45 protein-coding genes, 2 tRNA genes and 4 rRNA genes (2 of these 51 running past the window's edge) are annotated in these 57,671 nt (G+C 36.4%); 34 read left to right on the forward strand and 17 right to left on the reverse strand.

From position 1 onward, the window contains the following. The 7 genes from mnmG to rpmH form a co-directional block, all read right to left on the reverse strand. Positions 1-1,587: the 5' portion of a tRNA uridine-5-carboxymethylaminomethyl(34) synthesis enzyme MnmG gene (gene mnmG, locus AC0L5Q_RS13500; RefSeq protein ID WP_473609499.1), read on the reverse strand. It extends 303 nt beyond the left edge of the window; only the first 1,587 of its 1,890 coding nucleotides appear in the window; it begins with the start codon at positions 1,585-1,587; the stop codon falls past the left edge of the window. 412 nt (positions 1,588-1,999) lie between these two features. Continuing rightward, a complete protein-coding gene (locus AC0L5Q_RS13505) occupies positions 2,000-2,443 on the reverse strand; it encodes a flavodoxin domain-containing protein (protein WP_473609503.1) in 444 nt (147 codons plus the stop codon). A 43-nt stretch (positions 2,444-2,486) separates the two neighbouring features. Continuing rightward, positions 2,487-3,872 carry a tRNA uridine-5-carboxymethylaminomethyl(34) synthesis GTPase MnmE gene (gene mnmE / locus AC0L5Q_RS13510; RefSeq protein ID WP_473609507.1) on the reverse strand — a complete coding sequence of 462 codons (1,386 nt, stop codon included), beginning with the start codon at positions 3,870-3,872 and terminating at the stop codon, positions 2,487-2,489. 152 nt (positions 3,873-4,024) lie between these two features. After that, positions 4,025-5,653 (reverse strand): membrane protein insertase YidC, encoded by a 1,629-nt coding sequence (gene yidC / locus AC0L5Q_RS13515; protein ID WP_473609511.1) that lies wholly within the window; start codon positions 5,651-5,653, stop codon positions 4,025-4,027. Between the two features lie 6 nt (positions 5,654-5,659). Next, positions 5,660-5,908, reverse strand: a complete 249-nt coding sequence (gene yidD / locus AC0L5Q_RS13520) for a membrane protein insertion efficiency factor YidD (RefSeq protein ID WP_473609515.1) — start codon at positions 5,906-5,908, stop codon at positions 5,660-5,662. Then, positions 5,872-6,231 (reverse strand): ribonuclease P protein component, encoded by a 360-nt coding sequence (gene rnpA / locus AC0L5Q_RS13525; protein WP_473609519.1) that lies wholly within the window; start codon positions 6,229-6,231, stop codon positions 5,872-5,874. Before rnpA ends, yidD begins: the two co-directional genes overlap by 37 nt. Before the next feature lie 40 nt (positions 6,232-6,271). Beyond that, positions 6,272-6,406, reverse strand: coding sequence for a 50S ribosomal protein L34 (rpmH, locus tag AC0L5Q_RS13530; protein ID WP_033080930.1), 135 nt, complete (start codon positions 6,404-6,406; stop codon positions 6,272-6,274). A gap of 468 nt (positions 6,407-6,874) precedes the next feature. On the opposite strand from rpmH, the gene dnaA reads away from it, so the two are divergent. The 6 genes from dnaA (at position 6,875) to glyS (ending at position 16,145) form a co-directional block, all read left to right on the forward strand. Then, entirely contained in the window at positions 6,875-8,233 is a 1,359-nt protein-coding gene (gene dnaA / locus AC0L5Q_RS13535; RefSeq protein WP_473609526.1) for a chromosomal replication initiator protein DnaA, read from the forward strand. Positions 8,234-8,264: 31 nt separating this feature from the next. Next, positions 8,265-9,368 carry a DNA polymerase III subunit beta gene (dnaN, locus tag AC0L5Q_RS13540; RefSeq protein ID WP_473609529.1) on the forward strand — a complete coding sequence of 368 codons (1,104 nt, stop codon included), beginning with the start codon at positions 8,265-8,267 and terminating at the stop codon, positions 9,366-9,368. After that, entirely contained in the window at positions 9,368-10,462 is a 1,095-nt protein-coding gene (gene recF / locus AC0L5Q_RS13545) for a DNA replication/repair protein RecF (RefSeq protein ID WP_473609533.1), read from the forward strand. Before dnaN ends, recF begins: the two co-directional genes overlap by 1 nt. Positions 10,463-10,467: 5 nt before the next feature. Further along, on the forward strand, positions 10,468-12,912 hold the full coding sequence (gene gyrB / locus AC0L5Q_RS13550; RefSeq protein WP_473609536.1) for a DNA topoisomerase (ATP-hydrolyzing) subunit B: 2,445 nt from the start codon (positions 10,468-10,470) through the stop codon (positions 12,910-12,912). Between the two features lie 237 nt (positions 12,913-13,149). Continuing rightward, positions 13,150-14,073: a glycine--tRNA ligase subunit alpha gene (gene glyQ, locus AC0L5Q_RS13555; protein WP_473609538.1), complete on the forward strand. Its 924-nt coding sequence runs from the start codon at positions 13,150-13,152 to the stop codon at positions 14,071-14,073. A gap of 5 nt (positions 14,074-14,078) precedes the next feature. After that, positions 14,079-16,145, forward strand: a complete 2,067-nt coding sequence (gene glyS / locus AC0L5Q_RS13560) for a glycine--tRNA ligase subunit beta (RefSeq protein ID WP_473609543.1) — start codon at positions 14,079-14,081, stop codon at positions 16,143-16,145. Between the two features lie 78 nt (positions 16,146-16,223). Here glyS and tusA read toward each other — a convergent pair whose 3' ends face one another. Then, positions 16,224-16,478: a sulfurtransferase TusA gene (tusA, locus tag AC0L5Q_RS13565; RefSeq protein WP_473609547.1), complete on the reverse strand. Its 255-nt coding sequence runs from the start codon at positions 16,476-16,478 to the stop codon at positions 16,224-16,226. A 335-nt stretch (positions 16,479-16,813) separates the two neighbouring features. On the opposite strand from tusA, the gene AC0L5Q_RS13570 reads away from it, so the two are divergent. From AC0L5Q_RS13570 to AC0L5Q_RS13585, 4 genes are all read left to right on the forward strand, one after another. Continuing rightward, positions 16,814-18,712 (forward strand): transglycosylase SLT domain-containing protein, encoded by a 1,899-nt coding sequence (locus AC0L5Q_RS13570; RefSeq protein WP_473609551.1) that lies wholly within the window; start codon positions 16,814-16,816, stop codon positions 18,710-18,712. A gap of 104 nt (positions 18,713-18,816) precedes the next feature. Then, positions 18,817-20,133 (forward strand): Xaa-Pro dipeptidase, encoded by a 1,317-nt coding sequence (gene pepQ / locus AC0L5Q_RS13575; protein ID WP_473618307.1) that lies wholly within the window; start codon positions 18,817-18,819, stop codon positions 20,131-20,133. A 3-nt stretch (positions 20,134-20,136) separates the two neighbouring features. Beyond that, entirely contained in the window at positions 20,137-20,769 is a 633-nt protein-coding gene (locus tag AC0L5Q_RS13580) for a YigZ family protein (RefSeq protein ID WP_473609555.1), read from the forward strand. A gap of 74 nt (positions 20,770-20,843) precedes the next feature. After that, positions 20,844-22,325, forward strand: a complete 1,482-nt coding sequence (locus AC0L5Q_RS13585) for a TrkH family potassium uptake protein (protein WP_473609559.1) — start codon at positions 20,844-20,846, stop codon at positions 22,323-22,325. Positions 22,326-22,366: 41 nt separating this feature from the next. On the opposite strand, the gene trkA is transcribed toward AC0L5Q_RS13585, so the two are convergent. Genes trkA through def form a run of 4 tightly spaced genes read right to left on the reverse strand, consistent with a single transcriptional unit; the run spans position 22,367 to position 26,598 of the window. Further along, on the reverse strand, positions 22,367-23,746 hold the full coding sequence (trkA, locus tag AC0L5Q_RS13590) for a Trk system potassium transporter TrkA (RefSeq protein ID WP_473609562.1): 1,380 nt from the start codon (positions 23,744-23,746) through the stop codon (positions 22,367-22,369). Between the two features lies 1 nt (position 23,747). After that, positions 23,748-25,064, reverse strand: a complete 1,317-nt coding sequence (rsmB, locus tag AC0L5Q_RS13595; RefSeq protein WP_473609565.1) for a 16S rRNA (cytosine(967)-C(5))-methyltransferase RsmB — start codon at positions 25,062-25,064, stop codon at positions 23,748-23,750. Further along, positions 25,064-26,065, reverse strand: coding sequence for a methionyl-tRNA formyltransferase (gene fmt / locus AC0L5Q_RS13600; RefSeq protein ID WP_473609569.1), 1,002 nt, complete (start codon positions 26,063-26,065; stop codon positions 25,064-25,066). Before fmt ends, rsmB begins: the two co-directional genes overlap by 1 nt. Before the next feature lie 20 nt (positions 26,066-26,085). Further along, a complete protein-coding gene (def, locus tag AC0L5Q_RS13605) occupies positions 26,086-26,598 on the reverse strand; it encodes a peptide deformylase (protein WP_473609572.1) in 513 nt (170 codons plus the stop codon). Positions 26,599-26,713: 115 nt separating this feature from the next. Between def and AC0L5Q_RS13610 the strand changes: the two genes are divergently transcribed. The 12 genes from AC0L5Q_RS13610 to AC0L5Q_RS13665 all read left to right on the forward strand — a co-directional run bounded on the left by AC0L5Q_RS13610 (position 26,714) and on the right by AC0L5Q_RS13665 (position 35,846). After that, positions 26,714-27,808: a LysM peptidoglycan-binding domain-containing protein gene (locus AC0L5Q_RS13610; RefSeq protein ID WP_473609576.1), complete on the forward strand. Its 1,095-nt coding sequence runs from the start codon at positions 26,714-26,716 to the stop codon at positions 27,806-27,808. A 39-nt stretch (positions 27,809-27,847) separates the two neighbouring features. Next, entirely contained in the window at positions 27,848-28,981 is a 1,134-nt protein-coding gene (gene dprA / locus AC0L5Q_RS13615; protein WP_473609580.1) for a DNA-processing protein DprA, read from the forward strand. Between the two features lie 53 nt (positions 28,982-29,034). Next, the gene (locus tag AC0L5Q_RS13620; RefSeq protein WP_077339628.1) at positions 29,035-29,508 is read left to right on the forward strand and encodes a DUF494 family protein; all 474 of its coding nucleotides are present in this window, start codon (positions 29,035-29,037) and stop codon (positions 29,506-29,508) included. A 93-nt stretch (positions 29,509-29,601) separates the two neighbouring features. Beyond that, complete coding sequence (locus tag AC0L5Q_RS13625) at positions 29,602-30,165, forward strand: DNA topoisomerase family protein (RefSeq protein ID WP_473609587.1); 564 nt, start codon at positions 29,602-29,604, stop codon at positions 30,163-30,165. Positions 30,166-30,329: 164 nt separating this feature from the next. Further along, positions 30,330-30,812 (forward strand): 5-(carboxyamino)imidazole ribonucleotide mutase, encoded by a 483-nt coding sequence (gene purE / locus AC0L5Q_RS13630; RefSeq protein WP_473609591.1) that lies wholly within the window; start codon positions 30,330-30,332, stop codon positions 30,810-30,812. A 9-nt stretch (positions 30,813-30,821) separates the two neighbouring features. Beyond that, positions 30,822-31,961, forward strand: coding sequence for a 5-(carboxyamino)imidazole ribonucleotide synthase (locus tag AC0L5Q_RS13635; RefSeq protein ID WP_473609595.1), 1,140 nt, complete (start codon positions 30,822-30,824; stop codon positions 31,959-31,961). A 73-nt stretch (positions 31,962-32,034) separates the two neighbouring features. Continuing rightward, positions 32,035-32,580: an L-threonylcarbamoyladenylate synthase type 1 TsaC gene (tsaC, locus tag AC0L5Q_RS13640; protein WP_473609598.1), complete on the forward strand. Its 546-nt coding sequence runs from the start codon at positions 32,035-32,037 to the stop codon at positions 32,578-32,580. Then, on the forward strand, positions 32,577-33,482 hold the full coding sequence (gene hemF / locus AC0L5Q_RS13645; protein ID WP_473609602.1) for an oxygen-dependent coproporphyrinogen oxidase: 906 nt from the start codon (positions 32,577-32,579) through the stop codon (positions 33,480-33,482). Before tsaC ends, hemF begins: the two co-directional genes overlap by 4 nt. 28 nt (positions 33,483-33,510) lie before the next feature. Next, positions 33,511-33,891, forward strand: a complete 381-nt coding sequence (locus AC0L5Q_RS13650) for a diacylglycerol kinase (RefSeq protein ID WP_473609606.1) — start codon at positions 33,511-33,513, stop codon at positions 33,889-33,891. A gap of 125 nt (positions 33,892-34,016) precedes the next feature. Beyond that, complete coding sequence (locus AC0L5Q_RS13655; RefSeq protein ID WP_473609609.1) at positions 34,017-34,694, forward strand: OmpW/AlkL family protein; 678 nt, start codon at positions 34,017-34,019, stop codon at positions 34,692-34,694. 108 nt (positions 34,695-34,802) lie between these two features. Further along, on the forward strand, positions 34,803-35,618 hold the full coding sequence (gene aroE / locus AC0L5Q_RS13660) for a shikimate dehydrogenase (RefSeq protein ID WP_473609612.1): 816 nt from the start codon (positions 34,803-34,805) through the stop codon (positions 35,616-35,618). Next, positions 35,619-35,846: a hypothetical protein gene (locus AC0L5Q_RS13665; RefSeq protein WP_473609616.1), complete on the forward strand. Its 228-nt coding sequence runs from the start codon at positions 35,619-35,621 to the stop codon at positions 35,844-35,846. Positions 35,847-35,879: 33 nt separating this feature from the next. On the opposite strand, the gene AC0L5Q_RS13670 is transcribed toward AC0L5Q_RS13665, so the two are convergent. Further along, positions 35,880-36,425, reverse strand: a complete 546-nt coding sequence (locus AC0L5Q_RS13670) for a gamma carbonic anhydrase family protein (RefSeq protein ID WP_473609619.1) — start codon at positions 36,423-36,425, stop codon at positions 35,880-35,882. Positions 36,426-37,176: 751 nt separating this feature from the next. Between AC0L5Q_RS13670 and AC0L5Q_RS13675 the strand changes: the two genes are divergently transcribed. From AC0L5Q_RS13675 to AC0L5Q_RS13700, 6 genes are all read left to right on the forward strand, one after another. After that, positions 37,177-38,719, forward strand: a 16S ribosomal RNA gene (locus tag AC0L5Q_RS13675). Positions 38,720-38,870: 151 nt separating this feature from the next. After that, positions 38,871-38,946: transfer RNA gene (locus tag AC0L5Q_RS13680), tRNA-Ala, on the forward strand. Positions 38,947-39,409: 463 nt separating this feature from the next. After that, positions 39,410-42,300: ribosomal RNA gene (locus tag AC0L5Q_RS13685) — 23S ribosomal RNA — on the forward strand. A 141-nt stretch (positions 42,301-42,441) separates the two neighbouring features. Beyond that, positions 42,442-42,556 (forward strand): 5S ribosomal RNA (gene rrf / locus AC0L5Q_RS13690). A 91-nt stretch (positions 42,557-42,647) separates the two neighbouring features. Next, positions 42,648-42,762, forward strand: a 5S ribosomal RNA gene (gene rrf, locus AC0L5Q_RS13695). Together the 16S, 23S and 5S rRNA genes with 2 tRNA genes alongside form the textbook arrangement of a ribosomal RNA operon. 32 nt (positions 42,763-42,794) lie before the next feature. Then, a tRNA-Tyr gene (locus AC0L5Q_RS13700) sits at positions 42,795-42,879 on the forward strand. A 233-nt stretch (positions 42,880-43,112) separates the two neighbouring features. Here the strand turns inward: AC0L5Q_RS13700 and AC0L5Q_RS13705 are convergent. Beyond that, positions 43,113-44,747 carry a response regulator gene (locus AC0L5Q_RS13705; RefSeq protein WP_473609623.1) on the reverse strand — a complete coding sequence of 545 codons (1,635 nt, stop codon included), beginning with the start codon at positions 44,745-44,747 and terminating at the stop codon, positions 43,113-43,115. 209 nt (positions 44,748-44,956) lie between these two features. Here AC0L5Q_RS13705 and AC0L5Q_RS13710 point away from each other — a divergent pair, with 209 nt between their 5' ends. After that, positions 44,957-46,321 carry a DEAD/DEAH box helicase gene (locus AC0L5Q_RS13710; protein WP_473609626.1) on the forward strand — a complete coding sequence of 455 codons (1,365 nt, stop codon included), beginning with the start codon at positions 44,957-44,959 and terminating at the stop codon, positions 46,319-46,321. A 5-nt stretch (positions 46,322-46,326) separates the two neighbouring features. On the opposite strand, the gene AC0L5Q_RS13715 is transcribed toward AC0L5Q_RS13710, so the two are convergent. Next, positions 46,327-46,776 (reverse strand): YaiI/YqxD family protein, encoded by a 450-nt coding sequence (locus tag AC0L5Q_RS13715; RefSeq protein ID WP_473609629.1) that lies wholly within the window; start codon positions 46,774-46,776, stop codon positions 46,327-46,329. A gap of 209 nt (positions 46,777-46,985) precedes the next feature. Here AC0L5Q_RS13715 and AC0L5Q_RS13720 point away from each other — a divergent pair, with 209 nt between their 5' ends. The 3 genes from AC0L5Q_RS13720 to AC0L5Q_RS13730 all read left to right on the forward strand — a co-directional run bounded on the left by AC0L5Q_RS13720 (position 46,986) and on the right by AC0L5Q_RS13730 (position 48,434). Continuing rightward, complete coding sequence (locus AC0L5Q_RS13720) at positions 46,986-47,462, forward strand: acyl-CoA thioesterase (protein WP_473609633.1); 477 nt, start codon at positions 46,986-46,988, stop codon at positions 47,460-47,462. A gap of 20 nt (positions 47,463-47,482) precedes the next feature. Further along, on the forward strand, positions 47,483-47,851 hold the full coding sequence (locus AC0L5Q_RS13725) for a DUF2750 domain-containing protein (RefSeq protein ID WP_473609637.1): 369 nt from the start codon (positions 47,483-47,485) through the stop codon (positions 47,849-47,851). Between the two features lie 112 nt (positions 47,852-47,963). Further along, positions 47,964-48,434 carry a c-type cytochrome gene (locus AC0L5Q_RS13730; RefSeq protein ID WP_473609640.1) on the forward strand — a complete coding sequence of 157 codons (471 nt, stop codon included), beginning with the start codon at positions 47,964-47,966 and terminating at the stop codon, positions 48,432-48,434. A gap of 93 nt (positions 48,435-48,527) precedes the next feature. Here AC0L5Q_RS13730 and AC0L5Q_RS13735 read toward each other — a convergent pair whose 3' ends face one another. Then, the gene (locus AC0L5Q_RS13735; RefSeq protein ID WP_473609643.1) at positions 48,528-49,217 is read right to left on the reverse strand and encodes a cytochrome b/b6 domain-containing protein; all 690 of its coding nucleotides are present in this window, start codon (positions 49,215-49,217) and stop codon (positions 48,528-48,530) included. A 157-nt stretch (positions 49,218-49,374) separates the two neighbouring features. On the opposite strand from AC0L5Q_RS13735, the gene AC0L5Q_RS13740 reads away from it, so the two are divergent. Then, positions 49,375-50,604 (forward strand): DEAD/DEAH box helicase, encoded by a 1,230-nt coding sequence (locus AC0L5Q_RS13740; protein WP_473609647.1) that lies wholly within the window; start codon positions 49,375-49,377, stop codon positions 50,602-50,604. Positions 50,605-50,827: 223 nt separating this feature from the next. On the opposite strand, the gene AC0L5Q_RS13745 is transcribed toward AC0L5Q_RS13740, so the two are convergent. Then, entirely contained in the window at positions 50,828-54,280 is a 3,453-nt protein-coding gene (locus tag AC0L5Q_RS13745) for a LamG-like jellyroll fold domain-containing protein (protein WP_473609651.1), read from the reverse strand. A gap of 489 nt (positions 54,281-54,769) precedes the next feature. Here AC0L5Q_RS13745 and AC0L5Q_RS13750 point away from each other — a divergent pair, with 489 nt between their 5' ends. Beyond that, on the forward strand, positions 54,770-57,671 hold the 5' portion of the coding sequence (locus AC0L5Q_RS13750; RefSeq protein ID WP_473609655.1) for a TonB-dependent receptor domain-containing protein. Its footprint extends 815 nt past the window's final position; only the first 2,902 of its 3,717 coding nucleotides appear in the window; its start codon is at positions 54,770-54,772; the stop codon falls past the right edge of the window.

Consider the following 57,671-nt stretch of genomic DNA (forward strand, 5'->3'; position numbering starts at 1 on the left):
TAAACTTTCAATACTCATAAGATCGCTATAATTAACTTCAGGACGACGTAATAAATCTTCTAAACTATTTTCTCTACTTATAGGTGTTTTTAATAAAGGATTAATATCATTTACTGCTGCATGATCTTTATGGATCCACGTTGATTTTAGACGTTGACGTTCTTGCTCTACATTTTCCATTTTTTCATTAAAACGTTTCCAACGAGCTTCATTTACTAAACCAAGCTTATAACCTTTTTCAGTTAAGCGGATATCAGCGTTATCTTCTCGAAGTAATAATCGATATTCTGCACGAGAAGTAAACATTCTGTAAGGTTCTTTAGTACCTAATGTTGCTAAGTCATCAATGAGTACACCCATGTATGCTTCATCACGACCTAAAATAAGTTCTTCTTTGCCTTGAACACGTGCTGCAGCATTTGTTGCTGCTATTAAGCCTTGAGCACCTGCTTCTTCATATCCTGTTGTTCCATTTATTTGGCCAGCAAAATATAGGTTATTAATAAATTTACTTTCAAGAGTCTGTTTTAAATCTCTAGGATCAAAATAATCATATTCAATAGCATAACCAGGTCTTGTAATGTGAGCATTTTCAAAACCTACAATTGATCTTACTAAGTCCATTTGTACGTCAAATGGTAAACTTGTTGAAATACCGTTAGGGTAAATTTCATGTGTTGTTAAACCTTCAGGTTCAACAAATATTTGATGAGAGTCTTTATCTGAAAAACGATGTATTTTATCTTCAATGGATGGACAATATCTTGGTCCAATACCTTCAATAACACCTGTGTACATTGGAGAGCGATCTAGACCTCCGCGAATGATGTCATGTGTTTTAATATTTGTATGTGTAATAAAACAAGAGATTTGTTCAGGATGTTGGGATCTATTTCCCATATAAGAAAATACGGGTCTAGGATCGTCACCTGGTTGTTCTTGCATTACTGAAAAGTTTAAGCTTCTAGCATCTAGTCTAGGAGGTGTTCCTGTTTTTAAACGATCGATCCTAAAGGGCATGTCTCTTAAGCTTTTAGCCAAGTTAACACTTGCAGGATCTCCAGCACGGCCACCTTGATAGTTATTTAAGCCAATATGTATTTGACCTGCTAAGAATGTTCCTACAGTTAAAACGACAGATTTAGCTTTAAACTTTAATCCCATTTGTGTTGAAACACCCACTACAACATCGTTTTCTAGAATAAGATCGTCACAAGGTTGTTGAAAAATAGTTAAGTTTTCGTGGTTCTCTAAAGTGTTTCTAACAAAAGATTTATACAATAATCTATCAGCTTGAGCTCTGGTTGCTCTTACTGCTGGGCCTTTACTCGCGTTTAAGGTTCTAAATTGGATTGCAGCATGATCTGTTGCAGTAGCCATTAATCCACCTAAAGCATCAATTTCTTTTACAAGATGACCTTTGCCAATACCACCAATTGCTGGGTTACATGACATTTGTCCTAAAGTGTCAATATTATGAGTTAACAATAATGTCTTACAACCCATACGTGCAGCAGCTAAACAAGCTTCTGTTCCGGCGTGTCCACCGCCAACAACAATCACGTCATAAGTTTCTTGATACCACATAAATTTTTTAACCTTTAGATTAATGATCTTTTCAAATTAGGGAGCGTATTTTAGCTTGTTTTTGAGGGGAGGGGAATGATCAAATACCGAAAAAGATCTTAGTATGATCTTCTTAAATATATATAAGATCTTTTTAAAGATCTTGTTGTTATTACTTATTAAGGATCCTTTTTTCTGTTGATAAGTCCTTTTATAGATTTTATTTCAATTACTTAGGCTACTATAAAGCTTGTTTACAACCTTGGATCATTTAACTTTAAACCTATGATCAAAAAGGCCTGTTATCCACAAGGAGAATAAATTTTATTTATATACACTGAATAATAATAAGAAAATAATAGCTTAATCACAGAGTTATACACATTACATGTTTTATTTTTGTAATTCTGTGAATAACTTCTTAGTAAGATCATTACAATAGATCTTTATTTTCAGTAATCCAGCATTGAGCAAGATCTTCTGGATCTATATCTTGTGACATATCTAATAGCTTTATTGTCGCTATTCTTATACAACCCTTTGAATTTAATAGTTTATCTATATTTTTAGCAGCTAAGCAATAAGTATCATAATTACGATCACCAACCCCTATGATCATATAATTAATACTTGTTAGATCCTGTGTGCAGTTTTCAAGATCTAAAACAAATTTTTGAATATTATCAGGGTAATCTCCAGCACCGTGAGTTGAAGTGCAAATGAGCCAATTTGTGTTTTTATTTTCTATTTCTTCAAAATTAGGTGTTAAATGCAGCTGAGTTTGATGTCCTAAAGCGTTTAATTGTTCTTCACAAGCTTCAGCTACGTACTCAGTTCCACCTAACATACTGCCAACAATAATTTGATATGAATTCATATTTATCTCATAAATAAGTGATTTTTACTCGTTGTTAATTGTGCTATTTACCTATACAGAATGATGAAAATATTTCTGTTAGTAAGTCATCATTAGTAAATTCACCTGTTATTTGGTTAAGTTCTTCTTGGCAAAACCTTAATTCTTCGGCGAGTATTTCACCTGCAACATAAGATTCAAGTTGTTCTAATCCAATTTCTAAATGATGATGTGCTTTCTCTAATGCAGATAAATGTCTACGACGAGCCATAAAGCCGCCTTCAGTACTTCCTTGGTAGCCCATAATCTCTTTTAAATGTTCTTTTAGTACATCTACACCGTCACCATTTTTAGCTGATAATGTAATGGTAGGCGTATTGTTTGGGTTTGAGTATCCTGTTTGAGCTTTACTAATGTCTGCTTTATTGCGAATAACGGTTAAACCTATTTTTTCAGGTAATTTAGCAAAAAATTCTGGCCATTGCTGTTTAGGATCCTCATCAATATTTAGTGATGAATCCACCATAAGTAATACACGATCAGCTTGGTTGATTTCGTTCCATGCACGCTCAATACCTATTTGTTCTACTTTATCTGTGCTTTCTCGTAGTCCAGCGGTATCAATAATATGCAATGGCATACCATCAATATGGATTTGCTCCGATAACACGTCGCGGGTTGTACCTGCTATATCTGTTACGATTGCGCTTTCTTTACCACTAAGGGAGTTGAGTAGGCTTGATTTACCAGCATTAGGTCTACCTGCAATAACAACACGCATACCTTCTCTAATAATGGCACCTTGCTGTGCTTGTTTACGTACATCAATTACTTGGGTAATGATACTTTTAAGCTTATCGACGACTTTTTTATCAGCGAGAAAATCAATTTCTTCCTCTGGAAAGTCTATCGCTGCTTCTACGTACATTCTTAAATGAATTGTATCTTCAACCAGTTGATTAATAAGTTTAGAGAAGTCACCTTGAAGAGAGTTAAGTGCGCATTTAGCCGCTTGTTCTGAACTTGAATTGATTAAATCAGCAATGGCTTCTGCTTGTGTTAAATCTAACTTATCGTTTAAAAATGCTTGTTCACTAAATTCACCTGGGTTTGCCATTCTGACTTTAGGCAAGGATAAAATTTCTTTGAGTAGCATATCTAATATTACAGGGCCACCGTGTCCTTGAAATTCAATAATATCTTCACCAGTAAATGAATTAGGGCCTTTAAAATATAATGCTATGCCTTGATCTAAAGTTTCACCCTTTAAGTTTTTAAATGGAAGATATTCAGCTTTTCTAAGTTCAGGTACTTTACTTAAAATAGCTTTAGCTACATTTTGTACCTCTGGACCAGATACTCTGATAATGCCAACTCCACCTCTACCTGGTGCAGTAGCTTGTGCTGCAATGGTTTCTTTGGCTAGATTAGATAAACTTAATTCACTCATTTATTACTCGATTTAACGCTTTCATTTTGTGCGTATTATAACCCTAAAGTATTTAAATATGCATGATGTGAATTATTATGTGGAAGGGGATGTAGAAATTATTGATGAAAAAAAGGTGACCTGAGTCACCTTTATTTACTTGCTTACTAAATTTATTCTTTAGCTTTCGCTTTTTCTAATCCTGAAAATATTATTTTCATTTGTGCTATTGATATTAAGTTACTTATAAACCAATAAAGCACTAAACCTGATGGGAACCATGCCATGAATACTGAGAAGGCGACAGGCATGTATTGCATTATTTTTTGTTGCATTGGATCTTGTATTGTCATAGGTTGCATCTTTTGCATTACAAACATACTGATACCCATAAGTACAGGTAATACGTAGTAAGGATCCATTGCTGATAAATCTTGTATCCATAACATGAAAGGTGCATGACGTAATTCAACACTTTCTAAAAATACCCAATACAAAGCTAAGAATATAGGCATTTGAATAAGTAAAGGTAAGCAACCACCAGCTGGGTTTACTTTTTCTTTACGGTACATTTCCATTGTGGCTTGAGACATTTTTTGTCTATCATCACCAAAACGTTCTTTTAATTGAGTCATTTTAGGCGCTAAAGCACGCATTTTAGCCATAGAGGTATACTGCGCTTTTGTTAGCGGGTACATAGCACCTTTAACTATTAAGGTAATTACTATAATAGCTAAGCCCCAGTTTGATACAATAGATTGAATTTGTATTAGTAACCAGAACAATGCTTTACTGATCATCCATAAAAACCCGTAGTCAATTGTAAGATCTAAGTTTGGAGCTATTGTTTCAAGTACGTCTTGATCTTTTGGTCCTACATATAAAATAGCAGACGTTGTTGCTTGACTATTTGGTTGTATTGAAATTACAGGTGCTTTGTAGCCAATTACTGCATCTTGATTTGAAGTGTATGTAGTATAAATCTGATTTAAATCGTCTTTATTTGGTATCCATGATGATACAAAGTAATGTTCTGACATTGCAATCCAACCACCTATGGTTGAAAGAGATAACTTCTTCTCTGCTATATCATCAAAACCATACTTTTCGTATCTTTCATCTGTTGTAGAATATGCGGCACCATTATATGTTGGCATAAGTGCTGAGCCGCTTTCTACTAACGTTGATTGTTTTAGTTGAGCATACATTTGCACACTAGCGACAGCTGCAGTGTTATTTTTAATGATGTATTCAACATTAACGCTATAGCTTGCTTTATTAAAGGTGAAGCGTTTGGTTACAGCTAATCCATCAGAGGTTACAAAGTTTAAATCAACAGCTATTGAATCTTTATCTGCTAGTTCATACGTTGTCGCTTGAGTTTGATAAATTGGACGACCTTTAATAACACGATCTATACCTTGTTCACCAATTAATCCACTTTGTGCTACATATTTTTTTGGACCATTTTGCATTAATGTAAATGGAATTCCATTACCTTGTTCGGTATTAAATTCTAATAATTTAGCTTCAACAATATCACCACCACGAGTATCAATTTTTATTGCTAAAACATCTGTATTTACAGATACAAGCTGTTTAACAGGATTAATTGATTCTTGAATTACGGCGCTATTAGTGGATGATTCGGGAATATATTCGCCGTTAGCATTTTGAATAGTATTAGTTTGTACTTGTGCTGGTTGTTCAATTACTGGGGCATTATCTTTTTGCCATTCAGTAAATAATAAATAGGTAACAACCATTAGCGCAATAAACAAAAAACTGCGTTGAGATTCCATAATGAATTATTTCTCTTTTTTTGATAGTGGCACGGGATCAGATCCTCCCGCATTAAGTGGGTGGCATTTTAGTATACGTTTGCTCGCTAACCAACAACCTTTTAACACTCCAAAGCGATTAATTGCTTCAATAGCATAAAAAGAACATGTTGGATTAAATCTACAATTGTTGCCCAATAAAGGACTTAGCAAGCGTTGGTAAGCTTTTATTATATAAATTACTGTACTTTGTGGCGCTGAATTATTTTTCGCCATATTTTTTCTAATTGTTGATTAATTTCTTTGTTGTCTAGTTTATCAGTACCTGATTTTACCATAACAACTATATCTATATGGGGGAGGTTGTGCTGATTTAAACGAAAACTTTCTCGAATTACTCGTTTAATTCTATTTCTTTGAACAGCTAACTTAACTCTTTTTTTAGCTATAGCTAAACCCAAACGATTAAGTTTATTAGAATTTTGGATGACAAGAATTGTTATATGACTAGAACCAAAACGTAATGGTTTAGTAAATACTGATTGGAATTGACCGGGAGTCAACAAACGTGACTCCCGATTAAATTCATAAGTAACCATGGTAGTTACTCGAACTCTATTTGATAAATCAAAAAAGAGATTATGCGCTTAAGCTTGCACGGCCTTTAGCACGACGACGTGCAATAACTGCACGACCGTTCTTAGTTGCCATACGAGCACGAAAGCCGTGGTTGCGTTTACGCTTTAATACACTAGGTTGAAATGTTCTTTTCATTACGCTAATCCGTCGGTTGTTGTTGCCCTGGCAAGTCGCCTTAAAATGAGCACACTGGTCTAAAAAAGAGGCAGAATTATATACAGATTAATTGTAGGCGTCAACATGAAGTATAGGTATTTTTAAAAAGGATCCTTGACTGATCTTCAGTATAAAACTTTAAGTATCCACAGTTTCATCACATATAAACTTTTTTACTGATTAATGTTGGCTAATTCAATGTGATTATTGCGCGGTTTTAGTATCAAAATATTATTATTATTTAATTATTAATTCAATAATAATCAATTTGTTAAGTATATTTTATTGCTGTTTATTAATTTATTGTAAATGTCAATATTGAACTTGTGGATAACTACGTAGATAATGCTACTAATAGATAATAATTTTAATAGTTTTACGTCATTTTATTTTGCTCTACTTTTTATTTATAGTAAAAAAATAAACTTGGCATCTTAGGAGTTTTGGTTGGATCAATCACATTGGCAACGTTGTCTGTCTATCTTACAAGAAGAATTGCCTGCTCAACAATTTAGTATGTGGATTCGCCCACTTCAATGCATTATAGATAACAATGTTGTAACGCTGTTTGCACCTAATCGATTTGTATTAGATTGGGTAAGAGATAAATATTTAAATCGTTTAAACGAACTTGTTGCATTAAACGATCCTACAAACCCGCCTATGTTACGCTTTGATGTGGGTAGTATTCCTGTAAATAACGCAGATCAAGTGGTGAGTAAAGTACCTACACCACAATCTAATACAGTGAAAAAATCTAAAACACCGTCTGAATCTACCTTACCTAAAACAGCAAACGTTCGCGATAAATATACTTTCGATAATTTTGTAGAAGGTAAATCAAATCAATTAGCTAGAGCCGCAGCTTCTCAAGTAGCAGATAATCCAGGTTCAGCTTATAATCCATTATTTATTTATGGTGGTACAGGCTTAGGTAAAACACATTTATTGCATGCTGTTGGTAATGGTATTTTAGCTAATAATCCTGATGCAAAAATAGCTTATATGCACTCTGAACGTTTTGTTCAAGATATGGTTCGTGCTTTACAAAATAATGAAATGGAAAAATTTAAGCAATTTTACCGTTCAGTTGATGCGTTATTGATTGATGATATTCAATTTTTTGTTGGTAAAGATCGTACTCAAGAAGAGTTTTTTCATACCTTTAATGCATTACTTGAAGGTAATCAGCAAATTATTTTAACGAGTGACCGTTACCCTAAAGAAGTTGATGTTGAAGATCGACTTAAATCTCGTTTTGGTTGGGGCCTTACTATTGCAATTGAACCGCCTGAATTAGAAACGCGTGTTGCTATATTAAAACGCAAAGCAGAAGAGAGTAATATTAATTTAGCAGACGAAGTTGCTTTTTTTATAGCTAAACGTCTTCGATCTAATGTACGTGAACTCGAAGGTGCTTTGAATAGAGTTGTGGCAAACGCTAATTTTACGGGTAGAGCTATAACAATAGACTTTGTTCGTGAGGCTTTACGTGATTTACTTGCACTTCAAGATAAACTTGTCACAATTGATAACATACAAAGAACAGTCGCTGAATATTATAAAATTAAAGTTTCAGATTTGTTATCTAAAAGGCGTAATAGATCGGTTGCTCGTCCAAGACAAATTGCTATGGCACTTTCTAAAGAACTGACAAATCATAGCTTACCTGAGATTGGTGATGCTTTCGGCGGAAGAGATCATACAACTGTTTTACATGCATGTCGTAAAGTTAAATCTTTAAGAGAAGAAACTCATGACATAAAAGAAGATTATTCAAACTTGATAAGAACACTTTCATCTTAATTAGTTAATTAAAATTTTTATAGGTATAAAAATGAAGTTTTCAATAAATAGGGAATCACTTTTAAAACCGTTGTTACTTGTTTCTGGCGCTGTTGAAAGAAAAAGTACATTACCCATTTTAAGTAATGTATTGTTGGAGGTTAGTGGGCAATCACTTACTCTAACAGCTACAGATTTAGAGCTTGAAATGGTTTCTTATGCTCAAATTGATAACCACGCACAAGATGCTAAAGTTACAATTCCTGCTCGAAAACTTTTAGACATTTGTAAAAGCTTACCAGATGATTCACTTTTAGAGTTCGAATTAGAAAATGAAATTATTAAAATTTCAACAGGCCGAAGTAAATATTCACTTTCCACTTTATCCGCTGATGATTTTCCAAATATTGAAGAATGGCAGGGTGATGTAGAATTTCAATTATTAAAATCAGAATTTTTGAGATTGATCGAAAGTACGCATTTTTCAATGGCTAATCAAGATGTTCGTTATTACTTAAATGGAATGTCGATTGAAACTGAAGGTAATGAAATACGTTCTGTTGCAACAGACGGTCACCGTTTAGCAATATGTAAAATTTCAAACGACACTTTATCTTTACCTACCAGACAAGTCATAGTACCTCGTAAAGGTATTTTAGAAATAATCAGATTACTTGATCCGTTAGAAGAAACAGTAAAAGTATTTTTAGGTTCAAATCATATTCGTATTATTGATACAGAATTTTCATTTACGAGTAAGTTAGTTGATGGTCGTTTCCCTGATTATAGAAGAGTGTTACCACGTAATGGTGATAAAATTTTACAAACTAGCCGTGAAGAAATGAGACAAGTTTTATCTCGTGCAGCTATTCTATCTAATGAAAAATTTAGAGGCGTAAGACTTAATTTTTCAAGCACTGAACTTAAAATTACGGCAAATAACCCTGAGCAAGAACAAGCTGAAGAAGTTGTTGAAATTGACTTTCCATTTGAAGATGTTGAAGTAGGGTTTAACGTAAGTTATGTGTTAGATGTACTTAATGCAATAAAAGATACAAATGTTAAATTTACCCTTGCTGATGCGAATAGCAGTGTAGTTATTGAAGGTGCTGATACTGGTGAAGCAACGTATGTTGTTATGCCTATGCGTTTGTAATGAGTGTAGTTCGATTAATTACTAGTAATTTTCGTAATATTGAACAATGTAAAACAGATTTACATCCATATTTAAATTTTTTGATAGGTGATAATGGAAGTGGAAAAAGTAGTTTTTTAGAAGCTATTTTTTTTCTGGGGCATGGTAAATCTTTTAGAACTACAAAAGTTGAAAATTTAGTATCATTTAATCAGTCTACTTTTGTTGTTAGTGTTAAAGATGATTTAGACACACAAATAGGCATTTCTAGAAATTTTATTTCTAATCAGACAGAAATTAAAATTAACGGTGAAAGGCATAATAAACTATCTGAACTTGCCAAAAATATTGCTGTTCAGATTATTACTCCAGAAAGTTTTAAATTATTTTTTGGTGGACCTAAAGAGAGAAGACGATTTGTTGATTTAGGATTGTTTCACGTGGAACAATCATTTTCTACAGAATGGAAAGAATTTAGTCGTATACTAAAACAAAGGAATGCCTATCTAAGATCGGGTCATAATTTAGAAGGTATTAAATATTGGGATGAGGTTTTTTGTATTCATTCAAATAATGTTTCCGAATTAAGAGTTAAATATATAAACAGTTTTAAAGAAGAGTTTGCTATATGGGCTCAGTTATTATTACCCAATATATATAAGAATATAGAAATACAATATTTTCAGGGTTGGAGACAAAATACTAAACTTGAAGATGTTTTACAAAGTAATCGTACACGTGAAATTGCACTAGGATATTCAATTTCAGGAACTCATAAGTTTGATGTACGTTTTCTTATGCAAAAACAACCAATAGAAAATCAACTTTCTAGAGGACAACAAAAGTTGTTTTTACTCGCTTTAACTTTTGCTCAAGCAAAACTTATAGAAAAAGTAAAACGAGTAAAACCAATTTTATTGATAGATGATGTTGGGGCAGAGCTAGATTCTCAATCAAGAACTGTTTTGAACGAAGCCATCAATCAACTAAATTGCCAAGTAATTATTACAGCAATAGATAAAGTCGCGATTGAACCTTTGGTTCCTGATGACCTTAATTACAAAATGTTTCACGTGAAACATGGTAAAATTTTTGAAATGAGTGAAATAGGCTAATAGCTATGACAATAGAAAATGAATATGATTCGGCCAGTATAAAAGTACTAAAAGGTCTAGATGCAGTTCGTAAAAGACCTGGTATGTATATAGGTGATACAGATGATGGATCTGGATTACATCATATGGTATTTGAAGTTTTAGATAACTCAATTGATGAAGCATTAGCAGGTCATTGTAGTGAAATTGTAGTAAGAATACATTTAGACGGTTCAGTATCTGTAAGAGATGATGGTCGTGGTATTCCTACTGAATTACATCCTGAAGAAGGAGTATCTGCAGCTGAAGTTATTATGACGGTATTACATGCCGGTGGTAAGTTTGGCGGTGATGATTCAGGTTATAAAGTTTCTGGTGGTTTACATGGTGTTGGTATTTCGGTTGTAAATGCACTTAGTGATAAATTAAAACTTAACATCCGTCGAGCAGGTAAACTTTATGAGCAAACTTATCATCATGGTGAGCCTGAAGCTCCATTAGCTGAAATTGGTGTTAGTGATAAAACAGGAACAGAAGTAAGGTTTTGGCCAAGCTCAAAAACATTCTCTGATGTTCTATTTCATTATGACTTACTCGTTAAGCGTATACGTGAACTTTCATTTCTTAACTCAGGTGTATCAATAAAATTAATTGATGACAGAGAAGAAGGTAAAGAAGATCACTTCCATTTTGAAGGTGGTATTCAAGCATTTGTTGATTACTTAAATACCAATAAAACACCTGTAAATGAAGAAATATTTTATTTTGATTTAGCTAAAGACGATGGAATTATTGTAGAAGTTGCTATGCAATGGAACGATGGATTCCAAGAAAACATTCATTGTTTTACTAACAATATTCCACAACGCGATGGTGGTACTCACTTAAGTGGTTTTAGAACAGCATTAACCAGAACATTAAATAGCTATATGGTTAAAGAAGGTTTGAATAAAACTAAAAAAGGTGGAAGTACTGAAACTAATGCCTCAGGTGATGATGCACGTGAAGGTTTAACTGCTGTAATTTCAGTTAAAGTACCAGACCCTAAATTTTCATCACAAACCAAAGACAAGCTAGTATCATCAGAAGTTAAAACGGCTGTTGAACAAGCTATGGGCGAAAAATTAGGTGAATACTTATTAGAAAAACCTGCTGTTGCACGTACAATTATTATGAAAATAGTTGATGCAGCAAGAGCTCGTGAAGCAGCACGTAAAGCACGAGAAATGACTCGACGTAAAGGTGCTTTAGATATTGCTGGTTTACCGGGTAAGTTAGCTGATTGCCAAGAAAAAGATCCAGCACTATCTGAACTATATATAGTGGAAGGGGACTCTGCTGGCGGATCAGCCAAGCAGGGGCGAAACAGAAAAAACCAAGCAATACTTCCATTGAAAGGTAAAATATTAAACGTAGAAAAAGCACGTTTTGATAAAATGATATCTTCACAAGAAGTAGGCACATTAATCACAGCACTAGGTTGTGGTATTGGTAGAGATGAATATGATCCAGATAAATTAAGATACCACAGTATCATTATTATGACGGATGCCGATGTTGATGGATCACACATACGTACTTTATTATTAACATTTTTCTATCGTCAAATGCCTGAAATTATGGAACGTGGTTATATCTATATTGCACAACCACCGTTATATAAAGTTAAAAAAGGTAAGCAAGAAAGATACATTAAAGATGATGAAGGTCTAACAGAGTACCTAACTACACTTGCTTTAGATAATGCCGAATTACATGTAAACGAATCTGCACCGGCAATAACAGGTGTAGCATTAGAAACTTTAGTAAAACAGTACAGAACAACAATGGATACCATTAAACGCGTATCAAGACAAATTCCAGCTGACATTCTAGAGAAAATGATTTATTCAAAACCTATTCTTAAAGAAGACTTTAACAATGAAGCTAAAGTTGATGAATGGACTGCTGACTTACTTAAACAGTTAGACGACCAAGATGGTAATGGATCTATTTACTCAGTAGTTGTTAAAAAAGATCCAGAAAGACAAATATTCTACCCAAGCTTTATTGTGCGTAAACATGGTATTGATACTGAATATAACTGTAGTTACGAGTTTATTGAATCTAATGAGTTTAAAGCTATTGTAGATTTAAATACTTCAATTAATGGTTTAATTGAAGAAGGTGGTTATATTAAGCGTGGCGAAAAAGTTAAACCTGTATCTGAGTTTGAAGAAGCTCTAAATTGGTTAATGGCTGAATCTAAACGTGGTCAATATATTCAACGCTATAAAGGACTAGGTGAGATGAACCCTAGTCAATTATGGGAAACTACAATGGACCCTGAAACTCGTAGAATGTTACGAGTTACAATCGATGATGCTATTGCTGCCGATCAATTGTTTACCTGTTTAATGGGTGATCATGTAGAACCGAGAAGAAACTTTATTGAAGAGAACGCGCTTAAAGTTGCTAACTTAGATATATAAGTAAAACTTATTTAAATCAATTAGATATAAGCCATTCCTTTAAAAGAATGGCTTTTTTTTATCTAATACTAAAAGGTTTATTTTTAATATTGATGTCCGGGTGTTTATTTCAGCACTAAATAATTAAAGATAAAAATAATCAATAAATATGTATCACATGGCTAGGCTAACAAAAGCACAATGCGTATAATTGATATTAAAATATAAACTTATAACCCTATTGAAAACTGGATATTCATGAGTACGTTTAATATAAAAACATTTCAAGGTTTAATCTTACAGTTACAAGATTATTGGGCAAGACAAGGCTGTGTAATTATTCAGCCGTTAGATCTAGAAGTAGGAGCGGGAACATTCCATCCTATGACATTTTTACGAGCTATAGGCCCAGAGCCAATGAGTAGTGCGTATGTGCAACCTTGTAGACGTCCTACAGATGGTCGATATGGTGAAAACCCAAATAGACTTCAACATTACTATCAATTTCAAGTTATGTTGAAACCGTCACCTAAAAACATTCAAGAGCTATATTTAAATTCTTTAAAAGAGTTAGGTATAGATCCATTAGTACATGATATTAGATTCGTAGAAGATAATTGGGAATCTCCAACATTAGGTGCTTGGGGTCTGGGCTGGGAAATTTGGTTAAACGGTATGGAAGTTACTCAGTTTACTTATTTTCAACAAGTAGGTGGATTAGAGTGTGCGCCTGTAACAGGTGAGATCACTTATGGTCTAGAGCGTTTAGCTATGTACATACAAAACGTAGATAGTATCTACGACCTGGTATGGACTGATGGCCCTATGGGTAAAGTGCTATATGGAGACATTTTTCATCAAAACGAAGTTGAGCAATCAACTTATAACTTTGAACATGCAGATGTAGATGCTTTATTTAAACAATTCGATCAATGTGAGCTAGAAAGTCAGCGTTTAAATGAAGCTAATTTACCGCTACCAGCTTACGAGCAAGTAATGAAAGCATCACATGCATTTAACCTGTTAGATGCGCGTCATGCGATTTCAGTAACGGAAAGGCAGCGTTATATATTACGAGTAAGAGCATTATCTAAAGCATGTGCTGAATCTTATTATGCTAAACGTGAAGAACTCGGTTTTCCACTTTGCAAAAACCAAACACCTAAAGTGGAACAGGAGTAACCGATATGTCTAAAGAAACGTTATTAATAGAATTAGGTACTGAAGAGTTACCACCAAAGAGTTTAAAAACACTCGCGATTACTTTTTTTGATCAAATAAAATCTCAGTTAGATAGTGCAAACTTAACGTATAGCGATATTAAATGGTTCGCTACACCTCGACGTTTAGCGATTAAAGTTATCGATTTAGATGAAAAGCAACAAGATATAGAAATTGAGAAAAGAGGCCCAGCAGTTAATGTGGCTTTTGATGAGACGGGCAAGGCAAGTAAGGCGGCTGAAGGTTGGGCTCGTTCAAATGGTATAACTGTTGAACAAGCTGAACGATTAAAAACAGATAAAGGCGAATGGTTACTACATAAAGCTATTCAGCCAGGTAAATCTGTTGATGAGCTTATTCCTGCTTTTGTTAATCAAGCGATAAGTAAATTACCTATTCCTAAACCAATGCGTTGGGGTAGTAGCCGAACTCAGTTTATAAGACCTGTACATACTTTAGTTTTATTATATGGTTCAAAAATTATTGCCGGTGAAAGCTTAGGTATATCATCAAGTAATCTTGCTACAGGTCATAGATTTCATCATCATGGCTTAGTTACTATCGATCATGCTAATAACTACGAATCACTTATGCATAGTGCTTACGTAATGGTTGATTACGATAAACGCCAGCAACTTCTTTTAGAGCAAATAAAAGAAGTTGCTGAAGGGATCAATGGTATTCCTCTTTTAGATGACGATTTGGTTGACGAAGTAACGGCCCTAGTTGAATGGCCTATTGCCTTAGTAGGGAGTTTTGATAAAGAGTTTTTAAATGTTCCTCCAGAGCCTTTAATTTACTCAATGAAAGATCATCAAAAGTATTTTCCTGTAAATGGTAAAGATGGAAAACTATTAAACCAGTTTATATTTATCACCAATATTGAAAGCAAAGATCCAAACCAAGTAATATTTGGAAACGAGAAAGTTATTCGTCCGCGTTTAGCTGATGCAGAGTTCTTCTTTAAAACAGATAAAAAGCAAACACTTGAAAGTAGATTAACTAGTTTAGAGTCTGTATTGTTTCAAAAACAATTAGGTACGCTTAAAGCTAAATCTGAACGTATCGCATCGTTAAGTGAATTTATAGCCAGTAAGATTGGTGAAAATACGACGGATGCTAATAGAGCTGGTTTACTAAGCAAAACAGACTTAATGTCTGAAATGGTATTAGAATTCCCACAGGTACAAGGTACTATGGGTAAATACTATGCACAGCATGACGGTGAAAATGAAGCCGTTGCTCAAGCATTAGAAGATCAATATAAGCCTAGATTTTCAGGGGATACATTACCTGAAGGTAATATCGGTTGTACGGTAGCAATTGCAGATAAAATTGATACTTTAGTGGGGATTTTTGGTATTAACCAACAACCTAAAGGTGACAAAGACCCATTTGCACTACGCCGAGCCGCTATAGGTTTGATCCGTATTATTATTGAAAAACAGCTTAATTTAGATATTACTGATTTGTTGGCTAAAAGTATCGAACTTTATGGTGACAAATTAACAAATGAAAATACCTTAGAACAAGTGATTGAATTTGTATTAGGTCGTTATAAAGCGTATTACCAAGAACAAAATATTAGTGTCGATGTAATTCAAGCGGTATTAAATAATTCGCCAACAGCGCCATTAGATTTTGATAAGCGTATTCACGCGGTAACGCACTTTAAACAATTGCCTGAAGCGGTAACTCTCGCTGCAGCAAATAAACGTGTTGGTAATATTTTAGCTAAGTTTGAAGGTGAATTATTTACTAGCGTAAATGCAGACTATGCTTGTGAATCAGCAGAAACAGACTTGTTAGCTATTTTTGAGCAAGTAAGTGCTAAAGTTAAGCCATTAACTGATGCTAAAGAATACCAAGCTGCATTGTCTGAATTAGCTTTATTAAGAGATCCTGTTGATACCTTCTTCGATAATGTGATGGTAATGGCTGATGATGAAAACGTGAAAGTGAATCGTTTAACATTATTAAACGATATTCGTAATAGCTTTTTAGCAATAGCTGATATTTCAGTACTCCAATAAATTTATGTAATTAAAATCTATAATTTCAAAAGGAAGCATTATGCTTCCTTTTTGTTTTAGAAATATTGAGTTGTACGCTTATTGTTTTTTTATTAAATAACAATAAGGTTTATCATTAATTGTCATACTAACCAGTTCATGATCCATAAATCTGCAAAAACTTGGAATATCTCGAGTAGTGGAAGGGTCGTCAGCGGTGATCAATAAAGTTTCGCCTACTTGTAGCTGTCTTATTTTTTTTCTAATCATCATTACAGGTTCTGGGCATCGTAAACCAATAGTATCTAATTGATGATTAGCTTGTTCAAATAATTGCCTTGACTGTTCAGTCATCTAGCACTCTAAAATACGGTAAAGTTGGCTAATTTTAAACTTAGAATTTTTTTAATCAACTATTAATCAACATTATATACCCGGTGCTATTTAAGATACTCTGAAATACGCACCTTGATAGGTAACGGGTATAAAATAGCAAAGATTTACTTTTAAACAGAGAGGTTATAGGGTTAAAGTTTAAAGAATTACGCAATATTTATTTAAGGTAGTGTAAATAAGTCATTTAGTTACAAAAAACTATTAAAAATAATTATTTAACCTTGATTTATAAAGCACCGCATGAATAATCTATAGTTAGTTTATCTATTTACTTTTTTAAGGCTTGGGCCAAGTTGTTTTTAAAAAATATTTTATTCGTTTCCATTCTGTTTTCGAGCTTTTTAGTTAATGCTGTTGAAAATACCGCTTTCCGTAAAATATTTTTAGATGCAGAAAGACAAATATGGTTATCAAAGCCAGATGAATTTAAAAAACTATATCAGCAATTACATTATTACCCATTACAACCTTATCTAGATCAACAGCGCTTGATGCATAAAATTAACATGGCTGATGGTAAAGAGATAACAACGTTTTTAGACAAATATGAAGGAACCCCTTTAGATTGGCCATTAAGAAAAAAATGGTTGGAATATTTAATTGATAATAAGCAAGAAAGTTTATTTTTATATCACTATAAGCCTTCAAGTAGCGCAACACTAAATTGTGCTTATTATCGTTATAGTTTAAAAAAAGGCGTTACTGAGAAAACAATTTTACCTAAAGTCACCGAGCTTTGGACAGTAGGTAAATCGCAACCTAAAATTTGTGATCCTTTATTTAAACAATGGCAGAAAGCAGGATACAGAACAGAAAGTGTTATTTGGCAGCGTATAGGTGAAGCGGCTGATGGTGGTGAACATACACTACTACCATATTTAACCAATTTATTGCCTAGTTCTCAAAGATATTTAGGTAGCTTGTGGCATAAAGTGAGACGAAACCCTGCTTATATTGTTCGTAGTAATGTCTTTAAGAAATTCAATACACGTGAAGCTGAAATTTTTACTTATGGTGTAAAGCGACTTATTTGGCGCGAACCAGAAAAAGCTATTAATATCTTCAATAAGTTAAAAACTAAATTAAAACTAACTAGTGAACAACAAAAAGAGATAACGCAAAGTTTTGCACTATCTTTAGCCAATAAAAATCATCCTAAAGCACAAAAGTGGTTACATAAGGTTGATGAGGCTTTTCTCGATGAAAGTGTAGTGCAGTGGAGAATTGCTGACGTATTGAGAAAACAAAATTGGGAGCTTATTTTAAGAGAGTTAAACAGTTTTCCTAAAGCTTTACATCACACTAAACAATGGCAGTATTGGCATAGTAGAAGCTTGATAGAAACTAATAATAAAGAACAAGGATTAACGGCGTTAAAATTATTAGCTAATACACGCCATTATTATGGTTTTTTAGCGGCTGGCTATTTAAATATTCCTTTTAATTTACAAGATGAACCAATTAAAGCGACTGAGCTTGAAAAAAATACTTTATTACAGAACTCCGCGGCTAAACGTGCTTTTGAATTATTCCATATTGGTAAATATAGTGATGCGAGAAAAGAATGGAATTATTGGTTATCTCAATTAAATGATCGCGATAAATTAATTGCTTCAACAATCTCTTATGATGAAAAATGGTTTGATCGTGCTATTTTTACGTTATCTAAAGTAGGGTACTTAAATGATGTTGATTTAAGGTTTCCGTTGGCCTTTCAAAAAAATATAACCAAATCTGCCAATAAAAATAATATAGACCCCGCATGGGCTTTTGCCATTGCGCGTAGAGAAAGTTCGTTTATGCCCGACGCTAACTCAGGCGTTGGAGCAAAAGGTTTAATGCAAATAATGCTAGGAACAGCTAAACAGTTAGAACGTAAAAGAGTGTCTACTAAGTATCTTCTCAATGCAAAAAACAACATAAAGCTTGGTACTAAATATTTAAAAATACTCTCCGATCAATATAAAGGAAATAATGTATTAGCCACAGCATCATACAATGCAGGCCCACATAGAGTTAAAAAATGGGCAAAAGAAGCGAAAGGGATGCCCATAGATATGTGGATTGAAACCATACCTTTTAAAGAAACGCGTGAATATGTAAAAAGTGTTTTGGCATATCAACAAATTTATCAACATAAAATTGGTAAAAAGGAACCTTTATTTTCTGATCTAATTAAAAATAAAATTTAAGTTAAAATAGCTATTCTTATCGTTGAATAGCTGTAAATATAAATCTAGAGTCTTATTCTAGTGTTACAATATAAGAAATGTTCCACGGAATTGATCAAATGAAAATGAATGAATTACTAAAACACTATCCAGCCCATATAGCTGAACTACAAAAAAGAAGTAAGTGTGCATTGCAAAGAGATAACCTACAGGGATTGGTTATTCATTCAGGACAAGAGATCAAAGTATTTCTAGATGATTACGGTTATCCTTTTAAAGTAAATCCTCATTTTAAAGCATGGTTACCTCTTATCAACTTACCTAATTCATGGCTAATTGTGAATGGAGAAGACAAACCAACTCTTATTTATTACCAACCTATAGATTTTTGGCATAAAGTTGAAGTGCTAGAAGATAGTTATTGGAATGAGCACTTTACGATAAAAATAATCAAGAATGCTACCGACGTTGATAAGTTACTACCTTACGATAAAAAAGGCTATGCCTATATAGGCGCGCATATTGAAGTCGCAAAAGCCTTGGGTTTTGAATCTATTAATCCAGAATCACCATTAAACTATATTCATTATCATCGAGCCTACAAAACAAAATATGAACAAGAATGTATGCGCTGTTCAAATGCTATTGCTGTAAAAGGGCATAAAGCCGCAAAAGCTTTATTTTTAGAGGGCGCCTCTGAGTTTGATATTCAACAAACTTACTTAAAAGTTACAGAGCACACATGTAATGAAACACCTTATGGGAATATTGTCGCACTTAATAAAAACGCGTCTATTTTACACTATACCGCATTAGAAAAAACCGTACCTCAAGCGCATCGCTCTTTTTTGATTGATGCTGGCGCTAGCTTTAATGGTTATGCATCTGATATTACTCGCACCTATTCTTTTAAACGCGATAAATTTGCTGAACTGATAGCACGTATGAATACTTTAATGCTGAATGCTGTAGACGGTCTTAAGCCGGGCGTGAGTTATGTTGATTTACATATTCAAGCTTACAAAGATATCGGTAATGTATTAGCTGAGTTTGGCTTTATTAAGGTAACGGCAGAACAAGCCTTTGAAGCGGGTATTATTTCTACTTTTTTCCCTCATGGGTTAGGCCATCATTTAGGTTTACAAACTCATGACGTGGGTGGTTTTATGGCTGATGAACGAGGTACTCATGTCGCCTCGCCTGATGAACATCCATTTTTAAGAACATCACGAGTGATTGAAGTTAATCAAGTGTTTACTATTGAGCCGGGACTTTATTTTATTGATTCGTTATTAAGTGATTTAAAAGCGTCTAAACATTCATCAATGGTTAACTGGAGTGCAGTTGAAGAAATGAAAGTGTATGGCGGTATTCGAATTGAAGATAATATTATTGTGCACCAACTTCATAACGAAAACATGACTAGGGACTTAGAACTGTAGCTTGTGTCCAAATCCTATTTAGTTGCTAATAATAATGTTATTGAAGAAATTATAGTTAACCGTAGTCGGTTTATTTGTTATTTAACACCATGTTCATCGATTGACACGGTAAAAATTTTTTTGAAAGAGCTTCAGCAACAGCATCCGCAAGCATCTCATCATTGTTATGCCTATTTGTCTGGAAGGGCTGATAGTAGTCAATATTATGGTTTTTCAGATGATGGAGAACCTTCTGGCACCGCAGGAAGACCTATGTTATCAGTGTTGCAAGGACATGGTGTAGGTGAAGTTTGCGCGGTTGTTGTGCGTTATTTTGGTGGAACTAAATTAGGAACCGGTGGTTTGCAAAGGGCTTACGGTGCCAGCGTTCGCCAAGCGTTAACCTTGTTAACGAGTAAAACTAAAATACCTATGGTTTCTAGAACGCTAGCGTGTCAATATACCCAAATAAACGACGTACTACATGTTATTGAAAAATCAGAGGGTATTGTTGTTGAGCAAGAGTATTTAGAGCATATTAAGTTATTAGTGAAATTACCTGAAGACAATCTTGAAATAACTGAACAACAAATACAAATTATTTCATCAGGTGCTATTACTTTATGTGAAGTGGATAAAGCTGAAGAGAATAAATAATACCTGAATCGGATTTGTGTAGAGTCAGTTAATAAAACTTATCAATAAAACATTAAGAATAACGACAACAAAACGTGCAATACAAAAATATAATTCGAATTTTAGGTCTACTTGTTACCATACTTAGTGTGACCATGTTGCCTCCGGCACTTATCTCTTTGTTATATAGAGATGGTGGCGGTTTATCTTTTTTAATGTCTTTTATTTTTTGTTTAGTTATTGGCATTATTTCTTGGTATCCCAATAGAGGATATAAAGGAGATTTAAGACCCAGAGAAGGATTCTTAATTGTTGTACTTTTTTGGACTGTTCTAGCCAGCTTCTCTGCCATTCCTTTATTATTACTTGAAACTCCTAATTTATCTTTTGCTGATGCCTTTTTTGAGTCTTTTTCTGGGCTAACTACCACAGGAGCCACTATTTTAACGAAAATAGATGGTTTACCACATGCTGTGTTGTGGTATCGCCAGCAATTACAGTGGTTAGGTGGTATGGGGATTATTGTGTTAGCCGTAGCTGTTCTTCCTATGCTTGGCGTTGGTGGTATGCAGCTTTATAGAGCTGAAACTCCGGGGCCTGTAAAAGACTCTAAAATGACACCGCGAATAGCTGATACGGCTAAACACCTATGGTATATATATCTTTCTTTAACCATACTATGTGCGCTAAGTTACTGGTTGGCGGGTATGTCTACCTTTGATGCAATATGTCACGCATTTTCTACTATTGCTATTGGTGGGTTTTCAACACACGATGCAAGTATGGGAGCTTTTGGTAGTCCGCTAATTAACTTTATTTGTGTATTCTTCTTATTGGTTGCGGGCGTTAATTTTGCGCTTCATTTTGCGGTATTGCATAGTAAATCGCTGCGAAATTATTTTTATGATCCTGAATTTAAAGTGTTTATTGGAATTCAGTTTGTACTTGTTGCTATCTGTTTTGTGGTGTTATTAGCTCATAATACTTACAACAATGAATGGCAGGCGTTAGATCAAGCGTTATTCCATGCCGTTTCAATGAGTACTACCGCAGGTTTTGCTACCTCAGTACCGATTGTTGATGGCGTTACTCCTGTTTCATTTGCTAGTTGGCCTACTTTATTGCCTTTACTGCTTATATTTTCAAGCTTCATTGGTGGTTGTGCGGGTAGTACTGGTGGTGGAATGAAAGTTGTTCGTATACTTTTATTATACTTACAAGGTTTTAGAGAGCTTAATAAATTGGTTCATCCTAAGGCTATTTTTACCATTAAATTAGGTAAAAAAGCATTGCCTGATAAAGTGGTTCAAGCTATTTGGGGATTCTTTTCAGCATATACGGCTGTATTTGTTGTATGTATGTTGTTATTGCTGGCGTCGGGAGTTGATAATATTACCGCGTTCACAGCCGTTGCGGCTTGTTTAAATAATTTAGGTCCCGGTTTAGGAGAAGTAGCAACTAACTTTTCAAGTTTAGGTGATTTTAGTAAATGGGTATTGATTGTGGCTATGTTATTTGGGCGACTTGAAATATTTACTTTGCTTGTTTTATTCACGCCAGCTTTCTGGCGATCTTAATATCAACTCAACACGTTATTGATTGGCGTTATTTTTAAATTTTAGTAAAAACTTAGCGCATCAAGTTGAAATAATGCTTCTACTTCAGATATATAGCGTTTGTTCACTAAAAATATAATAACTTGGTCGTTAGACAAAATTTTAGTTTTCGAATGAGCAATAATCACTTCGTTTCCTCTCACTATCGCTCCTATATTTACACCTGGCGGAAGTTTTAAAGTTTTAACCGTACGGCCAACCACCTTAGATGATTTTTCATCCCCTTGAGCCGATATTTCTATTGCCTCAGCAGAGCCCCCTCGTAAACTATATACATTAGCAATATTACCACGGCGTACATGAGTTAATAACGCTGAAATAGTAGCGTGTTGGGGCGATATGGCAATATCTATATTACTACCATGAAGTAAATCAACATACGCTTCACGTTGAATAAGTACCATAGCTTTTCTAACGCCTAAACGCTTAGCTAATAATGAAGACATGATATTAGCTTCATCATCATTAGTTACTGCGATAAATACATCAAAATGATCTATGTGTTCTTCTAATAAGAGCTCTTGATCGGAAGAGTCGCCGGTAAATACAAGAGTATCATTTAATTCTGACGCTAAATATTCGGCACGTTCAGGAGAACGCTCAATCAATTTTACTTGATGGTTTTTTTCTAATATACGCGCTAAACCAGAACCTATGTTACCACCACCAGCAATCATAATACGTTTATAGGCGGGTTCTAATTTTTGAAGTTCGTTCATTACTGCACGAATATGAATACTTGCTGCGATAAAGAATACTTCATCGTCGGCTTCAATGATTGTGGTGCCTAATGGTCTTATGGGTTTGCCGTTTCGGTAAATAGCAGCAACACGAGTATCAACATTAGGAATGTGTTCTTTAATGGTAGAAAGGGCATGGCCTACTAATAATCCACCATAATAAGCTCTAACAGCAACTAAACTGACTTTTCCATCAGCAAACTCTAATACTTGTAAAGCACCAGGGTAATCAATTAAACGTGCTATATCACGTGTTACAAGTTGTTCTGGTGCAATAATATGATCAACAGGAATGTTTTCGTTTTGAAATAGTTGATCTTGATATTTAAGAATTTTAGAAGAGCGAATACGAGCAATTTTGGTACTGGTTCTAAATAATGAATAACAAATTTGGCAAGCAATCATATTAATTGCGTCATCACTTGTTACTGCAATAACTAAATCAGCGTCTTCGATACCTGCTTTAATTAAAACATCGGGATGAGAACCTTGTCCTTGAACCACTTGCAGATCCATTTTGTCTTGTAGTTCGAGTAAGGTTTCATTGTTGATATCAATAAGGGTAATTTCGTTTTCTTCTCTAACTAAGTTTTCAGCTAGTGTTCCACCTACTTGCCCCGCGCCAATAATAACTATTTTCATTTTATTGTTCTTTTTTGACTAATTTAGCGTAGTAAAAACCATCCATCGAATGCTCATTAGGCAATATTTGCCAACCAACATCAGCATCATTATCTGTAATTGAAATATGTTCTACGTCATTATTATTTTCAATAAAACGTTGAACTTGTAGGTTATTCTCTTCAGGTAAAATACTACAAGTTGCATACAGCAAAGTACCACCTGGTTTAAGTAATGACCATATGTTTTTTAGAATTTGTGCCTGTAGTTCTGTGAGTTTTTCAATGTCGTTAGCTTTGCGTAACCATTTTATATCAGGGTGTCTTCGAATAACGCCTGTACCTGAACATGGCGCATCAAGTAATATTTTGTCGTAAAGGTTGCCATCCCACCAATCTTTGCTGGCGGCATCACCCGTAATAACTTGAGCTTTAAGTTGTAAACGCGCTAAGTTTTCATTAACTCGCACAAGACGGCTTTCATCAATATCAATAGCTGTCATATTTGCTAGGTTAGGTACTCGTTCTAGCATATGACAGGTTTTTCCACCGGGAGCCGCACAGCAATCAAGCACGTTGTCAGTTTCTTTGCAATCAAGCAGTATTGCTGCTTGTTGTGCTGCGCCATCTTGTATAGATACGTGACCTTGCGCAAATCCGGGGAGTTTTTCTACACCTACTGCGTGGCTAAGTTTAATGGCTTGGCTTTTTGGATCTACGTATTCAAAGGCAATATCTGTGTTATTGAGTTGTTCAAGGTAGCTTTCTGTAGAGTTATACTGCTGATTTACTCTAAGCCACATAGGTGGTCGTTCTTGGTTAGCGATTAAAATACTTTGCCATTGATCAGGGTAGGCAGCTTGAATTTTTTTAATAAACCAACCGGGGTGATTATATTTAATAGGATCTGGTAATTCAGCTTGGGTTGTATTGGTTAATTGCTTTTCGACTTTTCGTTGATAATTACGTAAAACACCGTTAACTAGGCCACCTAAATGCCTATTTTTTAGGGCGTTTGCGGCTTCTACTGTTTCACTAACCGCCGCGTGGTCTGGAATGCGCATGTATTTTAATTGATAAATTCCTACCAACATCAAAAAATGAAAAACACGTTGTTTTCCTTTTAATGGTTTCTCTATTAATTGTTGAACTTCGTTTTCTAATTCAGGTAAATAGCGTAAAACACCGTAGCAAATTTCTTGAAGAAGACCTTTATCTTTAAGCTCAATTTTAGCGACTTGTTTAGGGAGTTCGTCACCTAAACTTCTGCCTTGATCTATTACAGCGTAAGTACATTTAGCGGCAAGCGCTCTAATGTTAGCCGCTTTATTATTAGCCATTATTGTGCTCCTTGATTTGTAGAGGCTATACCTATAATAGGTTGACCTACAGCAAACCAATCTGCTCTTGCATTAATAATATCGCTAACGGGTAGGGCTTTCTTTCCAGGGATTTGAAGCACTTCTAATTGAAGGGCTTGTTTGATATTGCCTGTAGCTACTAAAATACCTTTTTTATCAGCAGATATAATGGTGCCAGCTGCTGCATTTGACTGTGTTTCAATAATACTTGCTTGCCAAATACGAATACGATGTTCTTTCTTTGATTCGCTTTCAATATAAGTAAATTGTGCAACAGGCCATGGAATATAAGCTCTAATTTTTCGATGTAATGCTAAAGCACTTTCATTCCAGTTTAACTCAGCTTCGGCTTTGTCTAATTTAGCTGCATACGTTGATAACTCGTGATTTTGTGGCTCACGCGTATAAGAAGATGTGCTCATGAGCGTTAATGCATCGGTTAATGCTTTAGGACCTGCTATCGCTAATTTTTCATATAAACTTGCGCTAGTATCTTCTGTGGTAATTTCACAAGTTGCTGTAGAAATCATATCACCTGTATCAAGACCTTTATCCATTTGCATAATAGTGACACCAGTTATACTGTCGCCAGCTTCAAGTGATCTTTGAATAGGAGCTGCTCCACGCCATTTAGGTAAAATTGAACCATGCACATTAATGCACCCTAAACGTGGTGCTTCTAATATAACTTCAGGGAGGAGGAGTCCGTAAGCAACAACAACCATAATGTCAGCGTTATAAGTAGCTAAATGTTGTTGATCTACAGTGTCTTTAAAGTTTATCGGTTGTTCTACCGGTAGGTTATGCTCTAAGGCTAAAAGTTTGGTAGCACATGCCATCATTTTTTTGCCGCGACCTGCTGGTTTGTCAGGAGGACAATAAACAGCAACCACATTGTGTTCTGAATTGATAAGTGCTTTTAAATGTTGTGCAGCAAAATCAGGCGTACCTGCAAATATGATATTAAGTGCTTTAGACAATTGATTTCCTAAATATAATGTTAGCCTGCGTTATTTAAACGCGCTTCTTTTTCAAGTTTCTTTTTTATACGCTGGCGTTTAAGTGGAGAAAGATAATCCACAAATAATACGCCTTTTAAGTGATCAAGTTCATGCTGAATACAAATAGCTAATAACTCTTCGCCGTCTAAGGTAAATTCTTTACCATTAACATCAAGCGCTTTTACTGTTACTTTTGTGTGTCTATCAACTTTTGCATAATGACCCGGTACCGATAAACAGCCTTCTTCATTAATTAAAGTCTCTTCACTTTTCGCAATAATTTCAGGATTTATGAAGACAAGTGGGTTTTCTTTATTTTCAGAAACATCCATTACAACGATCTGTTGGTGTATATCAACTTGAGTTGCTGCTAGACCAACACCATTCTCCTCATACATGGTTTCAAACATATCATCAACAATGCTTTTAATATTGTCGTTAACTTCAGTAACTTGTGTTGCTTTTGTTCTTAGTCTCTCGTCTGGAAAGCGTAAAACAGATAAAATAGCCATAATTTTCCAAAAGGGTTCGCGAAAGTTCGCATAGAATGTTATGTTTCAATTTTAACTACTAATTTTAATTAATAATAGTGGTTTAGGATAAATGCTTAAGAATAGGAAGACTAGCATGCGAAAAAAAGTCTTATTAATAATAATTAGCTTATTTTTACCTATGAGCTTATTAGCGGATGAATTAACATTAAATAAGAATGCCCCTAAATCTTATACCGTTGTAAAAGGTGATACGCTTTGGGATATTTCTGGTGTTTTTTTAAAACAGCCGTGGTTATGGCCTAAGTTATGGAGAATTAATCCAGACATTAGCAATCCACATCTTATCTATCCGGGTGATGTGTTACGTCTAGTTTATGATAAAGACGGGAACCCAATGTTAGTGAGAGGTGCTGCTGGTAAACCTCAATACAAGTGGTCCCCTAAAGTAAGAACTACGTTGAAAGACCATTCTCCTGTAAATACTATACCTTTAAATGTTATAGCACCTTACATTAAATACGATACTCTTTTTTCAGAAGAAGAATATGAAAAACTTCCTTATGTACTAGGGAGTAATGAAGGTTTTAAATCAACGGTTGAAGGTTTTAAAGTTTATATTAATGGTGATTTAGACGTAGGCCAAAGCTACGCGATTTATCAGAAGGGTGACGAAGTTTTTGATCCTGAAACAAATGAGAGCTTAGGTTATTACGCTAGGTTAGTTGGTACAGCCAAGGCTATTCGAGCAGGTGATATAAGTAAGAAAGAACCTTCAACTCTTTATGTTGACAGCGCTAAACGCGAAATTCATTCAGGAGATTTTGTTGCTCCAATTAATGAAGGTCAAATGTTACCGTCGTTCTTTACTATGCAAGCGGCTAAAACAACATTAACAGGTTCAATTGTTAAAGCGTCATCTGAAGCACGTGAATTTGGTAAACTTGAAGTTGTTATGATTAACAGAGGTCGACGAGATGAGGTTCAATTAGGTGATGTGTTATCTGTTAGAAGACAAAGCCCTGCAGTAATTGAAACAGCTAACGGCCCAGCATATAAAAAAGACAGTTCGCGATGGAATTTATTATCATCAGCAGAAGATGAATATAATATGCCCGTTGAACCTGTAGGTAATATGATGGTGTTTAAGGTTTACGATAAGGTGAGTATGGCTTTAATTTTACGAACGTCTAAACCGTTAAGATTGTCAGACATGGTAACCGCGCCATAAAAAAATAATGAAAACAGCCTGATCTTAAGGAGAAGATGTATGGCTACATCAGTTATAAAAAAATCCAATGCGCATTATTGGCTAGCATTAAAATTTATACCTCGGCTAGCCATTCATAAAAAGCTTCGTTTAGTTCAAGAAATTGGACTAATGAAGCTTTTTTCATCTATTCCATTAGTCACTTCTTTTAATTTAACAGAAAAACAGCTAACCGCTATTTCGCATCCTGATTGGGATAAAATTAATAAAGTTATAACTGATAGTGAGTTATGCGGTAGTGATATTGTTTGTTTTAATGACGATGAATATCCCGAAAGACTAAAGCAGATATATGACCCACCATTAGTATTATTTACCCAAGGTAATAAACAGCTTTTGTTAGAGCCGCAAATTGCTATTGTAGGTAGTAGAGGGGCAACTCCTTTTGGGCGAGAAAATGCCTTTGTTTTTGCTGGCGGCTTAGTTCAACAGGGAATAGTTGTTACTAGTGGCTTGGCATTAGGAATAGATGCAGAGGCACATAAAGGCGCACTTTTTAATCATGGTAAAACAATAGCCGTAGTTGCTACTGGTTTGGATCGTGTTTATCCAAGCCGACATAAAAAATTAGCTCACGATATTGTAAATAACGATGGTCTTATTGTTAGTGAGTTTGTTCCCGGCACAGTACCTAAAGCAGGTTTTTTTCCTAAAAGAAATCGTATTATAAGTGGCATGAGTTATGGTGTTTTAGTGGTGGAAGCTACCATTAAAAGTGGCTCGTTAATTACCGCGCGATGTGCAGTTGAACAAAACCGAGAAGTCTTCGCTATCCCCAGTTCAATAAAAAATCCACAAGGCAAAGGATGCCATTGGTTAATTAAACAAGGAGCAAAATTAGTTGAAGAATGTAATGATATTATTGAAGATCTTAATATTCCTTTAAAAATTGGTCTACACTTAAATTCAAAGAGTGATCCAGAAGAGCTTCAATCGCATTCACAAGAGAAAAAAAATCATCAAGAGGGCTTGTTTAACGATTCATTGTTAGATAATGTGGGATATGAAATTACTCCTATTGATGCCGTAGTCTCTAGGAGTAAGCTACCCATAGATGTAGTATTAACACAGTTAACAATATTAGAGCTGAAAGGTTTAGTGTCAGCAGTTCCAGGGGGTTACCTGAGAACTTAATAAGTAAAGTTTATCGTTCGTTTGTTATATAAGTGTTTATTAAGGGGCTAGTTATGTTTGATATCTTAATGTATTTATTTGAAAATTATATTCATAGTGAAGCCGAAGTAATGGTTGACCATGATGTTTTAACTGATGAATTAACGCGAGCTGGTTTTCATCAAGATGAAATATATAAAGCGCTTACTTGGTTAGAAAAACTTGCTGCTCTTCAAGACAGCGATGCCTATCCCTATTTAACACGTATTGCGAGTAAATCTACACGTGTTTACACATGTGAAGAAATGCAATTATTAGATGTTGAGTCTCGTGGATTCTTAATGTTTCTTGAGCAAGTTAATGTATTAGACTTTACTACGCGTGAAATGGTTATTGACCGTGTTATGGAGTTAGATACTCAGTTCTTCTCAATTGACGATCTTAAATGGGTGGTTTTAATGGTGCTTTTTAATGTGCCAGGTAAGGAAACTGCATACTCACAAATGGAAGACCTTATATTTGATGAGCAAGAAGGGCCACTTCATTAGCCATCTTTGGTTAGTTAATCACCTCAACTTTATGGCATAATGCGCAACTTGAACTAAAACTATGACTTAGTTCGTATGAAACAGGTGCGTTTTATGTCTAAATCCGATGATTCAATTTTTAAACATCATGAACATGCGTTAGAAAAAGCGTATGAAACTTGCCCTACTTGTGGGGCTGAGTTATCAATTAAACATGGTAAGTCTGGCTCTTTTTTGGGATGTAATAATTATCCTAATTGTGAATATACACGTCCCGTTGTTGAACACGAAAAAGTAGAAGATACCTTATTAGCAGGAACTCATTGCCCACTATGTGATAGCACGTTAGCTGTTAAGCAAGGCCGCTATGGTATGTTTATTGGTTGTACTAATTTCCCCGAATGCGAGCATATCGAAGATACCAATCAAAATGACGATATAGATGTACATTGTCCGAATTGTGCCAAAGGTAAATTATTCGAAAAAACAAATCGTTACGGAAAAACCTTTTATTCGTGTGATCAGTATCCATCATGTAAATACGTTATAAACTATCAACCTATTAATGAATCATGTCCTGAATGTCATTGGGCAATTTTAGTTTCCCGTAAAATGGCAAGTGGCAACATCGTTATGTGCCCGCAAAAGAAGTGTAGTTTTAAACGAAAGGTTATATAACGTACCTAATCTGTTATTAATACCAAGTTTAACTATCAAAGCATAAATATTGATAGCGACTTGAGTTTTTATCTATTTCGAACAAGGTTATAATGTTCGACTGTTAACGTCTCGATACGAGACATTTTAAAATTTAACTTAATATAATTTAAAGGCGTTTGATCATGAAAGTAGGTATTATCATGGGTTCTAAGTCGGATTGGCCGACAATGAAACATGCAGCAGATATGCTAGATCTTCTTAATGTTCCATATGAAACTAAAGTGGTATCAGCTCACAGAACCCCTCACTTACTTGCTGAATATGCAGAAGGTGCTAAAGACCGAGGCATTAAAGTGATTGTTGCTGGCGCCGGTGGTGCTGCTCATTTACCGGGTATGGCTGCAGCGTTCACAAGCTTGCCTGTTTTAGGTGTTCCTGTGCAATCAAAAGCTTTGAGTGGTCAAGATTCTTTATTATCTATCGTACAAATGCCTAAAGGTATTGCGGTAGGGACTTTAGCTATTGGTAATGCTGGCGCCGCAAACGCAGGTTTATTAGCTGCGCAAATTATCGGTACTCATGACGAAACCGTAATGGCAGCGATTGAAAAGTTTAGAAAAGAACAAACCCAAAATATTCTTGATAACCCAAACCCTGCGGAATAAATTATTTAAATGAATGTTTTAGTATTAGGCGCAGGCCAGTTAGCCAGAATGATGGCATTAGCAAGTAAACCTCTAAATATTAATGTTAGGGCTTACGATGTTGGTAGCGAACGCGTTGTTGACCCTTTATCACTGAGTGTAGATTATGGTGATTTAGCCCAAGGAATTTTAGATGCTGATGCAATTACCGCTGAGTTTGAACATATCGCTCATGATGTACTTGCCGCTTGTGAACAATCAGGAAAATTATTTCCTAGTAGCCAAGCTATTAAAACCGGTGGTGATAGAAGATTAGAAAAAACCTTACTTGCACAAGCTGGCGTTGCTAATGCTAAGCATAAAATTATAGCGAATAAGTTTGAATTTGATGAAGCCATAGAGTCGCTAACTTTACCGCTTATTATGAAAAGTGCGCTAGCAGGATACGATGGTAAAGGGCAATGGCGCTTAAAAGATAAATCTGAAGCGGAAGATATTTGGCAAGATATTCAATCATTTATTGAAGGTGATACCAGCGGTCAGCCGCAAGCGATTGTTGTTGAGCAAATGGTGCCTTTTAGCCGCGAAGTTTCTATGGTGGGTATTCGTAGTAAAACAGGACAAACCTTAGCGTATCCTCTTACTGAAAATCATCATAGTAAAGGTGTATTAAGTGTTTCGTTAGCCATTAATGAGCATCAACATTTACAAGCTCAAGCAACTGAAGCCTTTGATAAAATAGCCAAAGCATTAGACTATGTAGGCGTGCTTGCTATAGAATTCTTTCAAGTGGGAGATTCTTTATTGGTGAATGAAATTGCCCCACGTGTACATAACTCCGGACACTGGACCCAACAAGGTGCAGATACTTGTCAGTTTGAAAACCATATAAGAGCTGTTTGCCAATTACCTTTAGGTTCTACCGAATTAGTTAGACCTACAGCTATGATAAATATACTCGGTACTGATAGCGTGCCACATAGTATTCTTGAAATACCCAGTGTAACACTTCATTGGTACGGTAAAGGTAAAAGGGCGGGTCGAAAAATGGGACACATTAATGTGTGTGGTTCAACTCGAACTGAATTAATTAGTCGGTTAACTCAATTATCAACAATGTTGCCAGACTCCGACTTTCCCGATGTAAGCGAATACGTGAATTCACTTTAATATAACCTATTCTTCTAGTAGGAAGTTATTGTGATAAGTCTCGTTTAAATTATTGATAATAAAATACGGTCTAATGTTTACAGCAATTGAAATTTTTCAACAAGGTGGCGTTATTGCTTATCCAACTGAAGCCGTATTTGGTCTTGGTTGTGATCCTGATAATCAAACGGCAGTTGAAAAATTATTACAAATCAAAAATAGAGATAAAGCCAAAGGTCTTATTTTACTTGCGGGTAGCTTTGAACAATTAACGCCATATATTGATCTTTCTAAGCTGACTAATACACAAATTGACTTAATATTAAGTCGTTGGCCAAACGGTGTTACTCAAGTATTACCTGCTCAAGCTAATATTTCTTCATACTTAACAGGCTGTTTTTCTACTATTGCCGTGAGAGTTACCGATCAGCCAGATGTTGTTTCATTGTGTTCACAAACCAAAAAACCTATCGTTTCAACAAGTGCTAATTTATCAGGGCTAGAGCCAGCCAGAACATGGCAAACATTAGATCCCACATTAACTCAGATGATTGATTACCTAATAAAAGGTGAAACATTAGGCTATATGCAACCATCAAAAATTATGGATGGTTTAACTGGAGAGGTTTTTCGCACATGAGTGCTGTAAATATAGAAACGGTTGTTGAATTTTTAAAAGGTTTACAAGACCAAATTTGTGCTGCGATAGAACAGGCCGACGGCCAAGCTAAATTCGTTGAAGATAATTGGGTTCGCCCTGAAGGTGGCGGCGGACGTACACGTGTTCTAACTAACGGAGACGTTGTTGAGCAAGGAGGAGTTAATTTCTCATTAGTGTCAGGCGATAAACTTCCACCATCAGCAAGTGCCCATCGACCTGAACTAGCAGGAAGAACCTGGAAAGCTTGTGGCGTATCTTTAGTCATACATCCTAAAAACCCTTATATTCCTACATCACATGCTAATGTACGCTTTTTTATTGCAGAAAAAGAAGGTGAAGAACCCGTATGGTGGTTTGGTGGTGGATTTGATTTAACCCCATTTTATCCATTTGAAGAAGATATTATTCATTGGCATCAAACAGCTAAAACACTTTGTCAGCCTTTTGGTGATTCTGTTTATCAAAAAAATAAAGAATGGTGCGATAATTACTTTTACTTAAAACACCGTGATGAAACCCGAGGCGTTGGAGGTTTATTTTTTGATGATTTAAATCAGTGGGATTTTGAAACGTGTTTAGATTATATAAAAGCGGTAGGAGCAGGATTCATCGATGCTTATATACCTATAGTAGAAAAACGCAAAAATACAGAATATGGTGAGCGCCAACGTCAATTTCAATTATATCGCCGTGGTCGTTATGTAGAATTTAATTTAGTTTTTGATCGCGGAACTCTCTTTGGCTTGCAGTCTGGCGGTAGAACTGAATCTATTTTAATGTCGATGCCGCCGTTGGCGAGATGGGAATACAACTTTCAAGCTGACGAAAATTCCGAAGAACATAATCTAAATAAATACTTAGTTCCTAGAAATTGGGTATAACTATAATAAATGCAAATAGAGCGTTTTCATGCCAGACAAAAATACATTAGGTCATATTGAAAGAATTTTACCTGCAATTAAAAATAGTATTGCGGGTTTACTCTCAGCCTATAAAAATGAAATCGCTTTTAGACAAGAAGTTTTCTTATTTCTAATATTATCGCCAATCGCTTGGTTGATCAGTGCAAGTTTTGTTGAACTCTTTTTATTAGTATTTTCTCTTATTTTTATTATGGTCACTGAACTTCTAAATTCTGCAATAGAAGCCGTTGTGGATAGGGTTGGTTTAGAACATCACGAGCTCAGCGGTCGTGCAAAAGACATTGCTTCTGCTGCAGTGTTTGTTGCCATATTATTTTTCCTGATGGTTTGGGGTTATAAAATTCATCAGTATATTGTACTAAGTTGATTTAGATCAGAATTTAATTCTTTAATCGGATACTTTAGTGTTATCAATAGAATAAGTTGAGCTAAATCAAAATTCTATTTAACTATTCTCTTTAAAATTACTTTATTAATTTAAAGGGAATCACCATGAAAAAAAATATCTTAACGCTTACGCTTCTTACCATACTTTCCTCATCTACATATGCTGCCGATTATCAATCAGGTGATATAGTTATCAGGGGCGGTATTACAAATGTAAATCCGAGCAGTGATCATACATCTATTTTACTTAACAATACTGATTCAACAATGACCTTAACGGTTGATGATAATTCGCAGTTAGGTTTGAATTTTTTATATTTCTATAATGCTAATATAGCCGTTGAAGTGTTAGCTGCAACACCTTTTACGCATGATGTAACTATTCATGATAAAAACGCTGTACTTAATGTTGATGGAGCAAAGTTAGGTGAAGTTACACAATTACCACCGACCATTAGCGTACTTTATTATATTGAAAACCAATCAGCTTTTAAGCCTTATGTTGGCCTGGGAGTTAACTACACCATATTTTTTGACGAACAATTTGAAGATGCACCAAAAAGTTTAGGTTTAAGTAATTTAGAATTAGAGGGATCTTTTGGGTTGTCATACCAATTAGGTGTTGATTACTTAATTAATGATAACTTCCATATTAATGCTTCTGCTCGTTATATTGATATATCTACCGATGCGACTTTTGACGTAGGTGGCCAGAGTATAGGTAAGGCAACAATAGATGTGGATCCTATGGTTTATTCAATAATGCTAGGGTATAAATTTTAACTACACACTTTTAATAAAGCAATTTCATCTAAAAAAGCATCGATAAGTCGATGCTTTTTTATTGGATCTGATTTAAGCTAAAAAAAATAGCATTAAATAGAATCTACTATGGATCACTATCTCGTTTACGGTAACCCAATAAAACAATCTAAATCTCCATTTATACATACAGCCTTTGCAAAAGAAACAAATCAGAACATTGAATATAAAAGTCAGCTAGCAGAATTAGGCGAGTTTGAGAAAACGGTTAAGCTTTTTATTAAAGAAGGAGGTAAGGGGGCCAATGTGACTGCTCCTTTTAAAGAAGAAGCCATGGCAATGTGTGATGAATTATCTGAACACGCTAAATTCTCAGGGGCAGTAAACACCTTAACCTTTAAAATTGGGAAAATTTATGGTGATACTACCGATGGTGTTGGTTTAGTAAATGATCTGTTATCTCATAACGTTCAGTTAGAAAATAGTCGAATTTTACTCTTAGGGGCTGGTGGCGCTTCAAAAGGCGTTGTTTTACCTTTATTGAATCAAAAACCTAAACATTTAACTATTGCTAATAGAACCGTGTCGAAAGCAGATGCAATAGTACAACAATATACAAACCAACCTATAACAGCTATGTCGTTTGAAGAAGCTAATAAACAAAAATTTGATCTTATTATTAATGCAACATCGGCAGGGCTGTCAGGAAATAGTGTACCTATTTCGGAAAGTCTCATAAGCACTAATACGGTTTGTTACGATATGACCTACGGTAAAAACCTAACACCTTTTTTGCAAATGGCGACTAAGCAGAATGCTAAACAGATAATTGATGGTTTAGGTATGTTAGTAGGGCAAGCTGCTGAGAGTTTTTATCTTTGGCGTGGTGTTCGCCCAGAAACTAGCAAGGTATTAAACGAATTACGCAAAGAGTTAAATCAATAAATGAATCAAGCTATTATAATTAATGACGATTATGAATTTAATCACAACAAACAACATTGGCAATGTACAGCCATGTTGTCTGGAGAAAAAGTCGTTATTATAATTAATAGCCGTGTTTCATCTAATGAGCTGACACAAGCTATTAAATTTGATTGGGAATATGAAATAGAGGAATGGCTCGAAGAAAACGAGCCAAATAATAATACAGTAGAAATTACGATTAAATAATATGTACAAAAAATAGCGAATTACTTTCTATTTCTATGCTTCTTCATCTAAGTATTCATTTTTAAAGCCAACATAGTTATCAGCTGATTTTTTAAGGAACTGAAATTCAGCATCAGTTAACTTTCGTGCTTGTTTCATTGGATTACCAACATATAAATAACCACTCTTTAATATTTTGTTTGGAGGTACTAAAGTTCCAGCACCTATAAAAACATCATCTTCAATTATTACACCGTCCATAATTATTGCACCCATACCAACCAATATACGATTGCCTACCGTACAGCCATGCAACATGCATTTATGGCCAATAGTAACGTCTTCACCAATAATTAAAGGGTAGCCATCCGGATTACTTTTATTTTTATGAGTTACATGTAATACAGAACCATCTTGTACGTTTGATCTATTACCAATAGAAATAGAATTTACATCACCTCTTATAGCCACTAATGGCCAAATACTCACATCATCACCAATTGATATATCACCTATAAGAACAGCGGAAGTATCAATATAAGTGTTTTTACCAAAAGTAGGAGAGATGTTTTTAAAGGATCTAATGTTAATCGTGTTCATATTAAGTCGATTTTCCAATTTTAATTTTGTTTATTTTAACAAAGAACCATAAAAATAACGTAAAAAGCAAAAATAAGAAAACAGTTAACGTATATCAAGTCATGTATACCACTGACAAATAGCTCTTTAAATACACTAAATGTTGGTAAATAACACAATAAAACCAACGTCTGTGTGAAAATCCAGCAAACGGAAAGTTTTTTCAAAATAAGTGTTGACGTCACCTCAAAAATCTCTAAAATGCGCTCCACTTCTTCAGGGAAACCCAGAGAAGGTAAGTATAGGAAATACTGAGTTCACTGAATAAGGACAGCGAAGTGGACGTTTTGATAGGTTTAGTTAGGCTTAATTGCGAATTAAACGAAAGATAACTTTTAAAATCTTTTAAAAAGAATTTCAAAAAGTTGTTGACATCAAAACTGAGACGCGTAGAATGCGCATCTCGCTTCAGGCAAGGCCTGCAGCACAAGAGCTTAACGAATGCGATTAACCTCTTGCTTCTTTTATAAAAAGAAGTCTTTCTTTAAAAATTAGTTATCATGCAATTTGTGTGAACACTCACATTAAGATTGATTTTACATAGTCGGTTTTATTACTTAGGTAATAAGAAAGACGTAAAACAGCTTATGTTGATGTCACACAAAAAAGTATAATTTGATTTATCAAATTGTACGTTTTATGTAGTTACTGACTTCGGTTGGTAACACGACAGAATTCATTGAGCAGCATCGCAAGATGCACAAACGATTTATAATTGAAGAGTTTGATCATGGCTCAGATTGAACGCTGGCGGCAGGCTTAACACATGCAAGTCGAGCGGAAACGAGAATAGCTTGCTATTCGGCGTCGAGCGGCGGACGGGTGAGTAATGCTTGGGAATATGCCTAATGGTGGGGGACAACAGTTGGAAACGACTGCTAATACCGCATAATGTCTACGGACCAAAGGAGGGGATTCTTCGGAACCTTTCGCCATTTGATTAGCCCAAGTGAGATTAGCTAGTTGGTAAGGTAAAGGCTTACCAAGGCGACGATCTCTAGCTGGTTTGAGAGGATGATCAGCCACACTGGGACTGAGACACGGCCCAGACTCCTACGGGAGGCAGCAGTGGGGAATATTGCACAATGGGCGAAAGCCTGATGCAGCCATGCCGCGTGTGTGAAGAAGGCCTTCGGGTTGTAAAGCACTTTCAGCGAGGAGGAAAGGGTGTAGACTAATACTCTGCATCTGTGACGTTACTCGCAGAAGAAGCACCGGCTAACTTCGTGCCAGCAGCCGCGGTAATACGAGGGGTGCAAGCGTTAATCGGAATTACTGGGCGTAAAGCGTGCGTAGGTGGTTTGTTAAGCAAGATGTGAAAGCCCCGGGCTCAACCTGGGAACTGCATTTTGAACTGGCAAGCTAGAGTATTGTAGAGGGTAGTGGAATTTCCAGTGTAGCGGTGAAATGCGTAGAGATTGGAAGGAACATCAGTGGCGAAGGCGGCTACCTGGACAAATACTGACACTGAGGCACGAAAGCGTGGGGAGCAAACAGGATTAGATACCCTGGTAGTCCACGCCGTAAACGATGTCAACTAGCCGTCTGTAGACTTGATCTGTGGGTGGCGTAGCTAACGCGCTAAGTTGACCGCCTGGGGAGTACGGCCGCAAGGTTAAAACTCAAATGAATTGACGGGGGCCCGCACAAGCGGTGGAGCATGTGGTTTAATTCGATGCAACGCGAAGAACCTTACCATCCCTTGACATCCTACTAAGTTACCAGAGATGGTTTCGTGCCTTCGGGAAAGTAGTGACAGGTGCTGCATGGCTGTCGTCAGCTCGTGTTGTGAAATGTTGGGTTAAGTCCCGCAACGAGCGCAACCCCTATCCTTATTTGCTAGCGCGTAATGGCGAGAACTCTAAGGAGACTGCCGGTGATAAACCGGAGGAAGGTGGGGACGACGTCAAGTCATCATGGCCCTTACGGGATGGGCTACACACGTGCTACAATGGCAAGTACAGAGGGCAGCAATACCGCGAGGTGGAGCGAATCCCACAAAGCTTGTCGTAGTCCGGATTGGAGTCTGCAACTCGACTCCATGAAGTCGGAATCGCTAGTAATCGTAGATCAGAATGCTACGGTGAATACGTTCCCGGGCCTTGTACACACCGCCCGTCACACCATGGGAGTGGGTTGCAAAAGAAGTGGCTAGTTTAACCTTCGGGAGGACGGTCACCACTTTGTGATTCATGACTGGGGTGAAGTCGTAACAAGGTAACCCTAGGGGAACCTGGGGTTGGATCACCTCCTTATCTTGAAGTAAAACGTTTTAATGGGTATAAGATTTATTTAGGTCGATTATTTGCCATCCGTGGCTAATCGACACAGGTACATCCTGTACCAAGAGTGTTCACACAAATTGCCTGATAACGAAATAGAAGAAGTGCACACCTCATAAAATATGGGGCTATAGCTCAGCTGGGAGAGCGCCTGCCTTGCACGCAGGAGGTCAGCAGTTCGATCCTGCTTAGCTCCACCACTTTTTCTTCAAAAGAAAGAGACCAAACTTAACTTGTTCTAAGTGAACACATTAAGTTTGGTTTTTTACCGGAAACGTTCCGTACGTTTCTCGGGTTTTCCTCCATCCGTGGGGGTCAAACCAAAATTTTAGCCGAATGCGTGCTGAGATTAAGTTCTTTAACAATCTGGAAAGCTGATATAAATACCGGTATTTATATAGCACTCAACGGTGTCGCGCTGTTGTTTGTAACGTATAAATACCAAGCTATTGTTACTTCTTTTATCGGGAAGTGATGATGGTGGTCATGTTTCCTCCTCGGAAATGTGATCAACCCGATAACAAGCTTCTTATTTATAAGGAACTGTTATCAACTCTTATTCAAGACACACAATGTGTGCGTGAAAATGTCAGACTTTACAATTACTGTGGTTTAGTCACCACGGTGTACTTAATATTCTTTCGAGACTATTTAGGGTTGTATGGTTAAGTGACTAAGCGTATGTGGTGGATGCCTTGGCAGTTAGAGGCGATGAAGGACGTGTTAATCTGCGAAAAGCTTTGGTGAGGTGATAAAAACCGTTATAGCCAAAGATATCCGAATGGGGAAACCCACCCGTCGTAAGGCGGGTATCGCTACCTGAATACATAGGGTAGCGAGGCGAACCGGGAGAACTGAAACATCTAAGTACCCCGAGGAAAAGAAATCAACCGAGATTTCGTTAGTAGCGGCGAGCGAACGCGAATTAGCCCTTAAGTGGTTTGTAAGTTAGTGGAATCTACTGGAAAGTAGAGCGATACAGGGTGATAGCCCCGTACACGAAAATAAACTTACCATGAAATCGAGTAGGTCGGCACACGTGAAACGTTGACTGAACATGGGGGGACCATCCTCCAAGGCTAAATACTCCTAACTGACCGATAGTGAACCAGTACCGTGAGGGAAAGGCGAAAAGAACCCCTGTGAGGGGAGTGAAATAGAACCTGAAACCGCATACGTACAAGCAGTGGGAGCCCGATTTAGTCGGGTGACTGCGTACCTTTTGTATAATGGGTCAGCGACTTATATTTTGTAGCAAGGTTAACCGAATAGGGGAGCCGTAGCGAAAGCGAGTGTTAACTGCGCGTTTAGTTGCAAGGTATAGACCCGAAACCCGGCGATCTACCCATGGGCAGGTTGAAGGTTGAGTAACATCAACTGGAGGACCGAACACACGTATGTTGAAAAATGCGGTGATGACTTGTGGGTCGGAGTGAAAGGCTAATCAAGCCGGGAGATAGCTGGTTCTCCCCGAAATCTATTTAGGTAGAGCCTCGCACGAACACCATTGGGGGTAGAGCACTGTTAAGGCTAGGGGGTCATCCCGACTTACCAACCCTTTGCAAACTCCGAATACCAATGAGTGATATGCGGGAGACACACTACGGGTGCTAACGTCCGTTGTGAAGAGGGAAACAACCCAGACCGCCAGCTAAGGTCCCAAAGTACTAGTTAAGTGGGAAACGATGTGGAAAGGCATAGACAGCTAGGAGGTTGGCTTAGAAGCAGCCATCCTTTAAAGAAAGCGTAATAGCTCACTAGTCGAGTCGGTCTGCGCGGAAGATGTAACGGGGCTAAACTAGTCACCGAAGCTGCGGATTTGAACTTAGGTTCAAGTGGTAGGGGAGCGTTCTGTAAGCCGTTGAAGGTGTGTTGTAAAGCATGCTGGAGGTATCAGAAGTGCGAATGCTGACATGAGTAACGATAAGGGGAGTGAAAAACTCCCCCGCCGAAAGACCAAGGTTTCCTGTCCCATGTTAATCAGGGCAGGGTAAGTCGGCCCCTAAGGCGAGGCGGAAACGCGTAGTCGATGGGAAACAGATTAATATTTCTGTACTTCTATATATTGCGAAGGAGGGACGGAGTAGGCTAGGTGAGCACGGCGTTGGTAGTCCGTGTGAAAGATTGTAGGTGGGTGACTTAGGTAAATCCGGGTTGCTGTTAACACTGAGAGTCGAGACGAGTCTCTACGGAGATGAAGTCATTGATGCCATGCTTCCAGGAAAAGCTTCTAAGCTTCAGATATATAGGAACCGTACCCCAAACCGACACAGGTGGTTAGGTAGAGAATACTAAGGCGCTTGAGAGAACTCGGGTGAAGGAACTAGGCAAAATAGTACCGTAACTTCGGGAGAAGGTACGCTCTCTGGTGTGAATCCCTTGCGGAGTAAGCACAGGAGAGTCGAAGTAACCAGGTGGCTGGAACTGTTTATTAAAAACACAGCACTGTGCAAAATCGAAAGATGACGTATACGGTGTGACGCCTGCCCGGTGCCGGAAGGTTAATTGATTGGGTTAGCTCTGCGAAGCTCATGATCGAAGCCCCGGTAAACGGCGGCCGTAACTATAACGGTCCTAAGGTAGCGAAATTCCTTGTCGGGTAAGTTCCGACCTGCACGAATGGCGTAATCATGGCCACACTGTCTCCACCCGAGACTCAGTGAAATTGAAATTGCGGTTAAGATGCCGTATACCCGCGGCTAGACGGAAAGACCCCGTGAACCTTTACTATAGCTTGACAGTGAACATTGCTCCTACATGTGTAGGATAGGTGGGAGGCTTTGAAGATGCGTCGCCAGATGTGTTGGAGCCAACCTTGAAATACCACCCTTGTATGCGTGATGTTCTAACCTAGGGCCCTCATCGGGCTTGGGGACACTGTCTGGTGGGTAGTTTGACTGGGGCGGTCTCCTCCCAAAGAGTAACGGAGGAGCACGAAGGTTGGCTAAGTACGGTCGGACATCGTACGGTTAGTGCAATGGCATAAGCCAGCTTAACTGCGAGACAGACACGTCGAGCAGGTACGAAAGTAGGTCATAGTGATCCGGTGGTTCTGTATGGAAGGGCCATCGCTCAACGGATAAAAGGTACTCCGGGGATAACAGGCTGATACCGCCCAAGAGTTCATATCGACGGCGGTGTTTGGCACCTCGATGTCGGCTCATCACATCCTGGGGCTGAAGTCGGTCCCAAGGGTATGGCTGTTCGCCATTTAAAGTGGTACGCGAGCTGGGTTTAGAACGTCGTGAGACAGTTCGGTCCCTATCTGCCGTGGGCGTTTGAGAATTGAAGAGGGCTGCTCCTAGTACGAGAGGACCGGAGTGGACGAACCGCTGGTGTTCGGGTTGTTATGCCAATAGCATTGCCCGGTAGCTACGTTCGGAACTGATAACCGCTGAAAGCATCTAAGCGGGAAACAGGCTTTGAGATGAGTTCTCACTGGAGCTTTAAGCTCCCTAAAGGGTCGTTGGAGACTACAACGTTGATAGGTCAGGTGTGTAAGGGTTGTGAGGCCTTGAGCTAACTGATACTAATTGCCCGTGAGGCTTAACCATACAACACCTAAATAGTTTTGTATGAAGTTTGACACACTCTATGAGTGACACGTACACATGTGCGAATAAGAGATTAAAACGTATTTATAGTTCAATGAAAATAATTTTTTGTTGAAAGGCTTTCAAGATTGACCTTTTTTGTCTAGCGACAATAGCGATGTAGACCCACCTGATCCCATTCCGAACTCAGAAGTGAAATGCATTAGCGCCGATGGTAGTGTGGGAGTTCCCATGTGAGAGTAGGACATTGCTAGGCTTCTAATACTAAAAGCCCGTTACTGATGTGACGGGCTTTTAAACTCTAGAATTTAGTAAATTTCTTAAGTTTGTTAAATTCTAAAGTTTTGTTTAGCGACAATAGCGATGTAGACCCACCTGATCCCATTCCGAACTCAGAAGTGAAATGCATTAGCGCCGATGGTAGTGTGGGAGTTCCCATGTGAGAGTAGGACATTGCTAAACGCCTATTTCAACCTAGTAATAGGTTACCCCGTGGAGGGGTTCCCGAGTGGCCAAAGGGATCAGACTGTAAATCTGACGGCTCAGCCTTCGGTGGTTCGAATCCACCTCCCTCCACCATTTTTTCTTAGCCATATTATACCAATCGCAATAACCCATTCATTATTTATACTTGCCTTAATGGCCAATTACATTGTTATTTAATAATTAGAACACTTCTTATTAAAATAAATGCCTCACCTATATGACGTAGATGCTTAGGTTCGGTCTGAAACGGTGAACTTGTGTATTTGACAATTTATTCTTCGTATAAAATAGGTCAATTCATTAATGCGTTTGGTATTAATTGTTGTTTAAGCTTCTTTTTCTATTGCTTCATCATATTTCTTTTTTAATTTCTGATATCTAAAGTACGATTCTGAATTGACTGATAATTGATTAAACTCTCTTGTTAGGAGTTTCGCTTTGATTATGTCTTTATCTCTAGCTGTTAAGTGTTCAATTGAAACAATAATGGCTTGGTAAAGATTTAATTTTATTCCTATATGATAAGGGAATAGTGTTAATGCTTGAGTTAATTTATCAATAGCTAATTTGTAATGGCCTGTTCGGTAAAGATTAGTACCAATTTCTAATGCAATCTGTGCTTCTGCTTTATTTTTGTCACTGATGGGTTGCTCAATAATTTTTGATATCTCTAGCATTAATTCAGTATCGTCAGGGTTTGATTCAGCTAGCGCGTTAATTAGGTTTTTGCCCATTTCTTTTTTATTAAGTGATATTAAGTATTTGGCTATTGATAACGTACCTTTTGCTGAATAATTATCGCTTTCTTTTTTGAGTAATCTTTCTGCTTCGGTTAATGCTGTTAAGGATAATGAAAAATCTTTAACTTTATCATGCAAACGAGAGGTTAATAACAATGAGATTACTTTAAGTTCTGGTTGTTTAAAGTCTCGTGTCATTTTTTTTAATGCATTAAACACCTTGGTGTTGAGTTGCTTAATTTGATAAGTCGAGAGTTGATCGGCATATTCTAAAAGTGCTTCTGCAAAATTAATTGTATTTTCTGGTTTCCGATGAATAGAGTGATAGGCTAAATCATGTGTGTTTTTATAAGCATTAGTTGCTTTTTCGAAGTTTTGATTAGCTAAGCACTGTTCAGCGTATTTTTTCAGACGAGGAACTGATCTAGGCGAAATGCCAATGGCTTTTTCTAGTATACGTTCAGCCTCTATAGGTTCCTCTAGTAATTGATAAGTTTTTGCTAGCCAGTCGTAAGAAGAAAGATAATGGGGATAGCTTTCAATTAATTTATTTAAATAGTTTTTTGCTGTTAAATAGTCTTTATTGATTATGGCGATTTTGCTTAAACCTATAACAGCCCATTGGCAGTTTTCTTCATTTTCGTAAGATAAATAAATTTCTTTTGCAAGATCATATTGTTCAAGTTCGTAGTATTGGCGTGAAATAATACCTAAACATTCATTTTTATATAGATTATTTTTTTCTGCCATTGCATTAGCTAGGGTAATAACATCATTATAATTGTTGTTATCCATAGCCGTATAAATTGGAGCCATTGCTTTCTTTTTTCGTAGGCATTTCTCTAAACGCGTTGATATTTCACCTAAAGTATAGGGTTTTGTAAGGTAATCATCAGGTTTGTGTTCTAAAGCAGCTAATACCATAGATTGTGATATTTCTGCTGTTATCATAATAATTGTACAATGACGTGATATTAAATTTTTAACCCGTAACTCTTCTAATATTTGTTGACCATTCTTACGGTCTTCACCTAAATCGTAACCGAGTAAAATTACATCGTAGCCAATGTTTTCGCATTTAGAAATAATATCTGGGGCGTGCTGACTTGTATCAATACGGAGTGCATTAATACTTTGAGCAAATTGCTTTAATATTTCTCGGGATTGGCGAATGCCATCTATAATTAAAATATTTTTTTCATAACATACAGCATCAAGCATGAAATACCTTTTATATCATTAAGATAATGACGTGTAACAAAATCCATTAGCGTAACTTTACCAGTTATTTACTCGTAATATAAGTAACAGATTTGCCTATATAACGATAAAGAATTAAAACCTGATCGTTGTAAGTAAATTGCCTTAACTACTACTATAATGTAAGCTTCAGCGCCGCGATTGGCGGTATATAGTGAATTGAGTATATTATGAGTTTTACATCTTTAGGCCTTTCGACAGAAATTCTTACCGCTTTATCTGAAAAAGGTTATGAAAACCCTTCCCCTATTCAAGAACAAGCTATTCCTGCCGTATTGTCTAGAAAAGACGTTATGGCTGCTGCTCAAACGGGTACAGGTAAAACTGCAGGTTTTACTTTACCTATATTAGAAATTCTATCTAAAGGTAATAAAGCAAAACCTAACCAAGCGCGTAGTTTAATTTTAACGCCTACACGTGAGTTAGCCGCTCAAATTGCTGTCAATGTAGATACTTATAGTAAGTATTTATCACTAAGTTCTACAGTAGTATTCGGTGGTGTTAAAATTAATCCTCAAATGATGAGATTACGTCAAGGTGCGGATATAGTTATTGCCACGCCTGGTAGGTTGTTAGATTTATTTAATCAAAAAGCCATCCGATTTGATCAGCTTGAAGTATTGGTATTAGATGAAGCTGACAGAATGCTTGATATGGGGTTTCTTAGAGATATAAAGAAAATATTGTCATTTTTACCTAAACAGCGACAAAACTTACTTTTCTCAGCAACATTTTCTGACGATATTCGTGATCTTGCTCGTGGTTTAGTTAATAATCCTGTTGAAATCTCTGTCACACCTAAAAATTCAGCGGCTGAATCAGTTTCACAATTGGTTTATCCGGTAGATAAAAAGAAAAAGCCAGAGCTATTAACGCAGCTAATAAAAGATAATGATTGGCAACAAGTGCTGGTATTTATGAAAACCAAACATGGTGCTAATAAGTTAACTAAAGTTTTAGAAGGTGCTGGGATAAAAGCAGCGGCAATTCATGGCAATAAAAGCCAAGGAGCACGTACAAAAGCTTTAGCTAACTTCAAAGAAGGTACTATTAGTGTGTTAGTTGCAACAGATATAGCAGCGCGCGGAATTGATATTGACCAACTACCACAAGTGGTTAATTTTGAATTACCTAATGTACCCGAAGATTATGTTCATCGTATAGGTAGAACAGGTCGAGCAGGTGCTAGTGGTCATGCTGTTTCATTGGTATGTGCAGATGAAATAGACTTACTCAACGACATACAACACGTTATGCAGAAATTTATTCCCCGTGAAATATACGAAGGCTTTGCACCGTTTAACGAATTACCAGAATCAAGAACACTAAGACCATTAAAACAACAACGATCTAAAAAACCTAAAGCGAGCTTTGAACATAAAGATGGTCAAAGATCCGCAGATAATGCGCGCGGGCATAAGCCTAAAAGTAAAAACCAAAATCATAAAGTAGGGAGTAACCCACAAAGCCGTTCGGCTCGTAAACCTAATGCACAAAAGAGTGCTTCAAAAGATCCCTATTCAGCATCAAGGTAAATCTATTATTTGTGATTTGTAGCAAGCCATTTGTCTAAGTTGTTGGCAAAGGCTTGTCTATCATTTTGACTAATTGGTGGTACGCCACCTGTTTGAATTCCGCTAGATCTTAATGTATCCATAAAATCCCTCATATTAAGCTTTTGTTTAATATTGTGTGTTGTATACAGTTCGCCTCTAGGATTTAAAGCAATACAACCTTTTTCAACGACTTCAGCCGCAAGTGGAATATCAGCCGTAATAACTAAGTCTTTTACCTCGGCTCTTTTCACTATTTCGTCATCGGCTACATCAAACCCTGAATTGACTTGAACAAAGTTAATAAACTTAGAAGGTGGTGTTTTCAAGAAGTGATTAGCAACAAGTGTAACTTCAATTTTTGCTCGTTCAGCGGCTCTAAAAAGAATGTCTTTTATTACGATAGGACATGCATCAGCATCTACCCAAATTTTCATTTATTATTCCTGTTATTATCATGCGATGCATCTTTATGGTGCAATAGAAACACATTGATTTTTAATTGTTCAATTTTGTCTGTTTTAAGGCCATTATTAAAGCATTAAATAGGATAATCGCTATTTTGAGGTTATATTAAAGTGGAACGAAAACTGCTTAGTTAAAACATATACTATTTATTAGCTATTCATTACAAAGAGAAATAAAGATGAACAAACCACAAAGAGATATCACCTTAAGATTTTTAGCTGAGCCACAAGATGTAAATTTTGGTGGTAAAGTTCATGGTGGCGCCGTAATGAAATGGATCGATTTAGCCGCTTACGCATGTGCAGCAGGTTGGAGTGGTCGTTACTGTGTTACTGCATATGCGGGTGGTATTAAGTTTGTTGCACCTATTCATGTTGGTAGTTTGGTTGAAGTATCAGCTAAAGTTATTTATACGGGAACGTCATCAATGCACATAGCGTTAGAAGTAAATGCATGTGATCCGAAGTCTCTTATTCGTCGTAAAACCACCCACTGTATTGTTATTATGGTTGCGGTTGATGAAACAGGTCAAAAAATTCAAATTCCAGAATACATTCCTGAAACTGAAGAAGATATTTCTCAGCATAATGCAGCGATAAAATTGATGGAAATGAGAAAGAAAATAGGCGATGAAATGGAAATTTTTGCCATTTAAACTTTTAAAAGGTTAGGAATATGGCTAACGAAAACAATTTACATAAAATACTAAACCTTAATGATGAGAGTAGAGTAACCTATTTTTTAAAAGAGGTGCGTGAGCATCAAACTATTTGGATACTAACCGATGAGCATGGTTGTGTCATGTTAAATACGGAAGATGAAGATTGCGTGCCGGTTTGGCCTTCAAAAGAAACAGCTGAACTATGGATTAATGAGGAATGGAATACATGTAAAGCGGAAGCTATAAGCCTAAATAAATGGTATAGCCGCTGGACACAAGGTTTGTTAGATGATGAACTCGCCATCGTTGTATTTCCTAACACTAACGAGCAAGGTGTTGTGTTATACCCTGATGAGTTAGAAGATGAATTAAGAAAAAAATAATGAAACCAAATGTTACTTTTTAATGTGTAGTAATATAATAAATAAGTTTACTCTTAAGTGAGTATTCATTTAAGCTACGAGTAAAGTTAGTTTAATGAGGGATTTAATCAATATGAAAAAAATATTAACAAGTATAGTCGTTGCATCTTCATTTGTTGTTGCTGCATCAGCAATGGCAGATACCGCCAAGTCGTTAAAGCAAGCTGAAAAAACTGCTCATACACGTCAAGCCGTATTTGGTTTGCTAGGTAGCAATATGGGCCCGTTAGGCGCTATGGCAAAAGGTAAAATGCCATTTGATGCTAAAGCGGTAGAAAAACATGCTTTACGCATTAATCAATTATCATTAATGATTGCCGATTATATGAGTACCAATACATCAGGTTTTAAAGTTAAAACAGAAGCTTCAAATGATGTTTGGACCAAACCTGAATTATTTGAAAAGCGTACAGAAGCATTAGTATCAGCTTCAGCCGACTTATTAAAAGTTGCAAAGTTAGGTAATGAATCTGCTACTAAAAAAGCTATCGGTGAAGTAGGAAAATCTTGTGGCGGCTGTCATGATGATTTTAAAGTCGACTAAATAGTTTTTAAAAATGATAAAAAAGCGCTGCTATTAGAAATAATAGCAGCGCTTTTTAGTATCTAAGTTTAAGTTGTCTATTTAATCAGTGAGTTAATAATATTCTTCTATTACGGGAGCATTTATAATAACTAACCAATATACAAAAGCCGCAACAGCTATAGCTGTTATAATCGCAATAATAATTTTTGAATGCTTTATTGCATCTTTTTCAGATACTTCTTCAGAGCTTTTCTTTCCTGTGATCATTGAAGCAACTAATGCTTTCTTTTTAACAACCTTATAAAAAATAATGGCAAGTATATGTAAGGCTATTGCCGCTAAAATCACATTAAAACTATTACGATGGAAAAAGGTAATAACTTTTTCAAGACTGCCAGTAACTTCTCCGTAATAAGGGCCTGATGTAAATATATCGTCATTCATAAATAAGCCACTTATCGCTTGTAGTAAAATTATTACTAACATAAATACAACCATTAAACTACCTAATGGATTATGTCCTGGATAAGCCGCTGATTGTTGATCGTTTTTATTTTTTATATAGTTTATTAGTTTGTTTGGTGTAGGAATAAAATGTTTAAATTTAGCATGAGTCGTACCTATAAATCCCCATAATATTCTAAACAGCATCAATCCCAGTGCGACATAACCAAAAATAAGATGATAATCGATTAAATCGTTGTCTTGATCGGAGGTATACCAAGCACCTAATATTGTTAGCACTAATACCCAATGAAAAAGCCTAAGAGGTAAATCCCAAATTAAATATTTTTTTGCCATAATCATTCAACCTTTTTGCAGAGGTGAACATTATAAGAGGTTCGTTAGAAATGGCTATTTTATCAAGAACATTAATTGTAAAAATTAGCTACATTACTCAATGTTGAAACTTCTCTGATACAATAGCGACATTAAAAATTTATTGTTGTGAAATTGTATGAGCTTTACCTCTTTAGCGTTAAATCCTGCTTTATTAAAAGCAATTGAAGAGTCTGGTTATGAAAAGCCTACTCCTATTCAACTTGCCACTATTCCTGTTATTTTAAAACATAAAGATGTTATGGCTGGAGCACAAACAGGTACAGGTAAAACCGCGGCTTTTACGCTCCCTATTTTGCATCATTTATTATCTCAAAAAACAACGCGTACTGTTAAAGCTCTTGTTTTAACACCTACGCGTGAGTTAGCTCAGCAAGTATTTAAAAATATAGAGACCTACGCTAAATATACCGATATTAAATCAGTGCTTGTTTATGGTGGTGTAAGTATTAAACCACAAACTGAAGCTATAAATGCGGGTGCCGACATTATTGTTGCTACACCAGGTCGATTATTAGACCACTTAATTAATGGTTCGCTGACTTTGGCTGATTTACAGTACTTAGTGTTTGATGAAGCCGATAGAATGCTAGATATGGGCTTTAAAGATGAGATTACTAATATTTTAAAAAGAGTGCCTGCTGAGCGTCAAACCTTACTGTTTTCAGCAACTTTTGACGACAGTATTTTTAAGCTAAGTAAAACCTTATTAAATGATCCTCAATTAATCGAAGTGGGTGAACGTAATACAGCAGCAAAAGATGTTGAGCAAATTGTATATACCGTAGATGCGGACAGAAAACGCGAGTTAACTTCTTTTTTAATTGGCTCTAAAAACTGGCGACAAGTCCTGATTTTTACACGTACTAAACAAGGCGCTGATGAGCTTGCAAAAGAAATGTGTAAAGATGGGATTAAAACACAATCTATTCATGGCGATAAATCGCAGGGCGCACGAGATAAAGCCCTTGCTGAATTTAAAGAAGGCAAAACAAGAGCTCTTGTTGCGACAGATGTTGCTGCGCGCGGTATTGATATTATCGATTTACAATACGTTATTAATTACGAATTACCCTATGTAGCTGAAGATTATATTCATCGTATTGGAAGAACGGGTAGAGCAGGTAAAGCCGGTTTAGCCTTATCACTCATGAGTCCGGATGAAGAGTGGCTGTTAAAGGCGGTTGAAGATGTTCTTGATACACAATTGTTACCACAGTGGTTGCCTGGCTATGAACCTGACCTGACTAAGCCACCTAAAAGTGGAAGAAAAAAACAAAGTCCTCCGTCTAAAAAAAATGCTAGAAAGAAAGCGCTAGGCGCTCAGTCAAATCGTAGAAAACGATAATTTATATGATGTTATTGGCTAGTTTTTAGTATTCTTGATATATACCCGTTATCAATCAAGAGGCGTATTTCAGAGCACTTGAGCGATATCAATTCAAGATACAGATTTCAGTTGGGCCAAAAAATTAGGCACAAATTACGTGGAACGTGAAATCTGTGCCTATAAATTTTTTAATTATCTTTAAGTCGTCAATCAATTAACTTGGTATTAGTTTAGTGATTTGCTACTGAACCATTTCAACAATACCTATATCAGCGTATTGTCCCCCAATAGTTTGATGAGTATGAACAGAAATAACATTATTTCCACCTAAGTTCAGTGCGGCTTTTGCTGCCGCAGTCATCTTAATATGAGAATAGCCACTGGTATATCCGTTAAACTCTCCTGCTAATATCCCGTTTATATAAACAAGCGCTTCATCATCATGGTGGATTTCAAAATATAGATTATCTAATTGTTGAGAGTTTAAATTATCTAATATAAACGTTTGACGCATCCATAAATCAGCTGTATTCCAAACTGTTCTTACAACTGTACCTGGTGTTTCTACAGTACCAAAACCTGCGTCGCCTGTTTTCCAAGACGAATCATTAAATTCAACTGCTTGCCAACCTGCACTAGGAGCAGTGGTGGTATATTGCCAACTGATCGCTTGATTTTTAGCGCTTGGAACAATGTCATTGAAGGTTAAAGGTATTCCTTGATTCAACTTTTTGAGGCGAGCCAGATCATTCCCTTTTATCCGTTTTCGATCGTAGGTTAGAAGACCATTTTCCTCTCCTTCTACATCGGTGAGTTGTGTATAAACATAGGCGCTCAATCCTTGTGTATCTTTCCACTCGTAAAGTGTTTTAACTTTACTACCATAAGACTCGAAGAAGTTTAGATCGTCGAACACCTGTCCAGCATAAGTATGCCCACCACCTATTTGCCATAAATGATTTGGAATTTCGTAAGTGATCCCTCCATATTCACCGTTAACTTTAACACGTCCTGCTGTTTCAGCATCTGTTGGAACGCATGGGCCCGGATAGCAATGACTATCTTTGACGTGTCCTCCATTATAATCTTCCCAGCCACTTGTTTGGCTTACTACTCGGCTTGGGTCAAAGGAAATAGCCCAATCAGTAACGCGATTAGAACCTTCCTCAAGAAACTGCCCCCATTGCTCGTTAAAAATTACCCACATAATAATAGAGGGGTGGTTATGAAGTTTTTCCATCATGATCTGCAGCTCTTGTTCCCACATAACATCTTCATTACCTCGCAGATCTAGATTTCTACTTGGCATATCTTGCCACACTAATAGTCCTAGCTTATCTGCCCAATAGTACCAACGGTCAGGCTCTACTTTTATGTGCTTGCGAGTCATATTGAAGCCTAACTTTTTGGTTATTTCTAAATCATACTTTAGTGCTGCATCATTTGGTGCCGTCATGATACCGTCAGGCCAGTATCCTTGATCTAATGGGCCTCTTTGGAATAAAAATTGATTATTGAGGTACATTTTCTGGTAACCTCCATCAGCCACTATAGAAATTTTTCTCATTCCAAAATAACTACCTACGGAGTCAATGATCGAGTTTCCATTTTTCAAGTCAATTTTCAGATCGTAGAGAAAGGGATTATCGGGAGACCATAGAGTGGGATTTGGAATAGTTATAGTAAATTCAGAACCTACATTTTGCGCTATTGCTGAAGCTACCGACATACCTTCCGATGTTATCGATGCATCGACTAGAAGATCGTTCGTATCACCCTTGACATTAATGATTAGACTTACAGTATTGTTGTCAATATTAGGAGTCAGTTTAATACTATCTATATGACTTGCTGGCACAGGCTCCATCCATACTGTTTGCCAAATTCCTGTTGTTGCAGTATAAAAAATATCGTGAGGGGTTTCTGCTTGTTTTCCTATAGCTTGACTGCTTGCTCCTGTATCATCAAAAACACGAACTATAATTTCTTGATTGCCCGTTGAATTCAATGAATCCGTAATATCATAAGAAAATGAATCATAACCTCCTTTATGGATACCTTGACTTTGACCATTGACAAATACCTCGGATTCAAAATCAACCGCTCCAAAATGTAATAGGATTCGTTGATCATGCCAATTGGTGGGGATGTTGATTACTTTGCGATACCAAAGGTGATCCCAGCCTTGCATTACACCGGATAAGGCAGATTCAATCGCAAAAGGTACAAGCACAGCTTGAGGAAAGTTTTGATTGCTGGGGAGGATCTCTCCAGCAATTCCTTCTTTCACTTGCCAGATTCCATTTAAATTGTCCCATTCTGTGCGAGTCATTTGCATTCTAGGGTAGTCTTGATGGACATTGTCAGGAGACAGGTTATTAGAAAAGTCTGTCATCAAAGCAGCCGTTCCTTTAGTCCACACTGGTTCAATCCAGACAGAGTTCCCGTCGCTAGCTGCTTTTACAATAAGGTTGTCAAATGATGAGTTGGCCATAAATGATCTCACCCCTATACTGCCAGATGTGTAGCTAGTGTCGTTGATATTTATTTGGGGAATACCATCGAGATAAACCTGCAAATTGGAGCCAATAGCGATAACCTTTAATCGATAGGTTACACCTGTTTTAATTCCCGCAGCTACAGACTGTAATAAAGTCCAATTATTATCCATTTTGCCAAGCGTGATATTTCCATTGTCTTCAATTCCTGCATAGTAGCCGCTGAATGAGTCAGCACCAATGCTAGGATTGATGATGCGAAATATAACTCCTGCATTACCTGAGGAATTTAAAGTGATGTCTGCTTCGTATTCAAAATCAGTAACATTAACGTTATCTGCTACCGACTTATAACCTGGGCCACTATTAACGTGATATTGATTGTCATTTATTTGCCAAACTCCATCATATATTGTCCAATCGTTGTCGTTTCCGTCATTAAAATCATCACTGAAAAGCGCACCTTGAATATTACCTGTTGAAAATAAGTTTTTTGCTTCTGTTCCTGATAGCGCATCATTATAAACTTTCACTTCATCGATCGCGCCAGAAAAGTAATCAACATTTTCGCCTAGCCATTGTCCTCTTCCTATAGCTGTATCGCCTGAAGCACTCCAAGGCGTTGTAAATGATTGGTTTGACGCCAAGAGACCATTAACATACAGTCTTATTTCCTGAGCAGTTGCATCATACATTCCAATTAAGTGATACCAAGTATTAGGTAGAGGATTAAAACTGGCTTCAGCTCGAATTACATTAGCAGTAACTGAATCACTATCAAGCATCGAAAATGCAAACTTGTCAAACTGGGTTTTCTGTAAAAAGAAACCACTGAGGTTTACCCCATCTTGGGAGACTGCGGTTTGCCAACCTGAGGTTGAGTCTAACTTAACCCAAGCGGCAACAGAGAATGAAGACATAGTATTAATAGCGGAGCCTGATATTTCAACAGAATCACTTACTCCATTGAACTGTAAGGCGTTTTCTAGATAGCCCGTTGTTATCCACGTTGCACCTTGTACAGAACCATCGTTACTACCAGTTGAATCAGCAACAATACTTCCTGTTCCTTCATCAATAGCCCACGCATGTTCTAAATTGTTAGCCAGAGTTACTTTTGATACCCCAGCTAGAAGCAAACTGATAAATATTAAAAATACTCCATTTATATTACTTTTTACAAACCATGCTTTCATGGTATTTCCTTATAATTGCTTGTTACGTTATGAGTGATATTTTTTGTTTTTACATAGATAAAAAATGTTCAATCTTTGATTGACTGCGTTTTAGATAAGTATAGTGACTAGCATTGTTAATATTATTAATTAATCTAATATTAATGAAGTGAACACTTACGTTGCTTTTTTACTATTAAACCTAAAAAGCAGTTATATCAATTTATTATAAAAAATGTTTATTAATTTGTAATAGATATCAATATAAACAAATAATTTATTTAAAACATATTAACATTATAAAATGTAACAACTTATTTAAAGTTGGCTATAAATTAAACGCAATATAAACAGATCTTTATTGTGTATTGTTAACAAAAAAAGATTGACAAGCATGTTGTCGCGGCACTAGAGTGTCATAAGTGGTTAATTTCATATGTTGGGTATGGAATTGCTGTTCATTTGCTAGAATTAAATAATTATAAATAGAATGTTTATGGGAGATACAAAGTGAACGCAAGTAAAAAGTTTAAATTTAATGCTGTTTGCTTAGCTGTTTTTTCAGTTTTGAGTGCTAGTGCTAACGCACAGGATGCACTAGAAGATGAGAAAAAAATAGCTAAGGCTAAGGCAGAGCAAGAACAAGAGCAAATTGAAGTCATTGAAGTTACGGGCTTACGTGGTAGTTTAATAAAGTCCCTCAATGATAAACGATTTTCTAAAAACGTAGTTGATACAATTAACGCTGAAGATGTTGGTAAAAATACAGACCAAAATATAGCTGATGCTTTAGGTCGTATTACAGGTGTATCGATTGTTCAAAATCAAGGTGAAGGTTCTCAAATAACAATTCGTGGGGCTACTTCTAACCAAAATAATATTAGTCTTAATGGACAACAATTAACATCAACAGATTTTAACCAAGCGGTTGATTTAAGCTCTTATTCGGCAGACGCACTTTCAAGATTAGAAGTTGTTAAAACTCCTAGTGCTGATCATGATGAAGGCTCTTTAGGTGGTAGCGTTAACTTAGTTACTATTAAACCATTAGACCGTGTGGACAAAGATCCTATTCGTACCTTAGAAGTACAAGGAAGATATAATGAATTTGCTGATGAAACAGACAGTAAAATTCAGTTCACATTAACAGAAACTTTTCTTGATGACACTTTAGGTTTAGCACTTAGCGCATATCAAGACTCTAATAGTACACGTCGCGATCAATATCGAGTGGGTGACTTTATTGAGTCTAGCACACTTAGAACAGCATCTGACCTGAATGGTAATGTAATCAGTGACGTTATTGCAATTGAGCATCAAAGTACTGAATATTCACTTCATCAAGATACTTCTGATCGTCAAGGCTTGACGCTAGGTCTTCAATGGATCCCAACTGACCAGACTGAAATTTCATACGACCTAACATATAGTAAACAAGATCGTCGCAGAACAAATGACACTATCAAAAGTCGTTCTACTGCAAGTAGTCCAGGCTTATTTGAGGGAGAAAATAACCTCAACAATAATAATGATGCTCAATATATTTCAACATTTACAGACCCGTTTGCTGATTGGTTGGTTGTAGATACAGACACTAATACATTAGTTAAGAATACTACTCGTTTTGCAGCTGGTGACGTTAGTCGTACGAATAATGCGACAGAAGAAACTAACTTAAGTACAACCTTAAAAATAGATCAATACATTACTGACGATTTAAAAATGTCAGTTGCATTAGGCCATTCTAAAAGTAAAAGCGAGAGTGATCCTTACAATGCTTTTAGTAACCTGCAAAACTTTGGGCAAGCTCCAGCTCAACTATTAGTTGATGCAGGGAGAGATGCACAACCAGTTGGTTATGATTGTACTACCGGAGAATGTAGAATAGTGGCAGGTACAGCCATTATGGATCTTGGTACTGAAATTTTTGATCGTTATACAGATGAAGAAGGTATTAGTCGAGCTGCATGGTACGATAACACTAATGTATTAACAGGGTTTAACCCTTCTGATTTAGATGTTTTTAACTTAAGCAGTATTTCTCAAAGAGATGTGACAGTTGAAGATACACTAAATAATGCTCAAATAGATTTTGATTGGGATGTTGAGCTAGGTCCTATCACTCAATTTGAATTCGGTGCGAAAATTAGCCAACGTAAAAAAGATGTTGATAATCAAAACTACCGATTCACTTCAACGTCTGCAACCGAAGTATTAGAAGATCCTATTACTGGTCAACCTATTGTTATTAATAATGGTGATATTCGAAGCATTAGAGCAAGCTTGATCGCTAGAGAAGGTGGCAGCGGTGTTGATGACTTTATGGAAAGTTTAGGTTATGAAAGCGACAATGTAACTCAAGGCTTATCTCCTATTAATATTAGAAGTGCTCTTGATCTTCTTTTTGATAATGAAGATGTAATAAGAACACCAAACAATACAGAAACAAGAAATACAGAACTTGATACTAAATCAGTTTACTTTAAAGCTAACTTCGAGTTTTTAGATGGCGATTTAACCGGTGATATTGGTGTTCGTTATGTAGAAACAGAAGTTGAGGCTGAAGGTTATGCTGGTGCACAATGGTGGAGTTTTGGTGGTGATAGTCTTGCCCGTGAATTTGACTTTACTAAATTAAAAGAATTACGTGACACAAGCCTACCAGCATGTCCTGAGTATGATACTAGCGATACAGGTTATGCACACAAATATAACAGAGTAGATGGTTTAGGTTGGGATACCTCTTCAGGTCCAGATCCATCAGGTTGGACACGTATACCTGATGCTGGACCATGTCATGACCCATTTTATGCTGATTGGTTTTCTCTAGTTTCAGCTGACCCTACTATTAAAACGTATCCTGAAGGACATGCTAATGCAGGTGAGGATATTGTTAATGCTACTTGGATAAATATGTGGCGTTATACAGATGCTAGTGGTAGTCATCAAAATGAATTCGGTGATCCTAGTTTAACTACAGCTCCATTCACATGGGATGGAAGTGTTGCTGGCGCTTTAGATACTACAGGTTATACATCTACAGCCTTAACAGATAATCAGGTAATGTCTTTACCTACAAATGATTCATATAAATATACAAATGTATTACCGAGTTTGAATCTTAATTATGTTATTTCTGAAGAACTAGTAGCCCGTTTTGCCATATCTAAAACAATGACAAGACCTAAAATAGATTCATTAAGACCTGGTTTTTCTTTAACTCAAAACTCTTACTGGAGTGGTGAAACTTCTAATATAAACAGTCGATTAACTCAGTTTAATACAAGATTAGATCCATTAGAGTCAAAAAATATAGACGTATCGTTGGAATGGTATTTTAATCCTTCATCTATGTTGAGTGTTGCGATTTTTAATAAGGATATGTCTAACTTCGAAACGACAGAAACCTTCC

This window comes from Pseudocolwellia sp. G5-9, assembly GCF_055808995.1.

Excerpts from the sequence above, each read along its gene's own strand:
- AC0L5Q_RS13505 (WP_473609503.1), bottom strand. The coding sequence starts at position 2,443 with ATGAATTCATATCAAATTATTGTTGGCAGTATGTTAGGTGGAACTGAG.
- mnmE (WP_473609507.1), bottom strand. The coding sequence starts at position 3,872 with ATGAGTGAATTAAGTTTATCTAATCTAGCCAAAGAAACCATTGCAGCA.
- yidC (WP_473609511.1), bottom strand. The coding sequence starts at position 5,653 with ATGGAATCTCAACGCAGTTTTTTGTTTATTGCGCTAATGGTTGTTACC.
- yidD (WP_473609515.1), bottom strand. The coding sequence starts at position 5,908 with ATGGCGAAAAATAATTCAGCGCCACAAAGTACAGTAATTTATATAATA.
- rnpA (WP_473609519.1), bottom strand. The coding sequence starts at position 6,231 with ATGGTTACTTATGAATTTAATCGGGAGTCACGTTTGTTGACTCCCGGT.
- rpmH (WP_033080930.1), bottom strand. The coding sequence starts at position 6,406 with ATGAAAAGAACATTTCAACCTAGTGTATTAAAGCGTAAACGCAACCAC.
- dnaN (WP_473609529.1), top strand. The coding sequence starts at position 8,265 with ATGAAGTTTTCAATAAATAGGGAATCACTTTTAAAACCGTTGTTACTT.
- recF (WP_473609533.1), top strand. The coding sequence starts at position 9,368 with ATGAGTGTAGTTCGATTAATTACTAGTAATTTTCGTAATATTGAACAA.
- gyrB (WP_473609536.1), top strand. The coding sequence starts at position 10,468 with ATGACAATAGAAAATGAATATGATTCGGCCAGTATAAAAGTACTAAAA.
- glyQ (WP_473609538.1), top strand. The coding sequence starts at position 13,150 with ATGAGTACGTTTAATATAAAAACATTTCAAGGTTTAATCTTACAGTTA.
- glyS (WP_473609543.1), top strand. The coding sequence starts at position 14,079 with ATGTCTAAAGAAACGTTATTAATAGAATTAGGTACTGAAGAGTTACCA.
- tusA (WP_473609547.1), bottom strand. The coding sequence starts at position 16,478 with ATGACTGAACAGTCAAGGCAATTATTTGAACAAGCTAATCATCAATTA.
- pepQ (WP_473618307.1), top strand. The coding sequence starts at position 18,817 with ATGAATGAATTACTAAAACACTATCCAGCCCATATAGCTGAACTACAA.
- trkA (WP_473609562.1), bottom strand. The coding sequence starts at position 23,746 with ATGAAAATAGTTATTATTGGCGCGGGGCAAGTAGGTGGAACACTAGCT.
- rsmB (WP_473609565.1), bottom strand. The coding sequence starts at position 25,064 with ATGGCTAATAATAAAGCGGCTAACATTAGAGCGCTTGCCGCTAAATGT.
- def (WP_473609572.1), bottom strand. The coding sequence starts at position 26,598 with ATGGCTATTTTATCTGTTTTACGCTTTCCAGACGAGAGACTAAGAACA.
- AC0L5Q_RS13610 (WP_473609576.1), top strand. The coding sequence starts at position 26,714 with ATGCGAAAAAAAGTCTTATTAATAATAATTAGCTTATTTTTACCTATG.
- dprA (WP_473609580.1), top strand. The coding sequence starts at position 27,848 with ATGGCTACATCAGTTATAAAAAAATCCAATGCGCATTATTGGCTAGCA.
- AC0L5Q_RS13620 (WP_077339628.1), top strand. The coding sequence starts at position 29,035 with ATGTTTGATATCTTAATGTATTTATTTGAAAATTATATTCATAGTGAA.
- AC0L5Q_RS13625 (WP_473609587.1), top strand. The coding sequence starts at position 29,602 with ATGTCTAAATCCGATGATTCAATTTTTAAACATCATGAACATGCGTTA.
- purE (WP_473609591.1), top strand. The coding sequence starts at position 30,330 with ATGAAAGTAGGTATTATCATGGGTTCTAAGTCGGATTGGCCGACAATG.
- AC0L5Q_RS13635 (WP_473609595.1), top strand. The coding sequence starts at position 30,822 with ATGAATGTTTTAGTATTAGGCGCAGGCCAGTTAGCCAGAATGATGGCA.
- tsaC (WP_473609598.1), top strand. The coding sequence starts at position 32,035 with ATGTTTACAGCAATTGAAATTTTTCAACAAGGTGGCGTTATTGCTTAT.
- hemF (WP_473609602.1), top strand. The coding sequence starts at position 32,577 with ATGAGTGCTGTAAATATAGAAACGGTTGTTGAATTTTTAAAAGGTTTA.
- AC0L5Q_RS13650 (WP_473609606.1), top strand. The coding sequence starts at position 33,511 with ATGCCAGACAAAAATACATTAGGTCATATTGAAAGAATTTTACCTGCA.
- AC0L5Q_RS13655 (WP_473609609.1), top strand. The coding sequence starts at position 34,017 with ATGAAAAAAAATATCTTAACGCTTACGCTTCTTACCATACTTTCCTCA.
- aroE (WP_473609612.1), top strand. The coding sequence starts at position 34,803 with ATGGATCACTATCTCGTTTACGGTAACCCAATAAAACAATCTAAATCT.
- AC0L5Q_RS13665 (WP_473609616.1), top strand. The coding sequence starts at position 35,619 with ATGAATCAAGCTATTATAATTAATGACGATTATGAATTTAATCACAAC.
- AC0L5Q_RS13670 (WP_473609619.1), bottom strand. The coding sequence starts at position 36,425 with ATGAACACGATTAACATTAGATCCTTTAAAAACATCTCTCCTACTTTT.
- AC0L5Q_RS13705 (WP_473609623.1), bottom strand. The coding sequence starts at position 44,747 with ATGCTTGATGCTGTATGTTATGAAAAAAATATTTTAATTATAGATGGC.
- AC0L5Q_RS13710 (WP_473609626.1), top strand. The coding sequence starts at position 44,957 with ATGAGTTTTACATCTTTAGGCCTTTCGACAGAAATTCTTACCGCTTTA.
- AC0L5Q_RS13715 (WP_473609629.1), bottom strand. The coding sequence starts at position 46,776 with ATGAAAATTTGGGTAGATGCTGATGCATGTCCTATCGTAATAAAAGAC.
- AC0L5Q_RS13720 (WP_473609633.1), top strand. The coding sequence starts at position 46,986 with ATGAACAAACCACAAAGAGATATCACCTTAAGATTTTTAGCTGAGCCA.
- AC0L5Q_RS13725 (WP_473609637.1), top strand. The coding sequence starts at position 47,483 with ATGGCTAACGAAAACAATTTACATAAAATACTAAACCTTAATGATGAG.
- AC0L5Q_RS13730 (WP_473609640.1), top strand. The coding sequence starts at position 47,964 with ATGAAAAAAATATTAACAAGTATAGTCGTTGCATCTTCATTTGTTGTT.
- AC0L5Q_RS13735 (WP_473609643.1), bottom strand. The coding sequence starts at position 49,217 with ATGGCAAAAAAATATTTAATTTGGGATTTACCTCTTAGGCTTTTTCAT.
- AC0L5Q_RS13740 (WP_473609647.1), top strand. The coding sequence starts at position 49,375 with ATGAGCTTTACCTCTTTAGCGTTAAATCCTGCTTTATTAAAAGCAATT.
- AC0L5Q_RS13745 (WP_473609651.1), bottom strand. The coding sequence starts at position 54,280 with ATGAAAGCATGGTTTGTAAAAAGTAATATAAATGGAGTATTTTTAATA.